53 protein-coding genes and 3 pseudogenes (1 of these 56 only partly in view) are annotated in these 56,513 nt (G+C 73.1%); 32 read left to right on the top strand and 24 right to left on the bottom strand.

All coding sequences use genetic code 11. From position 1 onward, the window contains the following. From Ae331Ps2_RS04915 to Ae331Ps2_RS04900, 4 genes are all read right to left on the bottom strand, one after another. Positions 1–2,670 carry the 5' portion of a multifunctional oxoglutarate decarboxylase/oxoglutarate dehydrogenase thiamine pyrophosphate-binding subunit/dihydrolipoyllysine-residue succinyltransferase subunit gene (locus tag Ae331Ps2_RS04915; RefSeq protein WP_020625998.1) on the bottom strand. 1,218 nt of this gene lie to the left of the window's left edge, so 2,670 of the gene's 3,888 nt are visible here — the first part of the coding sequence; it begins with the start codon at positions 2,668–2,670; its stop codon lies off the left edge, out of view. A gap of 210 nt (positions 2,671–2,880) precedes the next feature. Then, complete coding sequence (locus Ae331Ps2_RS04910; RefSeq protein WP_083695254.1) at positions 2,881–3,660, bottom strand: hypothetical protein; 780 nt, start codon at positions 3,658–3,660, stop codon at positions 2,881–2,883. A gap of 186 nt (positions 3,661–3,846) precedes the next feature. Further along, positions 3,847–4,023, bottom strand: a complete 177-nt coding sequence (locus Ae331Ps2_RS31805) for a hypothetical protein (RefSeq protein WP_158071534.1) — start codon at positions 4,021–4,023, stop codon at positions 3,847–3,849. Between the two features lie 83 nt (positions 4,024–4,106). Beyond that, complete coding sequence (locus Ae331Ps2_RS04900; RefSeq protein ID WP_020623105.1) at positions 4,107–5,135, bottom strand: LLM class F420-dependent oxidoreductase; 1,029 nt, start codon at positions 5,133–5,135, stop codon at positions 4,107–4,109. A 120-nt stretch (positions 5,136–5,255) separates the two neighbouring features. On the opposite strand from Ae331Ps2_RS04900, the gene Ae331Ps2_RS04895 reads away from it, so the two are divergent. Further along, positions 5,256–6,224, top strand: coding sequence for an acyl-CoA desaturase (locus Ae331Ps2_RS04895; protein ID WP_020623104.1), 969 nt, complete (start codon positions 5,256–5,258; stop codon positions 6,222–6,224). Positions 6,225–6,299: 75 nt separating this feature from the next. Here the strand turns inward: Ae331Ps2_RS04895 and Ae331Ps2_RS04890 are convergent, their stop codons facing one another. Further along, positions 6,300–6,980 carry a LysR substrate-binding domain-containing protein gene (locus Ae331Ps2_RS04890; protein ID WP_020622009.1) on the bottom strand — a complete coding sequence of 227 codons (681 nt, stop codon included), beginning with the start codon at positions 6,978–6,980 and terminating at the stop codon, positions 6,300–6,302. 30 nt (positions 6,981–7,010) lie between these two features. Between Ae331Ps2_RS04890 and Ae331Ps2_RS04885 the strand changes: the two genes are divergently transcribed. The 4 genes from Ae331Ps2_RS04885 to Ae331Ps2_RS04870 all read left to right on the top strand — a co-directional run bounded on the left by Ae331Ps2_RS04885 (position 7,011) and on the right by Ae331Ps2_RS04870 (position 9,318). After that, complete coding sequence (locus Ae331Ps2_RS04885) at positions 7,011–7,388, top strand: DUF5997 family protein (RefSeq protein ID WP_043278687.1); 378 nt, start codon at positions 7,011–7,013, stop codon at positions 7,386–7,388. A gap of 43 nt (positions 7,389–7,431) precedes the next feature. Further along, positions 7,432–8,139, top strand: a complete 708-nt coding sequence (locus Ae331Ps2_RS04880; protein WP_075310416.1) for an alpha/beta fold hydrolase — start codon at positions 7,432–7,434, stop codon at positions 8,137–8,139. Positions 8,140–8,503: 364 nt separating this feature from the next. Continuing rightward, on the top strand, positions 8,504–9,127 hold the full coding sequence (locus Ae331Ps2_RS04875; protein ID WP_139318939.1) for a helix-turn-helix domain-containing protein: 624 nt from the start codon (positions 8,504–8,506) through the stop codon (positions 9,125–9,127). Continuing rightward, the gene (locus Ae331Ps2_RS04870) at positions 9,124–9,318 is read left to right on the top strand and encodes a hypothetical protein (protein ID WP_020623821.1); all 195 of its coding nucleotides are present in this window, start codon (positions 9,124–9,126) and stop codon (positions 9,316–9,318) included. The genes Ae331Ps2_RS04875 and Ae331Ps2_RS04870 overlap by 4 nt, the downstream gene beginning before the upstream one ends. Positions 9,319–9,535: 217 nt before the next feature. Here Ae331Ps2_RS04870 and katG read toward each other — a convergent pair whose 3' ends face one another. The 4 genes and pseudogenes from katG to Ae331Ps2_RS04850 all read right to left on the bottom strand — a co-directional run bounded on the left by katG (position 9,536) and on the right by Ae331Ps2_RS04850 (position 13,063). Continuing rightward, positions 9,536–11,782, bottom strand: coding sequence for a catalase/peroxidase HPI (gene katG / locus Ae331Ps2_RS04865; RefSeq protein ID WP_020623822.1), 2,247 nt, complete (start codon positions 11,780–11,782; stop codon positions 9,536–9,538). Beyond that, the gene (locus Ae331Ps2_RS04860) at positions 11,775–12,194 is read right to left on the bottom strand and encodes a Fur family transcriptional regulator (protein ID WP_043278241.1); all 420 of its coding nucleotides are present in this window, start codon (positions 12,192–12,194) and stop codon (positions 11,775–11,777) included. Before Ae331Ps2_RS04860 ends, katG begins: the two co-directional genes overlap by 8 nt. Positions 12,195–12,341: 147 nt before the next feature. Next, positions 12,342–12,515 (bottom strand): annotated as a pseudogene (locus tag Ae331Ps2_RS33045) (long-chain fatty acid--CoA ligase); the annotation flags it as partial. Positions 12,516–12,649: 134 nt separating this feature from the next. Continuing rightward, positions 12,650–13,063 (bottom strand): nuclear transport factor 2 family protein, encoded by a 414-nt coding sequence (locus tag Ae331Ps2_RS04850; protein WP_083695253.1) that lies wholly within the window; start codon positions 13,061–13,063, stop codon positions 12,650–12,652. Positions 13,064–13,171: 108 nt separating this feature from the next. Between Ae331Ps2_RS04850 and Ae331Ps2_RS04845 the strand changes: the two genes are divergently transcribed. From Ae331Ps2_RS04845 to Ae331Ps2_RS04830, 4 genes are all read left to right on the top strand, one after another. Continuing rightward, positions 13,172–13,771 (top strand): TetR/AcrR family transcriptional regulator, encoded by a 600-nt coding sequence (locus Ae331Ps2_RS04845; protein WP_075310420.1) that lies wholly within the window; start codon positions 13,172–13,174, stop codon positions 13,769–13,771. Positions 13,772–13,929: 158 nt separating this feature from the next. Continuing rightward, a complete protein-coding gene (locus tag Ae331Ps2_RS04840; RefSeq protein WP_075310422.1) occupies positions 13,930–14,871 on the top strand; it encodes an ATP-binding cassette domain-containing protein in 942 nt (313 codons plus the stop codon). After that, positions 14,871–15,731, top strand: coding sequence for a hypothetical protein (locus Ae331Ps2_RS04835; RefSeq protein WP_075310424.1), 861 nt, complete (start codon positions 14,871–14,873; stop codon positions 15,729–15,731). Before Ae331Ps2_RS04840 ends, Ae331Ps2_RS04835 begins: the two co-directional genes overlap by 1 nt. 257 nt (positions 15,732–15,988) lie before the next feature. Further along, positions 15,989–19,777 carry an ABC transporter ATP-binding protein gene (locus tag Ae331Ps2_RS04830; protein WP_083695251.1) on the top strand — a complete coding sequence of 1,263 codons (3,789 nt, stop codon included), beginning with the start codon at positions 15,989–15,991 and terminating at the stop codon, positions 19,775–19,777. 37 nt (positions 19,778–19,814) lie between these two features. Here the strand turns inward: Ae331Ps2_RS04830 and Ae331Ps2_RS04825 are convergent, their stop codons facing one another. Further along, entirely contained in the window at positions 19,815–21,320 is a 1,506-nt protein-coding gene (locus tag Ae331Ps2_RS04825; protein WP_020625397.1) for a helix-turn-helix domain-containing protein, read from the bottom strand. A gap of 269 nt (positions 21,321–21,589) precedes the next feature. Between Ae331Ps2_RS04825 and Ae331Ps2_RS04820 the strand changes: the two genes are divergently transcribed. Further along, on the top strand, positions 21,590–22,327 hold the full coding sequence (locus tag Ae331Ps2_RS04820) for a response regulator transcription factor (protein WP_083695250.1): 738 nt from the start codon (positions 21,590–21,592) through the stop codon (positions 22,325–22,327). Between the two features lie 337 nt (positions 22,328–22,664). Next, a complete protein-coding gene (locus Ae331Ps2_RS04815; RefSeq protein ID WP_075312844.1) occupies positions 22,665–24,722 on the top strand; it encodes a PhoX family phosphatase in 2,058 nt (685 codons plus the stop codon). A gap of 49 nt (positions 24,723–24,771) precedes the next feature. On the opposite strand, the gene Ae331Ps2_RS33040 is transcribed toward Ae331Ps2_RS04815, so the two are convergent. Beyond that, on the bottom strand, positions 24,772–25,548 hold the full coding sequence (locus Ae331Ps2_RS33040) for a hypothetical protein (RefSeq protein ID WP_233147653.1): 777 nt from the start codon (positions 25,546–25,548) through the stop codon (positions 24,772–24,774). A gap of 277 nt (positions 25,549–25,825) precedes the next feature. Between Ae331Ps2_RS33040 and Ae331Ps2_RS04805 the strand changes: the two are divergent. The 3 genes and pseudogenes from Ae331Ps2_RS04805 to Ae331Ps2_RS04795 form a co-directional block, all read left to right on the top strand. Continuing rightward, positions 25,826–26,614, top strand: a pseudogene (locus Ae331Ps2_RS04805) (MFS transporter); the annotation flags it as partial. Between the two features lie 113 nt (positions 26,615–26,727). Next, positions 26,728–27,570, top strand: a complete 843-nt coding sequence (locus Ae331Ps2_RS04800; protein WP_075305978.1) for an IS5 family transposase — start codon at positions 26,728–26,730, stop codon at positions 27,568–27,570. 6 nt (positions 27,571–27,576) lie between these two features. After that, positions 27,577–28,152 carry an MFS transporter gene (locus tag Ae331Ps2_RS04795; RefSeq protein WP_337819459.1) on the top strand — a complete coding sequence of 192 codons (576 nt, stop codon included), beginning with the start codon at positions 27,577–27,579 and terminating at the stop codon, positions 28,150–28,152. 44 nt (positions 28,153–28,196) lie between these two features. On the opposite strand, the gene Ae331Ps2_RS33945 is transcribed toward Ae331Ps2_RS04795, so the two are convergent. Further along, positions 28,197–28,523, bottom strand: coding sequence for a hypothetical protein (locus Ae331Ps2_RS33945; RefSeq protein WP_075310428.1), 327 nt, complete (start codon positions 28,521–28,523; stop codon positions 28,197–28,199). A gap of 423 nt (positions 28,524–28,946) precedes the next feature. On the opposite strand from Ae331Ps2_RS33945, the gene Ae331Ps2_RS04785 reads away from it, so the two are divergent. Beyond that, the gene (locus tag Ae331Ps2_RS04785) at positions 28,947–30,392 is read left to right on the top strand and encodes an amino acid permease (RefSeq protein WP_075310430.1); all 1,446 of its coding nucleotides are present in this window, start codon (positions 28,947–28,949) and stop codon (positions 30,390–30,392) included. On the opposite strand, the gene Ae331Ps2_RS04780 is transcribed toward Ae331Ps2_RS04785, so the two are convergent. The 5 genes from Ae331Ps2_RS04780 to Ae331Ps2_RS04760 form a co-directional block, all read right to left on the bottom strand. Then, on the bottom strand, positions 30,389–32,443 hold the full coding sequence (locus tag Ae331Ps2_RS04780) for an NAD(+) synthase (protein ID WP_075329692.1): 2,055 nt from the start codon (positions 32,441–32,443) through the stop codon (positions 30,389–30,391). The two genes, Ae331Ps2_RS04785 and Ae331Ps2_RS04780, sit on opposite strands and share 4 nt — an antisense overlap. 24 nt (positions 32,444–32,467) lie before the next feature. Then, entirely contained in the window at positions 32,468–32,740 is a 273-nt protein-coding gene (locus Ae331Ps2_RS04775) for a hypothetical protein (protein ID WP_020625124.1), read from the bottom strand. Positions 32,741–32,753: 13 nt separating this feature from the next. Further along, positions 32,754–33,941, bottom strand: a complete 1,188-nt coding sequence (locus tag Ae331Ps2_RS04770) for an esterase family protein (RefSeq protein ID WP_083695247.1) — start codon at positions 33,939–33,941, stop codon at positions 32,754–32,756. A 25-nt stretch (positions 33,942–33,966) separates the two neighbouring features. Then, entirely contained in the window at positions 33,967–35,664 is a 1,698-nt protein-coding gene (locus Ae331Ps2_RS04765) for a GNAT family N-acetyltransferase (RefSeq protein ID WP_075312847.1), read from the bottom strand. A gap of 100 nt (positions 35,665–35,764) precedes the next feature. Next, the gene (locus Ae331Ps2_RS04760) at positions 35,765–36,697 is read right to left on the bottom strand and encodes a hypothetical protein (RefSeq protein ID WP_075310434.1); all 933 of its coding nucleotides are present in this window, start codon (positions 36,695–36,697) and stop codon (positions 35,765–35,767) included. 296 nt (positions 36,698–36,993) lie between these two features. Here Ae331Ps2_RS04760 and Ae331Ps2_RS04755 point away from each other — a divergent pair, with 296 nt between their 5' ends. Next, positions 36,994–37,782 (top strand): DUF2382 domain-containing protein, encoded by a 789-nt coding sequence (locus Ae331Ps2_RS04755; protein WP_075310436.1) that lies wholly within the window; start codon positions 36,994–36,996, stop codon positions 37,780–37,782. Positions 37,783–37,892: 110 nt separating this feature from the next. Here the strand turns inward: Ae331Ps2_RS04755 and Ae331Ps2_RS04750 are convergent, their stop codons facing one another. Then, the gene (locus Ae331Ps2_RS04750; RefSeq protein WP_249265634.1) at positions 37,893–39,026 is read right to left on the bottom strand and encodes an alpha/beta hydrolase; all 1,134 of its coding nucleotides are present in this window, start codon (positions 39,024–39,026) and stop codon (positions 37,893–37,895) included. 150 nt (positions 39,027–39,176) lie between these two features. Between Ae331Ps2_RS04750 and Ae331Ps2_RS04745 the strand changes: the two genes are divergently transcribed. The 10 genes from Ae331Ps2_RS04745 (at position 39,177) to Ae331Ps2_RS04700 (ending at position 49,779) form a co-directional block, all read left to right on the top strand. Then, complete coding sequence (locus tag Ae331Ps2_RS04745) at positions 39,177–40,358, top strand: lipase family protein (RefSeq protein WP_075310438.1); 1,182 nt, start codon at positions 39,177–39,179, stop codon at positions 40,356–40,358. Positions 40,359–40,428: 70 nt separating this feature from the next. Further along, positions 40,429–41,862, top strand: coding sequence for a GntP family permease (locus Ae331Ps2_RS04740; protein WP_075310440.1), 1,434 nt, complete (start codon positions 40,429–40,431; stop codon positions 41,860–41,862). 140 nt (positions 41,863–42,002) lie between these two features. Further along, on the top strand, positions 42,003–44,600 hold the full coding sequence (rph, locus tag Ae331Ps2_RS04735; protein WP_075310442.1) for a rifamycin-inactivating phosphotransferase: 2,598 nt from the start codon (positions 42,003–42,005) through the stop codon (positions 44,598–44,600). A gap of 77 nt (positions 44,601–44,677) precedes the next feature. After that, on the top strand, positions 44,678–45,115 hold the full coding sequence (locus Ae331Ps2_RS04730; protein ID WP_020628000.1) for a VOC family protein: 438 nt from the start codon (positions 44,678–44,680) through the stop codon (positions 45,113–45,115). 113 nt (positions 45,116–45,228) lie between these two features. Beyond that, a complete protein-coding gene (locus Ae331Ps2_RS04725) occupies positions 45,229–45,885 on the top strand; it encodes a FadR/GntR family transcriptional regulator (protein ID WP_075310444.1) in 657 nt (218 codons plus the stop codon). Between the two features lie 55 nt (positions 45,886–45,940). Then, positions 45,941–46,918 carry an asparaginase gene (locus Ae331Ps2_RS04720; protein ID WP_075310446.1) on the top strand — a complete coding sequence of 326 codons (978 nt, stop codon included), beginning with the start codon at positions 45,941–45,943 and terminating at the stop codon, positions 46,916–46,918. Between the two features lie 54 nt (positions 46,919–46,972). Next, complete coding sequence (locus Ae331Ps2_RS04715; protein WP_063718833.1) at positions 46,973–47,422, top strand: hypothetical protein; 450 nt, start codon at positions 46,973–46,975, stop codon at positions 47,420–47,422. A gap of 178 nt (positions 47,423–47,600) precedes the next feature. After that, a complete protein-coding gene (locus Ae331Ps2_RS04710; RefSeq protein WP_233147650.1) occupies positions 47,601–48,590 on the top strand; it encodes an alpha/beta fold hydrolase in 990 nt (329 codons plus the stop codon). 47 nt (positions 48,591–48,637) lie between these two features. Next, on the top strand, positions 48,638–49,294 hold the full coding sequence (locus tag Ae331Ps2_RS04705; RefSeq protein WP_369804850.1) for a cyclopropane-fatty-acyl-phospholipid synthase family protein: 657 nt from the start codon (positions 48,638–48,640) through the stop codon (positions 49,292–49,294). Between the two features lie 2 nt (positions 49,295–49,296). After that, on the top strand, positions 49,297–49,779 hold the full coding sequence (locus Ae331Ps2_RS04700; RefSeq protein WP_020628004.1) for a DinB family protein: 483 nt from the start codon (positions 49,297–49,299) through the stop codon (positions 49,777–49,779). Positions 49,780–49,829: 50 nt separating this feature from the next. Here the strand turns inward: Ae331Ps2_RS04700 and Ae331Ps2_RS04695 are convergent, their stop codons facing one another. After that, a complete protein-coding gene (locus Ae331Ps2_RS04695; RefSeq protein WP_233147649.1) occupies positions 49,830–50,165 on the bottom strand; it encodes a helix-turn-helix transcriptional regulator in 336 nt (111 codons plus the stop codon). Between the two features lie 108 nt (positions 50,166–50,273). On the opposite strand from Ae331Ps2_RS04695, the gene Ae331Ps2_RS04690 reads away from it, so the two are divergent. Then, positions 50,274–51,221, top strand: a complete 948-nt coding sequence (locus tag Ae331Ps2_RS04690; RefSeq protein WP_075310448.1) for an NADP-dependent oxidoreductase — start codon at positions 50,274–50,276, stop codon at positions 51,219–51,221. Here the strand turns inward: Ae331Ps2_RS04690 and Ae331Ps2_RS04685 are convergent. The 3 genes from Ae331Ps2_RS04685 to Ae331Ps2_RS33825 form a co-directional block, all read right to left on the bottom strand. Beyond that, positions 51,117–51,647, bottom strand: coding sequence for an SgcJ/EcaC family oxidoreductase (locus Ae331Ps2_RS04685; RefSeq protein ID WP_075310450.1), 531 nt, complete (start codon positions 51,645–51,647; stop codon positions 51,117–51,119). The two genes, Ae331Ps2_RS04690 and Ae331Ps2_RS04685, sit on opposite strands and share 105 nt — an antisense overlap. Positions 51,648–51,797: 150 nt before the next feature. Beyond that, entirely contained in the window at positions 51,798–52,007 is a 210-nt protein-coding gene (locus tag Ae331Ps2_RS31800; RefSeq protein WP_158071533.1) for a DoxX family protein, read from the bottom strand. Continuing rightward, positions 52,007–52,135: a hypothetical protein gene (locus tag Ae331Ps2_RS33825; protein WP_020621644.1), complete on the bottom strand. Its 129-nt coding sequence runs from the start codon at positions 52,133–52,135 to the stop codon at positions 52,007–52,009. Before Ae331Ps2_RS33825 ends, Ae331Ps2_RS31800 begins: the two co-directional genes overlap by 1 nt. 305 nt (positions 52,136–52,440) lie before the next feature. Here Ae331Ps2_RS33825 and Ae331Ps2_RS04675 point away from each other — a divergent pair, with 305 nt between their 5' ends. Both Ae331Ps2_RS04675 and Ae331Ps2_RS30960 read left to right on the top strand, forming a co-directional pair. Next, a complete protein-coding gene (locus Ae331Ps2_RS04675) occupies positions 52,441–52,791 on the top strand; it encodes a PadR family transcriptional regulator (RefSeq protein WP_075310452.1) in 351 nt (116 codons plus the stop codon). After that, positions 52,788–53,183 (top strand): hypothetical protein, encoded by a 396-nt coding sequence (locus tag Ae331Ps2_RS30960; protein WP_139318940.1) that lies wholly within the window; start codon positions 52,788–52,790, stop codon positions 53,181–53,183. Before Ae331Ps2_RS04675 ends, Ae331Ps2_RS30960 begins: the two co-directional genes overlap by 4 nt. 352 nt (positions 53,184–53,535) lie before the next feature. On the opposite strand, the gene Ae331Ps2_RS04670 is transcribed toward Ae331Ps2_RS30960, so the two are convergent. Then, the gene (locus Ae331Ps2_RS04670) at positions 53,536–54,519 is read right to left on the bottom strand and encodes a helix-turn-helix domain-containing protein (protein ID WP_075310454.1); all 984 of its coding nucleotides are present in this window, start codon (positions 54,517–54,519) and stop codon (positions 53,536–53,538) included. Between the two features lie 134 nt (positions 54,520–54,653). Between Ae331Ps2_RS04670 and Ae331Ps2_RS04665 the strand changes: the two genes are divergently transcribed. Together Ae331Ps2_RS04665 and Ae331Ps2_RS34140 are read left to right on the top strand one after the other, a co-directional pair. Next, on the top strand, positions 54,654–55,550 hold the full coding sequence (locus Ae331Ps2_RS04665) for an alpha/beta fold hydrolase (RefSeq protein WP_075312864.1): 897 nt from the start codon (positions 54,654–54,656) through the stop codon (positions 55,548–55,550). Then, entirely contained in the window at positions 55,438–55,839 is a 402-nt protein-coding gene (locus Ae331Ps2_RS34140) for a transposase (RefSeq protein ID WP_075310456.1), read from the top strand. Before Ae331Ps2_RS04665 ends, Ae331Ps2_RS34140 begins: the two co-directional genes overlap by 113 nt. A gap of 46 nt (positions 55,840–55,885) precedes the next feature. Here the strand turns inward: Ae331Ps2_RS34140 and Ae331Ps2_RS04655 are convergent, their stop codons facing one another. After that, the gene (locus tag Ae331Ps2_RS04655; protein WP_083695242.1) at positions 55,886–56,230 is read right to left on the bottom strand and encodes an aldo/keto reductase; all 345 of its coding nucleotides are present in this window, start codon (positions 56,228–56,230) and stop codon (positions 55,886–55,888) included. An 11-nt stretch (positions 56,231–56,241) separates the two neighbouring features. On the opposite strand from Ae331Ps2_RS04655, the pseudogene Ae331Ps2_RS33030 reads away from it, so the two are divergent. Continuing rightward, positions 56,242–56,513: pseudogene (locus tag Ae331Ps2_RS33030) on the top strand (IS5/IS1182 family transposase); the annotation flags it as partial.

The raw sequence follows: 56,513 nt of genomic DNA, 5'->3' as shown, positions 1-56,513 counted from the left end.
CTCCGACTCGATCGACGGCGAGATCACCGGCGGGGTCTTCTCGAGCTCGCGCACCTCGTTGAAGACGTGCTCGAGCTGGTTGGAGAAGTCCTTGAGCGCCTGCTCGGCCTCCTCCATGGTGATGTCACCACGGCCGATCAGCGACTCGGTGTAGATCTTCCGGACGCTGCGCTTGGCGTCGATGATGTCGTACATCGACGGCTGGGTCATCGAGGGGTCGTCGCCCTCGTTGTGGCCCCGGCGCCGGTAGCAGATCATGTCGATCACGACGTCGTTGTTCCAGCGCTGGCGGTACTCGACGGCCAGCTTGGCGACCCAGACACATGCCTCCGGGTCGTCGCCGTTCACGTGGAAGACCGGTGCGCCGATCATCTTCGCCACGTCGGTGCAGTACTGCGAGGAGCGCGAGTGCTCCGGCGCGGTGGTGAACCCGACCTGGTTGTTGACCACGACGTGCACGGTGCCGCCGGTGCGGTACCCGCGCAGCAGCGCGAGGTTCAGCGTCTCGGCGACGACTCCCTGGCCGGCGAACGCCGCGTCGCCGTGCATGAGCACCGGCAGCACGGTGAAGCCGCCGTCGCCCTTGTCGAGCAGGTCCTGCTTGGCGCGGACGATGCCCTCCAGCACCGGGTCCACGGCCTCCAGGTGCGACGGGTTCGCGGTCAGCGAGACGGCGGTCTCGCCGTCGCCGAACATCCGGAAGTACTTGCCCTCGGCGCCGAGGTGGTACTTCACGTCGCCGGAACCGTGCGCCTGGCCCGGGTCGAGGTTGCCCTCGAACTCGCGGAATATCTGGCTGATCGGCTTGCCGACGATGTTGGCCAGCACGTTGAGCCGGCCGCGGTGCGGCATGCCGATGACGACCTCGTCGAGCTCGCGCTCGGCGGCCTTGTCCAGCACGGCGTCGAGCAGCGGGATGACGGTCTCGCCGCCCTCCAGCGAGAACCGCTTCTGCCCGACGTACTTGGTCTGCAGGAAGGTCTCGAAGGCCTCGGCCGCGTTCAGCCGGGACAGGATGTACTTCTGCTCCGAGGAGTCCGGCTTGACGTGCGGGACCTCGATGCGCTCCTCGAGCCACTTGCGCTGCTCGGGGTCGGCGATGTGCATGTACTCCGTGCCGATGGTGCGGCAGTAGGAGTTGCGCAGCAGGCCGAGCACGTCGCGCAGCTTCATGTGGCTCTGCCCGCCGAACCCGCCGACCGCGAAGTCGCGGTCGAGGTCCCACAGGGTCAGGCCGTGGCTGAGGACGTCGAGGTCGGGGTGGCGGCGCTGGCGGTAGTTTAGCGGGTCGGTGTCGGCCATCAGGTGGCCGCGGGTCCGGTAGGACTCGATCAGCTCCAGCACGCGGGCGGTCTTGTCGACCTCGCCCTCGGGGAAGTCCTGCACCCAGCGGACCGGCTCGTACGGCACCCGCAGCGAGGCGAAGACGTCGTCGTAGAAGCCGTCCTCGCCGAGGAGCAGCTGGTGGATCCGGCGCAGGAAGTCGCCGGACTCGGCGCCCTGGATGATCCGGTGGTCGTAGGTCGAGGTCAGGGTGATGATCTTGGAGATGCCGAGCTCGACGAGCCGCTCCTCCGACGCACCCTGGAACGCGGCCGGGTACTCCATCGCGCCGACGCCGATGATCGCGCCCTGGCCCACGGTCAGCCGCGGCACCGAGTGGTTCGTGCCCAGCGTGCCCGGGTTGGTGAGGCTGATCGTGGTGCCGGAGAAGTCCTCGGCGGTCAGCTTGCCCTCGCGGGCCTTGCGGACCATGCCCTCGTAGGCCTGCCAGAACTGCGCGAACGACATGTTCTCGCAGCCCTTGATGGACACGACGATCAGCGTGCGGCTGCCGTCCTTGCCCGCCATGTCCATGGCCAGGCCGAGGTTCACGTGCTCCGGCGTGGCGACCGAGGCCTTGCCGTCGGTCTCGACGAAGTGCCGGTTCATGTTCGGGAAGTCGGCCAGGGCCCGGACCAGCGCGTAGCCGATCAGGTGCGTGAACGACAGCTTCCCGCCGCGGGTGCGCTTGAGGTGGTTGTTGATGACGATGCGGTTGTCGGCCAGCAGCTTGGCCGGGACCGCACGGACGCTGGTCGCGGTCGGCAGCGTGAGGGACGACGTCATGTTCTTGGCGATGGCGTTCGCGGCACCGCGCAGCGGGGTGGTGGTCGCGCCACCCCCGTCCTGCGCCGGCTTCGCGGCCTTGGAGCCGCTGCCCGCGGCCGGCTTGGCCGACGACCCGTTCGACGACGCCGGTGCCGGGGCGCTCGCGGTGCGCAGGCGCTCCTCGGCGGGCGGCGGCTCGGCCTTCGGGGTGACCGGCGGCGGGACGTCGCGAGAGGTGGCGGTGCCGTTGCCCCCGGCCTTCCCGCCGTTCGTCACGGCCTTCTGGGCCGGGGCGTCGCCGGAGCCGGCCGCGCCGGTCCCCTTGCTGCTCACGGTGCCGCTTCCGGCGCCGTTCCCGGTGCCGTGCCCACTGCCCTGGTCGTCCTCGGTGCCCGCGCCGCGGGTGACACCACCCGAGGAGGTCGGGGCGGAGCCGTTGCCGGAGGAGGTGTCGTCGGACTCCTCGGTCCCGACGGACGACGAGGAGGAGGCCTTCTCACCGCCCTTGCCGTAGTCGGCGAAGAACTCGTGCCAGGCCGGGTCCACGGCCGACGGGTCCTCCTGGAAGCGCTGGTACATCTCCTCGACGAGCCACTCGTTCGGACCGAAGTCGCTCGCCTGATGGGAGGTACTGCTCGATGACACTCTGCGTCAACCGCCTTGATAGCTGCTCGATTTTTCGCGACCGGCTACCAGGTTAGTCCCCTTGGCACGAGACCGGGCAGTGTGCCGGGTCCCACTTCGTGATCGTTTCGTGATCGACCGCCCGCGGACGGCGAGCGGCACGATTCAGAAGCCGGGCGGGGAGCCGAGCACGTCGACCACGGAGGTCTGCGTGGTCGTCTCGGCGACGACGGTGCCGACCGGCGGGCCGACGCGGGCCGGGCGCCGGACGGTGTCGCGCTCGCCGGCGTACTGCCCGTCGACAGGGGAGATCAGCAGCTCGGTGCGGACCGGCCCGTCGTCGTGGACGAGGGTGGGGTGCCGCTCGCCGTCGAGGTTGTCGGTCTCGCCGAGGGAGACGGCGGGCATCCGGCGCAGCGCGGCGTACAGCACCGCGCGCAGCTCGGCGGGGACCCGGCAGGTCCGCAGCGCGCTCACGGCGCTGGGGAACGGGCCGGTGTAACCGCGGCCGGGCGGGCTGTCGGCGATCAGCCGGTCCAGCATCGCCGCCGGGTCGCGGGGCAGGCCGGCGAGGAACGCCTCGGTCGGGTTGGCCCACGAGCCGACCTTCGCGGCGGGCCGGTGGCCGTGGAGCTCGGCGTAGAAGTCCCCGTGCGGGGCGCGGAAGCGGCCGGTGGGCCACTGGTCGGCGATGTCGAAGCCGTCCTCGATCGCCGCCGCGCCGTCACCGCACAGCCAGTGCACGCGGCCGGTCAGCTCGCGGTCGAGCAGCCAGTCCTGGGCCGGGTCGAGCGGCGTCCACTGCTGGAGCAGGTGCTCGCTGTAGTGGACACAGAGCTCGTCGCGGGCGAAGCAGGTCCCCATCCACCAGGCGTGCGTCGCCGTGTGCCGGTACTGACCGGGGGAGATCGGCTCGTCGGAGGTCCGGATGGCGAGCTCCAGCAAGTCGGTCTCCTCGTCATGTCGCGAGTCCTGTCGCGGGTGCCCCGCCGGGGGTTGCCCGGAGCACCGTGAACCGTGGATGACGTCACACATTCTCTACGCCCCGCCTACGAGCCGTGACAGGACCCCCCGGTACTGGGCCGAACGGCGCAATGTCGCAGGTCCCTCCGTCGGGGGGCGGCGTGGCGCTCACGCGGCCGCGCCGCGGCCGGACGGCCGGAGCCCGCGGTGGCGTCCGGCGCGACGGCGGACGGGTCCTGGCCCGCGCAGGCGGTGCGGCCCGGAGAGCCCGGCGAACCGGGCTCCGGCCACGACCGCGTCGCGCTCGTCGGGGGTGAGGTCCTGACCAACGGTGCTGTCGACCACGTCACCCAGATGAGCACGCCCGCGCGGGCCCGGCAAGCCGGGACCCGGGACGTCGACCCAGGACATCGGCCCAGGACGTCGACCTACGACATCCAGGTCTTGAGCTTCTCGAACGTGTGGTTCACGTCGTTGGTCATCGGGTTCACGTGCAGGTGGGTGATCCCGTTCTCGCGCAGGGCGGCGATCCGCTCGCGGACGTGCCCCTCGGGGCCGATCAGGGTGACCTTGTCGATGAAGTCGGCGGGGAGGGCGGCCATGGCCTCCTCCTTCTTCCCGTCCAGGTAGAGGTCCTGCACGGTCTTCGCCTCGTCGGCGTAGCCCTGCTTGGCGAACACGGTGTTGTAGAAGTTCTTCCCGCGCGCCCCCATGCCGCCGATGTAGAGCGCGTAGAGGCCGCGGGCGGCCTGGCGGGCGGGCTCGAAGAACTCCTCCTCGAGCGCGACGATCCCGCCGCCGGTGATCTGCAGCGGACCCAGCTCGGGGGCGCGCTTGGCGTAGCCGGCCTGCAGCGCGGGCCCGAAGACCTCCTGGATCTTCTCCGGCAGCACGACGTGCGGGAGCCAGCCGTTCGCCAGCTCCGCGGTCATCTCCAGGTTCTTCTCGCCCAGCGCGGCGACCCAGACCGGGATGTCGGCGCGCTTCGGGTGGTTGATGATCTTCAGTGGCTTGCCGAGGCCGGTGCCGCCGGGCAGCGGGATCGGGTAGAGCCCGTCGTTGGTGAGCTTCTCCTCCCGCTTCCAGACCTTGCGGCAGATCTCGATGATCTCGCGCGTGCGCCCGACCGGCTTGTCGTAGGCGACCCCGTGGAAGCCCTCGATGACCTGCGGGCCGGACGCGCCGAGGCCCAGGTTGAACCGACCGTCGGACAGGGCGTCGAGGCCGGCCGCGGTCATCGCGGTCAGGGTCGGGGTGCGCGAGTAGATCGGCAGGATCGCCGACCCGATCTCGAGACGCTCGGTGCGGGCGGCGAGGTAGCCGAGCAGGGAGACGGCGTCGAACGAGTACGCCTCGGCGGCCCAGACGACGTCGAGGCCGGCGCGTTCCATGTCGGTGACGGCGTCCGCGTTGCGGATCGGGTCGTCGCCGTAGGGGAGGACGGTGGAGAGCTTCACTCCCCGTTCAGTACTCACAAGTTACTCGTCGGTCAAGTCCGGGCCGGGGCGGAACCCGAATCCGAACAGGGGGGTTAACCGCACTGCCCGCGGGGTAGGGGTGCCGCGACAGTGGGACGCATGACGCTCGAGGCCGCACCACCCCGCAGCACGTCCGAGAAGCGGACGCCCGCTCCGATCGTCGACGGGCAGCGCCCGCCCGGCGCGATGTTCCTGGTCGGACTGTTCGTGATCCTCCCGACGCTCGCGCTGTTCGCCGCCGTCCCGCTCGCCTGGGGCTGGGGTCTCGGGTGGGTCGACGTCGCGCTGTTCGTCGTCTTCTACGCCGTCAGCGGCCTGGGTGTGACCGTCGGTTTCCACCGCTACTTCACCCACGGCTCGTTCAAGGCGAACCGTCCGCTGCGGATCGCCCTGGCGATCGCCGGCAGCATCTCGCTGCAGGGCAGCGTGCTCGACTGGGTCGGCGACCACCGCCGCCACCACGCGTTCTCCGACAAGGAGGGCGACCCCCACTCGCCGTGGCTCTACGGCACCGGCGCCTCGGCGCTGGTCAAGGGCTTCTGGCACTCGCACCTGGGCTGGCTGTTCGACCGCGACCTCACCAACATGAAGCGGTTCGCCCCGGACCTGCTCGCTGACCGCGACATGATGCGCGTTGAGAAGGCGTTCCCGCTGATCGTCGTCTTCAGCCTGGCGGGCCCGGCGCTCATCGGCGGTCTGGTGACCATGTCCTGGTGGGGCGCGTTCACCGCGTTCTTCTGGGCCGGTCTGGTCCGCGTCGCGGTGCTGCACCACGTCACCTGGTCGATCAACTCGATCTGCCACATCTGGGGCGAGCGCCCCTTCGCCTCCCGTGACAAGTCCGCCAACGTCTGGTGGCTGGCGGTCCTGTCCTTCGGCGAGTCCTGGCACAACCTGCACCACGCCGACCCGACCTGCGCCCGGCACGGTGTGAAGAAGGGCCAGATCGACATCTCGGCCGCCGTCATCCGCGGCTTCGAGAAGCTCGGCTGGGCGACCGCCGTCCGCTGGCCCACCACGCGCCGCCTCGAGAAGCTCTCGCAGAAGCCGGTGCCTGCCGCGGCCTGACCCGTCCGCGTCATACGCCCGACGCCCCCGGTGCCCCGTGCGCCGGGGGCGTCGTCGTGTCCGGGGGGGGGGGGGCTAGCGGCGACGCCGGGCCGGTCGCCGCTTCGCCGCCGTCGACGCGGGGCGGCGCGCCGGCGCGGCCGGTGGCTCGCTGCGCCGGGTCCGGGTGCTGTGTGCCGAGCGGCCGCGCACGATCCCGATGAACTCCTCCATCAGGTCGCTGTTCTCGGCGTCCGGCCAGGTCAGCGCGACGCCGGAGCCCGGCGCGTCGACCAACGGCCGGTAGGTGAGGTCCCGGCGGTGGTGCAGCCGGGCCAGCGACTGCGGGACGACCAGCAGCCCGACCCCCGCCGCGACGATCTCGACCGCCTCGGCCGTCGTCGGCGGGGTGTACTCCGCGGCCCGGCCGGGCGGCCCGTCGGGCCAGTCGAGGGTGTCGTCGCCGGTGCGCAGGACGATCTCGTCGGTCAGGTCGGCGACGGTCACCTCGTCGGCCGCGGTCACCACGTGCTCCTTCGGGACCACCACCACGGTCGTCTCGGTGTAGAGCGGGATCGCGTGCAGTCCGGTCCGGTCGATCGGCAGCCGGGCGACGGCCGCGTCCACCGTGCCCGCGCGGACCAGGTCCGCGGCCTCGGCCGGGCTCACCGTGTGCAGCTCCAGGGGGACCCCGGGGCGGCGCTCGGCCCACATCCGGGTCCACTTGCCGGGGGTGACGCCCGGGACGTAGCCGAGGTGGAAGGACGTGGCGGTCACCGGTCGAGGCTAGCCGCCTAGCCTGGTGACATGACGCGCCAGAGGTCCGCCCAGACGATGAAGCCCGCGACCGCGGCGAAGAAGCTCGGTGTGCTCCTCGACGCCACCCCCGCCGACTTCCGCGAGGGGGTCGTCTCCCGCGACGAGCTCGACGCGCTGCAGGCCGACCCGCCGGAGTGGCTGCGCGAGCTGCGCGCCACCGGGCCGCACCCGCGCCCGGTCGTCGCGGACCGGCTCGGGGTGTCGATCTCGGGACTGGCCCGCGCCGGGATCACCGAGCCGCTGACCACCGAGCAGATCGCCGCGATCAAGGCCGAGGAGCCCGAGTGGCTGGCCCGTGAGCGCGCCACCCGCGCCGAGAGCCAGCGCGAGGCCGCTCGGCTGAAGGCCGAGCAGCAGAAGAACTAGCACGAGGACCGGAACCGTCCTCGTCCGCCGCCAGGCTCGGGGCATGACGAGCTACCTGCTGGTTCCCGGGTTCTGGATCGACGCGACGGCATGGAGCGCGGTCGCGGGCGACCTGCGCGCCCGCGGGCACGACGTCACCGCGCTCGACCTCGGTCACGGGCCCGGGGCCACCGCCCGGACCCGCGTCGACGACGTGCTCGCCGCGCTGGGTGGCGCGGGCGAGCCGGTCGTGCTCGTCGGTCACAGCGGCGCGGGCCCGGTCTGCGCGGCGGCGGCCGAGCGGGCCCGGGACCGGGTCGCGCACCTGGTGTTCGTCGACACCGGACCGCTGCCCGACGGGGTCGCGCAGATCGACTTCACTCCGCCCGACGCGCAGGCCGCGACCCGGGCGACCCTCGCCGAGCACGGTGCACTGCCGATGCCGTCCCGCGCCGAGCTCGACGCCGCGGGCAGCAGCACCGCAGGCATCCCCGACACCGTCTTCGACGACGTCCGTGCCCGCTCGACGGCCGAGCCGCCCGGGGTGGTGCTCACCGGCGCCCGTCGCGGAACGCCCGATCCCTCGCTGCCGAAGACCGTCGTGGCCTGCAGCTTCACCCCCGCCGATGCCCGCGAGCTGATCGACGCCGGGGTGCCCGGGTTCGCGGAGATGGACGGTCCGGAGTGGACGTTCGTGGCGCTGCCGACGGGGCACTGGCCGATGCTCTCCGCGCCGTCGGAGCTCGCGGGGGTGCTCGACGGGCTGGGGTGATCCCGCCCGTCGCGCATTCCGGTCGCGCCGCCGCTCTGCCGTCCCGTCCCGGCCCGCCGCCCGGCCCGCCGCCCGGCCCGGCGGTCGGCCCATCGCCCGGCCCGCCGGTTGGCCCGCCGCCCGGCTCGCCGGTCGGCCCATCGCCCGGCCCGCCGCCCGCCCCGCTGTCCGGCCCGCCGGTCGCCGAGATGCAGCTCAGCGGGCCGTGGAGATCGACAGCTCCCGCTGAGCTGCATCTCGACGACCCTCGGATGTCGCGATGCGGGTCAGGGCTGTGCGCACGTGCGCCGGGGCAGCCCTCGGCTGCATCGCGGCGCGGTCGAGTCGTATCAGCACTCCTTGCTCAAAGTATCTTGATAAAGGTATGTTGACTTCTGTGCCGAAGGAGCCCTACACCCTCACCGACCCCGCGCGGCTGCGCGCGCTGTCCCATCCGCTGCGGGTGGAGCTGCTGGAGGTGGTCGGGCTCGAACGGACCGCGACGGCCACCCGGTGCGCCGAGCTCACCGGCGAGAGCGTGGCCAGCTGCGCGTACCACCTGGGGATCCTCGCCAAGTACGGCTTCGTCGAGCCGGCCGAGGGCGGCCGCGGCCGGGAGAAGCCCTGGAAGCTCGTCCGCTACGGCCAGTCCTGGGGCGTCGAGGACGGCATGGAGCCGGAGACCGCGATGGCGGCGGAGACGCTGTCGGAGGTCTACGTCGACCGGGTCGCCGAGAAGATGAAGCGGTGGTTCCGGCGCGCCGGGGCCGAGGCACCCGAGTGGCGTGAGGGTGCCGGGTTCTCGGCGGGCTCCACCTGGATGACCGCTGAGGAGCTCGGCGCGCTGCACGACGAGCTGATCGCCGTCTCGCGACGGTTCGAGCAGCGGCAGCACGACCCGTCGGTCCGTCCGCCGGGGGCACGTCCGGTCGAGTTCTTCTTCGGCACGTGGCTCCCGCGACCGCCGCACGAGATCACCCCGTCCGAACCGCCGGGAGGCGGGTCGTGATCGAGGACCACTGGGCCCGGCTCGCGCGGGCGCGGATGGCGGACCTGCACCGCGAGGCCGAGGCTCACCGTCTCGGTCGCGGCCGCCCCCGTCCGCGGGTGCGGGACTCCCTGCACTCCGCCTACGCCCGTCTGTGGTGGGCCGTCCGCCCGCGTGCCGGGACCTGGGCCCCACGGCTGCTGCAGCACTGACGCCCCGGTCCACGGGACGCCCGTCGACCGGCACCGCCGGCGCCGACCCGCCGAGATGCAGCTCAGCGGGAGTTGTGGATCTCCCCAGCCCGCTGAGCTGCATCTCGGTGTCCGGAATGCGTCGAGATGCAGCTCAGGGTCCGTGCGGGGGGCCGGACATGACGACGCCCGGGCCGGTGACCCGGCCCGGGCGTCGTGACGTGCTGCTACGCGACGATCAGACGTCGTAGCGGTCGGCCATCATGACCTTGTCCCAGGCGGCGACGAAGTCGCGGACGAACTTCTCCTTCGCGTCGTCGGAGGCGTAGACCTCGGCGACGGCGCGCAGCTCGGAGTTCGACCCGAAGACCAGGTCGGCGCGGGTGCCGGTCCACTTGACGTTCCCGGAGGCGTCGACGGCCTCGAAGGAGTCGTCGTCGCCGGCCACCGAGCGCCACTGGACGTCGCCGGCCAGCAGGTTGGTGAAGAAGTCGTTGGACAGCGTGCCGACCCGGTCGGTGAACACGCCGGCCGTCGACCCGCCGGTGTTGGCGCCCAGCACGCGCAGGCCGCCGACCAGCACGGTCATCTCCGGGGCGGAGACGCCGAGCAGGTTCGCGCGGTCGACGAGCAGGAACTCGCCGGGCAGGGTGTGGCCCTTGCCGCGGTAGTTGCGGAAGCCGTCGGCGGTGGGCTCCAGGTAGGAGAACGACTCGACGTCGGTCTTCTCCTGGGTGGCGTCGGTCCGGCCCGGGACGAACGGCACGGTGATGTCGTGCCCGCCGTCCTTGGCGGCCTTCTCCAGGGCGGCGGCACCGGCCAGCACGACGAGGTCGGCGAAGGAGATCTTCTTGCCGCCGGTCAGGGAGCCGTTGATCTCGGACTGGAGCGACTCCAGCGCCGAGACGACCTGGCGCAGCGTGTCGGGGTCGTTGACCTCCCACTGCAGCTGCGGCTCCAGGCGGATGCGGCCGCCGTTGGCGCCACCGCGCTTGTCGGACTGGCGGAACGACGAGGCCGCGGCCCAGGCGGTCTTGATCAGGTCGGTGACCGACAGGCCGGACTCCAGGACCTTCGCCTTGATCGACGCGACGTCGTCGGCGTCCACCAGCGGGTGGTCGACGGCCGGGACCGGGTCCTGCCACAGGAGCTCCTCCTGCGGCACCCAGGCGCCGATGTAGCGCTCCTTCGGGCCCATGTCGCGGTGGGTCAGCTTGTACCAGGCGCGACGGTAGGTGTCCTCGAACTCGGACGGGTTGTCCAGCCAGCGACGGGTGATCTCGCCGTAGACCGGGTCCACGCGCAGCGCGACGTCGGTGACCAGCATCCGCGGCTTGCGGTTCGGGTAGCCGGGCTCGGGGTCCGGGATGACCTCCGGGCCGTCCTTGGCGACGAACTGCCTGGCGCCGGCCGGCGACTCCTCCAGCTCCCACTCGTAGGCGTAGAGGTGCTTGAGGTAGTCGTGGCTCCACCGGTTCGGGGTGCGGGTCCAGATGACCTCGAGCCCGGATGTGATGGCGTCGCGGCCCTTGCCCTTGCCGTAGTTCTGCTTCCAGCCCAGGCCCTGCTCGGTGATGTCGGCGGCCTCCGGCTCGGGGCCGACGTTGCCGTTCTCGTCGGGGTTGGCGGCACCGTGGGTCTTGCCGAGGGTGTGGCCGCCGACGATCAGCGCCGCGGTCTCCTCGTCGTTCATCGCCATCCGGCCGAAGGTCTCGCGGATGTCGCGCGCGGCGGCGATCGGGTCACCGCTGGCGTCCGGGCCCTCCGGGTTGACGTAGATCAGGCCCATGTGCGACGCGCCGAGCGGCTTCTCCAGCTCGCGGTGGGCGAAGTCCTTGCTGCCGCCGTAGCGCGCCTCGTTGCCCAGCCAGACGTTCTCCGAGCCCCAGTACACGTCCTCGTCGGGCTCCCACACGTCGGCGCGGCCGCCGGCGAAGCCGAACATCGGGAAGCCGGAGATCTCGTGCGCGCGGTTGCCCGCGAAGACCATCAGGTCGGCCCAGGAGACCTTGCGGCCCCACTTCTGCTTGACCGGCCAGAGCAGCCGGCGGGCCTTGTCCAGGTTGCCGTTGTCCGGCCAGCTGTTCAGCGGGGCGAAGCGCTGCATGCCGGCGCCCGCGCCGCCGCGGCCGTCGTAGGTCCGGTAGGTGCCCGCGGAGTGCCAGGCCATCCGGATGAAGAACCCGGCGTAGCTGCCGTGGTCGGCCGGCCACCAGTCCTGCGAGGTGGTGATGACGGCGTCGACGTCGCGCGCGAGCTCGTCGAGGTCGACGGTCGCGAACTCCTTCGCGTAGTCGAAGTCCGGCTCCATCGGGTCCGACGCGGGAGCGTGCTTGCGGAGGATCTTCAGGTTGAGCTGGTTGGGCCACCAGCTCTGGTTGCCGCCACCCTCGGTGGGGTGCGCGATGCGACCGGCGGCGACGGGGCAACCGCCGTCCTGCTCGCGGTTCATCTCGCTCTCGACGGTGGGGTGCTCGTCAGACACGGGACATCCTCTCGGGATCAGTGGATGAGCAGTCGGGGCACCGTCCCCAGTAGACGACCTCGGCCTCGTCGATCACGAAGCCGCTGTCGTCGGAGGCGGTGAGACAGGGTGCGGAGCCGACGGCGCAGTCGACGTCGGCGATGGCGCCACAGGATCGGCAGACCACGTGGTGGTGGTTGTCGCCGACCCGCGCCTCGTACCGCGCGACGGAGCCGGTGGGCTGGATCCGTCGGACCAGCCCTGAGGAGTGCAGCGCACGCAGCACGTCGTAGACGGCCTGGTGCGACACCTCCCCGAGGTCCTCCCGCACGACACGGATGATCGACTCCGTGTCCGCGTGCTGGTGGGAGTGGACCGCCTGCAGCACGGCCAGGCGAGGACGCGTCACGCGCAGCGACGCTCCACGCAACATGCCCTCGTAGTCCGATGCGTTCGACACGGCGGCGAGCCTGCCCGCTTTTCTTGAGTCAGTCAAGTTTCGGCGTGTCTCAGTATGAGACCGGCGCCACATCACCTGGAACGGTGGCCGGAGGTCCTTCTCGACGATCTTGCCGGTCGGGCTGCGAGGGGGCCCCGACAGGGCGTCGACGGTCGTCGGACATGTGAACGACGCGCGGTGGGCGCGCGCATGAACCGGCAGGTCCTCGGGGTCGATGCGGGCGCCGGGGGAGGGTGCGACGCAGGCCTTCGGCGCCTCGCCCCGGCGGTCGTCGGGCGCCCCGATGACGGCGACGTCGCCGACGCCGGCCGGGCGTCCGTGTCATCACGATCCGCGCGCCCCGGGCCGGCGCGACGAACGCGTCGCTGGTCCCGTCGACGTGGAACAGCGGCATCGCGCCCTGTGTGACGTCGGACGGGGCCCGGGCGTCAGTGGCAGGCGGCGGGGAAGGCGGGCCGCAGGTCGAGGGGGTTGATGTAGTCGCGGTAGCGCGCGACCAGATCGCCGTCGAAGGTGACCACCGCGACGTAGGAGATCGCGGCCGGGGTCCCGTCGGCGAAGTGGCCGGTCGAGGACCACTCGGCGGTCAGGGTGTCGCCGCCCTCGTGGATCCGCAGGTCGTGCATCCCGCCGTCGAGGGTCAGGAGATCGGGCACGGTGCGCATCCAGGCCTCGATGGCCTCCCGGCCCTCGACGCGTGTGGGCATCCCCTCCGGGGCGAACGGGAACTCGTGCACGGCGTCCTCGCGGTACATGGCCATGAACGTCTCGGCGTCCTCCCGGTGGAAGGCCTCGAGGCCGGTGGTCAGCAGTCGGACCCGGTCGCCGGTGGACGTGGACATCGCATCCCTCCGTTCCTTCGACGGAACGGTGCCGTTCCGTTTTGGTGTCCGAGGCTGGGTCGACGACCGACGGAACGCAAGCGTTCCGTCGGCGGCTAGGATGTCGGCGTGACGCTCCGACGAACCACCGGCGGCGGATCGGTGCTGCGCCCCCGTGTCACCGAGGCGATCGTGTCCGCGGCCTTCGCCGAGCTGGCCGCGTCCGGGTACGCCCGCCTGTCGATGGAGGCGGTCGCCCGGCGTGCGGGTGTGGGCAAGGCGGCGCTCTACCGCCGCTGGTCGTCGAAGGAGCAGATGCTGGCCGACCTGGTCCGCCAGGCCGTCGCCGACACCTTGCCGCCCGCCCCGGCGACCGGGGCGTTCCGCAGCGACCTGCGTGAGCTGCTCGGTGCCCTGCGCGACCAGGTGGCCACCCCGGTGGTGGCGGCGGTGGTCCCGACGCTGCTCGCCGAGCTCCGCCACACCCCGGCGCTGGCCGAGGTGCTGCAGACGGACGTGGCCGGTCCGCGGCGGGAGGTCGGCGTGCAGATGCTCCGCGCGGCGATCGCGCGGGGGGACCTGCCGCCGTCGGTGGACGTCGATCTCGCGGTCGACCTCCTGATCGCCCCGCTGCTGTTCCGGGTGCTGGTCACGGGGGCGGCGTGCGACGACCCGTACCTGGACACGCTCGCCGCGGCCGTCGAGGCGGCGGTCCGCGCCACCGTGTAGCGGTCGGGGCCCCGACGGCCACGGTCCGGTCGGTCCCGCGCCGCCCGGAACGGTGCGGGGCCCGCCTCCCGCCGCGATCCCGGGCTGGGCGAGGATTGGCGGCAGGCGATGCCCCGGTGCGAACCCCGGGGCGCGACGCGAGACGGACGGAGACCGGAGTGCAGGAGACCGCGTCCACGGACCCGGCGACGGCGGCCGGGAGCGGGCGGATCGTCGTCGAGGGGCTCGGCAAGAGGTTCGGCCCGGTCGAGGCCGTGCACGACCTGTCGTTCACCGTCGAGCCCGGCTCGGTGACCGGGTTCCTCGGGCCCAACGGCTCGGGCAAGACGACGACGCTGCGGATGATCCTCGGCCTGGTCGTGCCCAGCACCGGGCGCGCGCTCGTCGACGGGGTGCCGTTCTCCGCGCTGGTCTCGCCCGGCCGCGTCGTCGGCGCGGTGCTGGAGGTGCAGGGGGTGCATCCGCGACGCACCGCCCGCGCACACCTGCGCGCCGCGGCCGCTGCGATCGGCGTGCCCGACACCCGGGTCGACGAGGTGCTCACCCTGGTGGGCCTGGCCGCCGCCGCGGACCGCTCGGCGGGTGGGTTCTCGCTCGGCATGAACCAGCGGCTGGCCCTGGCGGTGGCACTGCTCGGCGACCCGCGCATCCTCGTGCTCGACGAGCCGGGCAACGGCCTGGACCCCGACGGCATCGCCTGGCTGCGCTCGTTCCTGCAGGCCTTCGCCGCGTCGGGGCGCAGCGTGCTCGTCTCCTCCCACCAGCTGGCCGAGATGGAGCTGACCGCGCAGCGGCTGGTCGTCATCGACCGTGGTGCCTGCCGCTTCGACGGCACCGTCGCCGAGCTGCGCGCCGGCCACGGCTCGCGCGTGCTCGTGCGCGCCGCGGACCCGGCCCGGCTGGCCGAGGCGCTCGCCACGGACGGGATCACCGAGATCGACCGCGTCGACGACGGCGTGCTGGCCGTCGGCGGGGCCGACGCGGTCCGCGTCGGGGACCTGGCGCTCGCCGCGGGCGTCGCCGTGTACGGGATGAGCGAGGAGCGGGCCGGGCTGGAACAGATGTTCCTGCGCCTGCTCGCCGGGGAGGAGCAGCGCTGATGGCGACCGTGAGCCTCGACCGCTTCCGCGCGGTGCTGACCGCGGAGGTCCGCAAGACCCTGTCCACCCGGGTGTGGTGGCTGCTGTTCCTCCCGGTGCTGCTGCTCGCGCTGGCCCAGAGCCTGCTCGGCAGCATCCTGCAGCTGCTCGTGCCGCAGGCCACCGAGACCTCCTCGATCCTGATGCTCGCGGGCCTGGCGTCGGCCCTGACCATGACCGCGATCGTCGGCGCCGCCTTCGGGACCCTGCTGGGCACCGGCGACTTCCGGCACCGCACGGTCACGCTGGCCTACCTGACCGGGTCCCGGGGCCAGGTGCTCGCGGCCAAGGCGGTGATCGCCGCCGTCGTCGCCGGGCTGTACGCACTGGCCCTCGTCGTGGTCGGCCCGCTGCTCGGCGGTGCGACGCTCGGCGGCCAGCAGCTCCCCGACCTCGGCCGGCTCGCCGGGCTGGGCGCGATCGGGATCCTGGTGTGCGCGCTGTGGGGGGTGCTCGGCGTCGCCGTCGGGACCCTGGTCACCAACCAGGCCGGGGCGCTCGCGCTCACCGTCGGCTACCTGCTGATCGGGGAGAACCTGATCGCCGGGGCGCTGCGCGCGGGCGACGGGTCCTCGCTCGGCGACCCGTCGGTGTTCGCCCGGCTGACCCCGTTCCTGCCCGGCAACGCCGGTGACCTCGCGGTCTGGGAGCCGGTCGTGAGCTCGGCGGGGCTGGGCGCGCAGTCCCGGTTCGTCCTGGAGTTCCTGGCCGGGGTCAGCGCCCCGCCGCCCGGCTGGGTCGGGCTGCTGGTCCTGGCGGCCTGGACGGCCGCAGGGATCGCGCTGGCCGCCGTCGTCGGGGCACGGCGGGACATCACCTGAGCAGTGCCGCTGCGCGTCCCGTCGATCAGTGCATGAGCGTTGTCCGCCCAGCTACCGGCAGCGCTCATGTACTGATCGACAGCGGAGCGCCGGGTCCGTGGGGGTGGTGCGGAGGAGCTGCCGCCGTCGACGGTGGATGCCCCGTATCGGGCGGCGTCGACGGGCCGGTTGTCGGGGGTCGGGCATAGCCTGGCGACGTGCCCACTCCCCACCCCTCCGCAGGCCCCGGCTGGATCCGCAGACTGGCCGCGGCCTGCATGCGGCACCGCCGCGTCACGGTCGGTGCGCTGGTCGCGTCCATGCTCGGCGTCGGGCTGGAGGCGATCGGCCCGCTGCTGATCCGCGAGGGCGTGAACGGCGCGATCGGCGGGGACACCGGCGTGCTCGCGCCGGTCGTCGGTGGGCTCCTGGTGCTGGGCGTGCTGAAGTTCGTCGGCGCGTTCGTGCGCCGCTACCTCGGCGGCAAGATGGCGCTGAACGTGCAGCACGACCTGCGGCGCGCGGTGTTCGGCGCGGTGCAGCGGATGGACGGGGTCCGCCAGGACCGGCTGCGCACCGGCCAGGTCGCCTCGCGGGCCATCTCCGACCTGCAGCTGGTGCAGGGCTTCCTGTCGATGGTTCCGCTGTCGGCGGGCACCGTCGTGCTGGTGGTCGTCGCGGTCGTCGCGATGCTGTACCTGTCTCCGTTGCTCACGGTGGTCGCGCTGGTCCTGCTGCCGCTGGCGTTCCTGGCCACCAACAGCATCCGGCGCAGGCTGTTCCCGGCCACCTGGTCCGCGCAGCAGCGGGCCGCCGAGATCGCCCAGCAGGTCGAGGAGACCGTCACCGGCGTGCGCGTGGTGAAGGGCTTCGGGCAGGAGGCCCGCGAGACCGCCACGCTGGAGGGCCGGGCCCGCCGGCTCTACGGCGAGCGGTTGCGGGCCGCCGGGCTGACCGCGCGGCTCAACCCGATGCTGCTGGCGCTGCCCGGCCTGGGGCAGGTCGCGGTGATCGGCATCGGTGGCTGGATGGCCGCCCGGGGCACGATCGACCTCGGCACGTTCCTGGCGTTCACCACCTACGTCGGCATGCTCGTCGGGCCCGCCCGGCTGATCGGCGCGCTCGTGGTCACCGCGCAGCTGACCCGGGCCGGCGCCGAGCGCGTCTTCGAGATCGTCGACTCCGCACCGGGGATCGTGGACCCGGAACGTCCGGCCTCGCTCCCCGAGGGCCCCCTGACCGTCGAGCTGGAGGACGTCCGGTTCGGCTACGAGCCCGCGGGCTCCGGCCCGGACGGCCACGCCGCCCCCGACCCGGTCCTGGACGGGCTCTCCCTGCGCGTCGAGCCCGGTGAGACCCTCGCCCTGGTCGGCCCGCCCGGCTCGGGCAAGTCGACGGTGGCGCTGCTGCTGCCCCGGTTCTACGACCCGCAGGCCGGGCGTCTCGCGATCGGCGGGGTGGACCTGCGCGACCTGCGGCTGCACGACCTGCGCGCCGAGCTGGGGGTGGTGTTCGAGGAGGCGTTCCTGTTCTCCGACACCATCCGCAACAACATCGCCTATGGCCGCCCCGACGCCGACGAGGACGAGATCCGCGCCGCCGCCGAGGCGGCGCAGGTCGCGTCGTTCGTCGAGGACCTGCCCGACGGCTACGACACCGAGGTCGGCGAGCGCGGCCTGACCCTGTCCGGTGGCCAGCGACAGCGGATCGCACTGGCCCGGGCGATGCTCACCCGGCCGCGGGTGCTCGTGCTCGACGACGCGACCTCCGCGGTCGACACCGCCACCGAGGCCGCGATCCACGAGACCCTGCACGAGCTGACCGCCGAGCGGACCACGCTGCTGGTCGCGCACCGCCGGTCCACCCTGGCGCTGGCCGACCGGATCGCGGTCCTGGACAAGGGGCAGGTGGTCGACACCGGCACCGAGGACGAGCTGCGCAGCCGGTGCGCGCTGTTCCGGGAGCTGCTGGCCACCGGCCCCGCCGACGAGCTGGGCGGCGGCACCCGCGCGGCCACCGTCGCCCCGGTCGGCGACGAGCCCGCGGACGACACCGGCGGGGCGGGCGCCGGCGAGACGATGGCGGCGTTCGAGGCAGCCGTCCCGGCCGTCACCCCGGAGCTGTGGCCGCGGGTCAGCGTCGAGCAGGACCCGGACCGGGCCCTGACCCGCGGCGGCGGAGGCGGCGCGGCCGGGTGGGCGGGCGGGATCAGCGCGACCCCCGAGCTGCTCGAGTCCGTCGCGAAGCTGCCCCCGGTGACCGAGACGCCCCGGCTGCACGGCGACGACGACCCGACGGCCCCCGACCCCGCGTTCCGGCTGTCCTCGCTGCTGCGGCCGGTGCGCTGGCTGCTGGTGCTCGGCGTCGCGCTGATGACCGTGGACGCGCTGGCGACCCTGGCCCTGCCGAGCATCGCCCGGATCGCCGTCGACGACGGCATCGCCGACGGCGCCACTCGGGTCCTGCTGCTGGCGGCGCTGGCCGGGCTGCTGATCGTCGTGCTGGACGCGGTGGTCGTCGGGTTCCAGACGCTGGTCACCGCCCGGGCCGGGGAGAGCCTGCTCTACCTGCTGCGGCTGCGCAGCTACGCGCACCTGCAGCGGCTCGGCCTCGACTTCTACGAGCGGGAGCTGTCCGGCCGGATCATGACCCGGATGACCACCGACGTGGACGCGCTGTCCACGTTCCTGCAGACCGGGCTGGCGCAGGCCGTCGTCAGCCTCCTGACGATCGGCGGGGTCGCGACCGCCCTGGTGCTCACCGACCCGGAGCTCGCGCTGTACGCGCTGGGCTGGCTGCTGCCGCTGCTCGCGGTCGGCACCGTGGTGTTCCGCCGGTTCTCCTCCCGCGCCTACGCCGAGGCCCGCGAGCGGGTCAGCGTGGTCAACGCCGACCTGCAGGAGAACGTGTCCGGGGTCCGCATCGCGCAGGCCTACGTCCGCGAGGAGCTGAGCTACGACCGCTTCGGCGAGCGGTCCGACGCCTACCGTCGGTCGCGGCTGCGCGCGCAGCGCTACATCGCCACCTACTTCCCGTTCGTGGGGTTGCTGTCCGACATCGCGACGGCGGTGGTGCTGTTCGTCGGCGGCACCCGGATCGTCGGCGGGGACATCACCCCGGGTGTGCTCACCGCGTTCCTGCTGTACCTGACCCTGTTCTTCGGCCCGGTGCAGCAGCTGTCGCAGGTGTTCGACGGCTACCAGCAGGCCCGGGTCGGCCTGAACCGGATCTCGGAGCTGCTGCGCACGCCCACCTCGGTCCCGGACGAGCCGCAGCGGCCGGTGCCGGTGCCGTCGCGGCTGCGCGGCGAGGTCGAGCTCGACCACGTGACGTTCCGCTACCCGGGGGTCGACGCCCCCGCCCTCGACGACGTGTCGCTGCGCGTCGGTGCGGGTGAGACCGTCGCGCTGGTGGGCGCGACCGGCGCCGGGAAGTCGACGCTGATCAAGCTGATCGCCCGGTTCTACGACACCGGCGAGGGCCAGGTCCGCGTCGACGGCGTCGACGTGCGCCGCTTCCCGCTGGCCGGGTACCGGTCCCGGCTCGGGGTGGTCCCGCAGGAGGCGCACCTGTTCACCGGTGACGTCGCCTCCAACATCGCCTACGGCCGCCCGGACGCCCCGCCGGAGCGGATCGAGGCCGCGGCCCGCGCGGTCGGGGCGCTGGGCCTGGTGCGGTCGCTGCCCCAGGGGTTCCACACCCCCGTCGGCGAGCGGGGGCAGGGCCTGTCGGCGGGACAGCGGCAGCTCGTCGCGCTCGCGAGGGCCGAGCTGGTCGACCCGGACGTGCTGATCTTCGACGAGGCGACCGCGGCGCTGGACCCGGCCACCGAGGCCACCGTGCTGGCGGCGGGGGAGCGGGTGGCGTCGCGGCGGACCGCGTTCGTCGTCGCCCACCGGCTGCAGACCGCCCGGCGGTCGGACCGGATCGTGGTGCTGTCCGGCGGCCGGATCGCCGAGGAGGGCACCCACGACGAGCTGGTCCGCGCGGGCGGTCGGTATGCGGCCCTGTGGCGCGCGGGGGAGCTGGAGCTGGAGCCGGACAGCCCGCTGGCCGCACGGACCTGACCCGGGTCGGCCGGGTCACCGGGTCGACCGGGCCGGGTCAGTCCCGCAGGTGCTCGGCCCGCGCGGCGACGGCGGCGCGGCGCGGGTCGTCCCGGTCGAGCAGGTCCAGCAGCAGCTCGTGCGCCTCCAGGTCGTCGGTCCCCAGCGGGTGCACGACGAAGCGGTGCAGGAGCGCGACGTCGTCCGAGGCGAGCACCGCGTGCCGCAGCCCGACCAGCAGCTCGTCACGCAGCTCGCGCACGGCGGGCGCGTCGGAACGGGGCAGCAGCTCGCCGTGGCAGGAGTCGAGCGCCTCGGACACCCGGCCGTCCCGCAGCGCGTCCCGGACCCGCAGGAAGTCGGCCTGGGGCCCGGTCGCGAGCCGGTACGGACGGGTGAGCAGCAGCTCCGCCCCCAGCGACGACCGCAGGCGGTGGATCTCGCCGCGCAGGGTGGTCGGGTTGCCGTCCTCGCCGTAGAGCATCAGGGTCAGCTGCTCGCCGGAGAGCCCGTCGGGGTGCAGCGCCAGCGCCGTGAGGATCTCGGCCGGGCGCAGGGTGGCCGCGAACTCCTCGCCGTCGAGGGTGACGCGCGGCCCGCCCCCGCCGGTGAAGCGCAGCTCCAGCGGGCGTGCCGTCTCGGGCGGCACCGCCGCGACCACACGCCCGCGCCGTCGCGACGGCGGCACCAGCAGGTAGCCCTCGGCAAGCTTCTCGACGGCCATCTCCCGGCCGTCGCCGAGCTGCACCCGGTCGACGCCGTCGTCGAGCCGGATCCGCTCGGGGAACAGGCCGTAGGGCTCGCTGGCGATGACCCGGCCGCTCGGGGACAGCAGGGCGCCCTCGGAGCCGCGCAACGCCGTCAGGTGGGGCATGTTCTTGACCCGCAGCCGCTCGTCGGCGATCGCCAGCCGCACCCGCAGCTGGTTCTCCGCGAGGTGCGCGGTCGCCGTCACCAGCTGCACCAGCGCGGGGTGCACGGTGTGCAGCGGGCCGGAGATGTCGATGGCGCCGATGGTGTCGCCGGTGTCCGGGTCGTGCACGGGAGCCGCGACGCAGGTCCAGTCGTGGTAGGTCCGCACGAGGTGCTCGGCGGAGTGGATCCGGACCGGCTGGTCGACGGCCAGCGCGGTCCCCATCGCGTTGGTGCCGATGGTCTCCTCGGCCCAGCGGGTGCCCTCGACGAGCCCGACGTCGTCGGCGGAGCGCAGCAGGCCGTGTGCGCCGTCGCGCCACAGGACGGTGCCGTCGGCGTCGGTCACGAGCATCACGTGCATCGCCTCGTCGGCGATGCTCACGAGCGTGGAGCGGAGCAGCGGCATCACCGCGTGCAGCGGGTGGCCGGTCCGGACCTCCTTCAGCTCGTCGGCGAGGTAGACGAGCGGGGGGAGCCTGCCCTCCGGGTCGACGTGCGCGGCCAGGCTGCGCTGCCAGGAGTCGGACACGACCGGTCGCGGTGCGCCGGCCGAGCCGCCGGCGCCGAGCCCGTCGTCGTAGATGCGCCGCAGGCGGTTCGCGTCGGCCACCAGCTCGTCGGGGGAGGTGCCGCCCTCGGCTCCGCTCACGTCGCCTCCCGCCACGGCCGGGGCACACCCGGTGCCCTGCTCCCACGTGATGCCCCGCGCCGGCGCGGGTCGATCCGTCCCGGCGTTCGTCCCCCGGGGTGGCGAGCATACCCGCTGTTCGGGGGCCCGACCTCCATACGACCGGGCCGGGATGCGACGTCGCCGGATCGCGCGCAACGTGGGGGCAACGTGGCGCTCCTTACGGTTTGCCGCATCGGGACGCCGGGTGGTGCCCGGCGATGACGCAACAGACCCACCGGAGGACAGCGATGACGCTCGAAGCCGTTCGTGAGGCCACCGATCTGCGTGCCGGCCGCGGGGCCGACGGCGCGGATGTGATCCGCCGCGCGGCCCGGGTGCTCGTCGTCGACTCCGAGCCGGTCGTCCGGCACGGGCTGCGGGCACTGCTGACCGCCGAACCCGACCTGGCCCCGGCCGGCGAGGCCGCCTCCCCGCGCGACGCCCTGATGGCCGCCGAGCGGACCCGCCCCGACGTGATCGTCGTCGACATCGAGTTCGCCCGCGACGAGCGGCCCGGCCTGGACCTGGTGCGTGCGCTGATGGAGCGCTGCCGCGGGGTGAAGATCCTCGTGCTGACCGGCTGCCGGGACCGCGACGCGATGATGCGCACCGTGCGTCTGGGGGTGCACGGCTACCTGCGCAAGGGTGCCGACACCGCCGAGATCGTGCGGGCGCTGCGCACGGTCCTGCGCGGTGAGGGCGTCTTCGACCCGGGCACCGCGAGCGCCGGCCCGCTGCAGGTGCTGCGGGACACCGACCCGGCGCCGTCGCCCGCGCCGGACCTCTGCAAGACCTCGCTGCTGACCGACCGCGAGAACCAGGTGCTGCGGCTGCTCGCCGTCGGCCTGTCCAACCGCGAGATCGGGACCCGGCTGCGGATCTCCGAGGCGACCGTGAAGTTCCACGTGCGGAACCTTCGCGACAAGCTCGAGGTCCGGCGCCGCACCGAGATCGTCTACACCGCCGCCCGCCAGGGCATCGTCTGATCCCGCCGGGCCGGGGCGGAGGACACGTACCCGCCCCGGCCCGTGCCCCTGCTCCACGGAGTGACACGACCGGCGCGGTCACCCATCGGGTGGCCGTGCCGGTCGCGTCGCGTGGTCGACGTCATCCCATCCGGGGATGCGTTCACCCGGCGGCCACCTTCTCCTCACCTCACGGGAGAACAGGGGTGTTGGGATGCGGAGGAAAGGGACGGTTCCGAACGGACCGGACCGCACCGCGCCATCCCACCACGACCCCAGGAGGACGACCGTGGCTCACACCTGCCCCGGCGACGCCCCCCAGGCCGGCCCCCGCCGTGCCCTCCCGCTCCTCGACCGCATGCGGCACGACCGCCAGGGACTCACCTGCCGCTACCGGTGCGGCGACGCCTGCTCCCGGCCCGAGCCCAACCCGTCGTCGAACGCCTACTTCGGCGACGTCATGCAGGCCGTGCTCGACCGGCGCGGGATGCTCCGCGCCGGTGCGGTGATCGGCCTGGGCGCCGGGGCCGGTGTGGCGCTGGCCGGCACGGCCTCCGCGGCGGAGCCCGCCCCGGCCGCGCCTGCCCATCCGCTCGGTGCCGACGTGGCCGCGGGGCGGCAGGCCCGGCCCCCGCGCGGGCTGCAGTACGAGACCGTCGCGCCGAACCTCGACGACGCGATCCGCGTGCCGACCGACTACGCGAGCAACGTCGTGATCCGCTGGGGCGACCCGATGTTCCCGGACGCGCCGGAGTTCGACTTCGAGAAGCAGACCGCCGCGGCGCAGGCCCGCCAGTTCGGCTACAACAACGACTTCTGCGGCATCCTGCCGATCGACGGCCCCGGTCGCCGCTACGTCATGTTCTCCAACCACGAGTACACCCTCGAGCCGCTGATGTTCCGCGGCTACGACGAGGACGCCCCCACCCCCGAGCAGATCCGGATCGGGATCGCCGCGCACGGCGGCGGCGTCGTCGAGGTGACCCGCGACCTGCGCACCGGCGAGCTGCGCTACGACCGCAACGGGAAACTCAACCGGCGGATCACCGCCGACACCGAGATGGTGCTCGACGGCCCGGCCGCCGGTGCCGAGGTGCTGCGCACCAAGGCCGACCCGACCGGACGCAGCGTCAAGGGCATGATCGGCAACTGCGCCGGCGGCACCACCCCGTGGGGCACCTTCCTGTCCGGCGAGGAGAACTTCGACGGCTACTTCGCCTCCGGCCCGGTCACCGACGAGCGCGCGAAGCGCTACGGGATCTCCGAGGGCAGCTCGTCGCGCAAGTGGGAGCGCGTCGACCCGCGCTGGGACCTCGCGCAGGAGCCGAACGAGGCCAACCGGTTCGGCTACATCGTCGAGATCGATCCGCACGACCCGCGTTCGAAACCGGTCAAGCACACCGCGCTCGGCCGCTTCAAGCACGAGGGCGCCACCGTCGCCCTCACCCGCGACGGCCGCCCCGTCGTCTACATGGGCGACGACGAGCGCTTCGACTACGTCTACAAGTTCGTGTCGGACAAGCGGATGCGTCGCGGCAACAGCCGGGCCGCCCGCGAGCACAACGCCACCCTGCTGTCCTCGGGCACGCTCTACGTCGCGACCTTCACCGGGGACAGCCCGGCCGCGGAGATCACCGGCACCGGGGCGCTGCCGCGCGACGGCCGCTTCGACGGCTCCGGGCAGTGGAAGCCGCTGGCGTCGACCACGAAGTCCTACGTGGACGGCATGAGCGTCGCCGACGTCTTCGTGTTCACCCGGCTCGCCGCGGACAAGGTCGGCGCGACGAAGATGGACCGTCCGGAGGACGTGGAGCCCAACCCGCGCACCGGGAAGGTCTACATCGCCTGCACCAACAACTCCGACCGCGGCAAGGCGGGTGCCAAGGCCGGTCCGGACGAGGCGAACCCGCGCAACGCGAACAAGCACGGCCACGTCATCGAGCTGACCGAGACGCGCGACGACCCGGCGGCGACGACGTTCGCCTGGAACATCCTGCTGGTCTGCGGGGACCCCGACGACCCGTCGACCTACTTCGGCGGGTTCGACAAGTCCCAGGTCAGCCCGATCACCTCGCCGGACAACGTGGCGTTCGACCCCTACGGCAACCTCTGGGTCTCGACCGACTCCACCCAGGCGCTGAAGATCAACGACGGCCTCTACGGCGTCGTGCTGGAGGGGCCGCAGCGCGGCTCGACCCGGCTGTTCGCCAGCGTCCCGGTCGGCTCGGAGTGCTGCGGGCCGGTCGTCACCGAGAACTTCGTGCTCGTGTCGGTGCAGCACCCGGGCGACCTCGACGGGGCCTCCCCGGAGAAGCCCGCCTCGCACTGGCCCGACGGCGGCGCCGCGCAGCCGCGCCCGGCCGTCGCCGCGATCCGGCACCTGAAGGGCGGCCGCCCGGCGAAGATCGGCGTCTGACACCCGGCGCCACCCGGTCCGCGCTCCGCGCGGACCGGGTGGCGCTGGGTCAGGCGCAGCGGCCGAGGTCCGGCTCGCCGGACCCAGCGCGCTCGTCGAACGAGATGTGCACGTGGTCGTAGTGGTTCGCGGTGTCGCCGCCGCGGTCCTCCATCGTCGACCACCCGGAGCCGTCGTTCATGCGCTGCTCCCAGATGACGTACTTCACGCCGAGCTCGTCGGCGTTGGCCAGTGCGCAGTCGGCGATGCGGTCGCCCTTCTGCCCGCGCACCATGATGTCCAGCGCGTGCCCGGTGGGGTGGTCGGAGGCGTTCGCCCGCTGCGCGACGCCGATCAGGTCGGTCTCGCCGTAGGCGCAGCCGAGGAACTCCGCGGCGTCGGAGACCCACTCCTTCACCCGGCCCAGATCGCCGAGGTCGAGCCCGCACGACGGGTCGTTCAGCCCGCGCGCGGCGAGTTCCGCAGCGGCCTTGGCCCGTTCGGCGGCCTCCTGCACCAGGGCCTGGGCCTTGCGGGCCGCGGCGAGGCTCGCGTCGGCGGGCGGGTCGAGCAGGCCCGCGTCGCGGACGATCTCGGCGCCGAGGACCGGGGTGTCCCGCGCTGCGGCCGCGGCCTCGGCGAACGGTGCGCCGGGGCCGTCGGACACCTCCTGCGCGGCCAGGCGCAGGTCGGCCCGGGTCGGCCCGAGGTCGAGCCCGGTCACGGGCGTGACGACGGCGAGCGTGCCGCTCGCGACGGCGGCCGCGGTGGCGACGTGACGCAGGCCGGGCCGTGGCCCGGCCTGCGCCCGATGTCGGTGTCGGGGCACTTCCTGGTGCGGCGGCACGGTCTCTCCTCCGGCACGCGGACCGGCCGGGCTGCGGGGGAGCGTCGGGATCGGGGGATCCCGGCCCGTCGGGGGATACCGGACCGCGTGTTCAGTGACCGGACGGTAGCGAATGTCCCGCGATGTCCGATCTTCACGGTCCGTTCGTGGCGGCGACCGCACCCGGCCGTGCGGCGAGTGGCACGCACCGGATGCACCGGACGTCTTTACCCGACCGGACGTTCGGTGCAAAAGTAGCGCGTCCGGGACACCGTCGTCCCGGGGCAGGGGAGGACGCATGACCGAGCAGCAGGCCGCGCCCGGCACGGGCCCGACGAGTGCCGCCGACACGACCGGCTCCGCGCCCGCGCAGGTGCGCCGGGTCGCCGCGACGAGCGCGATCGGCACGACGATCGAGTGGTACGACTTCTTCATCTACGCCACGGCCGCGGCCCTGGTGTTCAACAGCCAGTTCTTCAGCACGATGTCCGCGGCCTCGGGCACCCTGGCCGCGTTCGCGACCCTCGGCGTCGGCCTGGTGGCACGTCCGCTCGGCGGCATCGTGTGGGGGCACTTCGGTGACCGTCTCGGCCGCAAGAAGATGCTGGTCCTCTCGCTGCTGCTGATGGGTGTGGCCACCGTCGGGGTCGGCCTGCTGCCCACCTACGGCCAGATCGGCGTCGCGGCGCCGGTGCTGCTCGTCGTGCTGCGGCTGCTGCAGGGTCTCTCGGCGGGCGGTGAGTGGGGCGGCGCCGCGCTCATGGCGGTCGAGCACGCCCCGCCCGGACGGCGCGGGCGCTACGGCTCGTTCCCGCAGATCGGGGTGCCCGCCGGGCTGATCCTGGCCCAGCTGGTGTTCCTCGTCGTGTCCAACCTGACCACCCCAGAGCAGTTCGCCGCGTGGGGCTGGCGGATCCCGTTCCTGCTGTCGATCCTGCTGGTTGTCGTCGGGCTCGTGATCCGGATGCGGGTCGAGGAGAGCCCGGTGTTCGCGCTGCTGCGGACCCACCGCGGCCGCAGCCGGGCCCCGATCCTGGAGGTGTTCCGGCAGCGGCCGCGCGAGCTGGTGCTGGCCTCGGTCAGCTTCGAGGTCGCGCGGATTGATCACAGCTGGGTCGCGGCCGGGTGTCGATGGTGAGGGGCGGGCACGGGCCTGTCGATCATGAAGTTGTTGACTCTTCGTGATCGTCTGGAGGCCGCGTGCCCGCCCTGCCATCATGGTTGACCGAGCCGTTGTGGGACCAGTTCGCCGCGCTGCTGCCGCCCCGGGGCGAGTTCGATCCCACTCATCCGTGGGGCTGTCACCGCCGCCGGATCGCGGATCGGGTCGTGTTCGACAAGCTCCTGCAGGTGCTGCGGTTCGGCTGCCCGTATCAGGGCGTCTCCGACAGCACCTGCTCGGCGACCACCATCCGCGATCGCCGTGACGAGTGGATCCGGCTCGGGGTCTTCGCCCAGCTACGCCGGATCGCCCTGGACGCCTACGACCGCATCGTCGGCCTGTTGCTTGACGACGTTGCCGTCGACGGCGCCATCACCAAGGCCCCCGGCGGCGGTGAGGTCGCCGGACCGTCACCGGTTGACCGGCGTAAACAGGGCATGAAGCGATCGGTGCTCGTCGAGGGCCATGGCATCCCACTGGGCCGGGTCCTGGCCGGGGCACACCGCCACGACTCCCCGCTACTGGGCCCCACTCTCGACCACCTCGACGCTCTCGGCCCGCTGCCCGACGACATCACCGTGCACCTCGACGCCGGCTATGACTCCGGTAAGACCCGCGACACACTCACCGAACGGGGCCTGCACAGCGAGATCGCGCGCAAGGGCGAGAAAGCACCGATCCAGGCCACCCAACGCTGGCACATCGAGCGCACCAACGCCTGGCACAACAGCTTCAACCGGCTGCAGCGCTGCTACGAACGCCGCGAAACCGTCGTCGACGCGTTCTTCGACCTCGCCGACACCATCATCACACTCCGTAGCCTGATCCGGCAGGCCTGGACCACGCACCGCTGGGACAGCCGACCACACCGCCGCCCATGATCATCCATCAATCCGCGCGACCTCTTCGTCGCCAACAACGCGATCGGCTACATCTTCCTGGCCTACCTGCTCTCCTACGGCACCCAGGTGCTGGCGGTCCCGCGGAACACCATGATCGTCGTCGTGATCATCGGCTCGCTGAGCTGGCTGGTCAGCATCGTCGCCGGAGCGGTCTGGTCGGACCGGGTCGGCCGCAAGCGTGCCTACCTGGCGGGCTCGGTGCTGCTCGTGGTGTGGCCGGTGCCGTTCTTCCTGCTGCTCGACACCACCGGGTTCGCCGCGATGGTCGTCGCGGTCGTCGTCCTCACGGTGGGGCTGGGGCTGTCCTACGGCCCGCAGTCCGCGTTGTTCGCGGAGATGTTCGAGGCCCGCTTCCGCTACAGCGGCGCGTCCTTCTCCTACGCCGTCGGCGCGGTGCTGGGCGGCGGGTTCGCGCCGCTGATCGCCGCCGCGCTGCAGCAGGGCTTCGGGACGTCGATGGCGGTCGCGGCCTACATGGTCGTCGTCGCGGTCATCTCGCTGGTCGCGGTGCTGCTCATCCGCGAGACGCACCGCCCGGACGCACCCGCCCGGCTCTCCTGACGACGACGGCGCCCCGGACGCGGTGTCCGGGGCGCCGGAGGGGCCTAGAGCGAACGGTGCCGGCCGTTGCCGAGCGGGGCCGGGGCGCCGGCCGAGGACGAGAGGTCCCTGGCCCGGCGACGCCCGGCCACGGTGCCCTCGACCGCCCGCTCGTCGACGGCGCTGGTTGCGGGGCCGGTGCTGGTTCCGGTGCCGGGGGAGGACATCGAGCGGGCCTGCTCGGCCAGCTCGCGGGTCACGCAGGGCCAGGTGGCACTGACCCCCGTCGCGTCCCGGCACTCACGGCAGAAGCCCTGCGTGTCGGGGGTGTGTTCCGCCAGGGTCCGCTCCAGCAGATCCGGCATCTCGGACAGGATGTTCGCGAGTGCCACGACTCACCTCCAGGTCGAATGCGAGCGACAGTAGTGGTCGGGTTCACCCGGGCCCGGCGGGGCGGGGAGCCGCCCACCGTGGACCGGCGATCCACTCAGGACCGTCCGTCACCGCTGCTCGCACCGGGTGCCGGCGGACGGGGCGGAGCGGCTCGGTCGCCCGGTCGCCGGGTGCGGCGCCGTCCCGTCGGCACAGTGGGGCCCTGCCTGCTCGGTGAACCGTGTCACCGATCGGCAGTCGGTGCCGACGACACGACGACACGCACCACCGCTGCGCCGGACGCGCACTCGGAGCACTCGTCGTCACCGCGTCCGGACCAGTGGGTCACCCCCGTCCGTACCCGTCACGTTGGGACGTCCGCATTGCGCCTCGATACGGTCGGGCGCCTCCGAACGGTTCGGGAGCGCAAGGGGGACAGCACGATGCACGACGACGCGACGGCCGGGTCGCCGCTCCGCCGGGACCTCGCCCACCGCCACATCCAGCTCATCGCCATCGGCGGCGCGATCGGCACCGGGTTGTTCCTGGGGGCGGGCAAGACGATCTCGCTCGCGGGGCCGTCGGTGATCCTGGTCTACGCGATCATCGGCTTCTTCCTGTTCTTCGTGCTGCGCGCGATGGGCGAGGTGCTGCTGTCGGACCTGCGCTACAAGTCCTTCAGCGACGTCGCCGCCGACCTGCTCGGCCCGTGGGCCGGGTTCTTCACCGGCTGGACCTACTGGTTCTGCTGGGTGGTCACCGGCATCGCCGACGTCGTCGCGATCTCTGGCTACGTCGCCTACTGGTGGGCCGACGTCCCGCTCTGGATCCCCGCGCTGGCCTGCATCCTGGTGCTCTTCGCGCTGAACCTGCCGACGGTGCGCGCCTTCGGCGAGGCCGAGTTCTGGTTCGCTCTGGTCAAGATCGTCGCGATCCTCGCCCTCGTCGTCGTCGGGCTGGCGATGGTCCTCGGCGGGTTCCGCGCCCCGGACGGCACGACCGCGGCGTTCGCCAACCTCTGGAACGACGGCGGCTTCTTCCCGACCGGTGTGACGGGCTTCGTGGCCGGCTTCCAGATCGCCGTGTTCGCCTTCGTCGGGGTCGAGCTCGTCGGCACCACCGCCGCCGAGGCGCGTGACCCGGAGCGCACGCTGCCGCGGGCGATCAACACGATCCCGGTGCGGATCCTGCTGTTCTACGTCGGCGCCCTCGTCGTCATCTGCGCGGTCACCCCGTGGAGGCGGATCGCTGCCGACGAGAGCCCGTTCGTCGCGATGTTCGGTCTCGCCGGGCTCGCCGCGGCGGCAGGCGTCGTCAACTTCGTGGTGCTCACCAGTGCCCTGTCCAGCGCCAACTCCGGCATCTACTCGACGTCGCGGATGGTCTACGGCCTCGCCGGTGACGGCGCCGCGCCTCCGCGGTTCGCCCGGCTGTCCGCGCGCCGGGTCCCGGTGAACGCGCTCGCGTTCTCGTGCGCGTTCCTGCTGGTGGGGGCGGCGCTGCTGTACTCGGGGCAGTCCGTGGTGGAGGCGTTCACCGTCGTCACGACGATCTCGTCGGTCTGCTTCGTGTTCGTGTGGACGATGATCCTGGTGAGCTACCTGGAGCACCGCAGGCGCCGCCCGCAGCGCCACGCGGCGTCGAGGTTCCCGATGCCGGGTGGGGTGCCGATGGTCGTCGCGGTGCTGGCGTTCTTCGTGTTCGTGCTGTGGGCGCTGACCCAGCAGGACGACACCCTGGTCGCCCTGCTGGTGACGCCGATCTGGTTCGCCGTGCTCGCCGTCGCCTACCTGGTGCTGCGCCGCAGCCCGGCGCACGCCCGGGCCAGGGCCGCTCACCGGGAGAAGGTGGCCGCCGAGCTCGCCGAGCGGGACCGGATCGCCGCCTAGCCCTCCGGGACCTCGCGCTCGATCTCGTCCAGCCAGATCGTCGCCGACAGGTCCGAGGGCGCCCGCCAGTCACCGCGCGGCGACAGCGCACCCCCGGCGGACACCTTGGGTCCGTTCGGCAGCGCCGAGCGCTTGAACTGGGCGAACTGGAAGAAGCGCCGGGCGAACACCTGCAGCCACCGGCGGATCTCCGCCGGGGAGTACTCGGGCCGCTCGTCGTCGGGGAAGCCGGGCGGCCAGGCGCCCGCGGTCGCGTCGGACCAGGCGTGCCCGGCCAGGAAGGCGATCTTCGACGGCCGGTAGCCGTGGCGCAGCGTGTACCAGAGCGTGAAGTCCTGCAGCGCGTACGGCCCGACGGTGGCCTGGCTGGACTGCACCTCGGTGGTCCCGTCCGACGGCACCAGCTCCGGGGTGATCTCGGTGTCGAGCACCGACTGCAGCACGGTGGAGACCTCGGCCGGGAACTGCTCGGAGGAGATCACCCAGCGGATGAGGTGCTGCATCAGCGTTTTCGGGACGCCGCTGTTGACGTTGTAGTGCGACATCTGGTCGCCGACGCCGTAGGTGGACCAGCCGAGCGCGATCTCCGACAGGTCCCCGGTCCCGAGCACGATCCCGCCGCGCTGGTTCGCCAGCCGGAACAGGTAGTCGGTGCGCAGCCCGGCCTGGACGTTCTCGAACGTGACGTCGTAGACCGGCTCGCCGCGCCCGAAGGGATGGTCGATCTCCGACAGCATCGTCCGCGCGGTGCCGGTGATGTCGATCGTGTCGAAGGTGACCCCGAGGGCCTCGGACAGCGCGACGGCGTTGCTGCGGGTGTGGTCCGAGGTCGCGAAGCCGGGCATGGTGAAGGCCAGGATGTCGGTGCGCGGGCGCCCGAGCCGGTCCATCGCCCGGGCCGCGACGATCAACGCGTGCGTGGAGTCGAGCCCGCCGGACACCCCGATCACGACCTTCGGCTGGCCGATCGCGCGCAGCCGCTGCTCCAGCCCGGCGACCTGAATCGAGTAGGCCTCGAAGCAGTCCTGCTCCAGCCGCGCCGGGTCCGCGGGCACGAACGGGAAGCGCTCCACGGTGCGGCGCAGCCCGATGTCGTGGCCGGGCGGGTCGAGCCGGAACCCGATGGTGCGGAAGGCGTCGGTGCGGGCGGCGTGGGTGCGGCGGTTGTCGTCGAACGTGCCCTGGCGGCGCCGCTCGGCGGCGATCAGGTCGAGGTCGACGTCGGCGACGGCGTGCCGCGCCCCCTGCGGGAAGCGCCCCGACTCCGCGAGGAGCACGCCGTTCTCGTAGATCATGGTCTGGCCGTCCCACGAGACGTCCGTGGTGGACTCGCCCTCGCCCGCTGCGGCGTAGACGTAGGCGGCCAGGCAGCGCGCCGACGCCGAGCGCGACAGCAGGTGCCGGGTGTCGGCCCGGCCGACGGTGATCGGCGAGCCGGACAGGTTCGCCAGCACCGTCGCCCCGGCCAGCGCCGCCTCCGACGACGGCGGGATCGGCACCCAGTAGTCCTCGCAGATCTCGGCGTGCAGCACCAGGCCGGGCAGGTCCTCGGCGGCGAAGAGCAGGTCGGTGCCGAACGGCACGTCGACACCGGACGCGCCGCCCAGCCGGATGGTCGCACCGCGGACGTCGTCGCCGGCGGCGGTCTGGCGGCGCTCGTAGAACTCGCGGTAGGTCGGCAGGTAGGACTTGGGGGCGACGCCGAGGATCCGGCCCCGGTGGATCACGACCGCGCAGTTGTAGAGGCGGTGGCGGTACCGCAGCGGTGCCCCGACCACGAGGACCGGCAGCAGGTCCGCCGTCGCCGCGACGAGCGAGACCAGCTCGGTCTCGACGGTGTCCAGCAAGGTGTCCTGCATCAGGACGTCCTCGATGGAGTAGCCCGAGAGCGTCAGCTCGGGGAACACCACCAGCCCGACGCCGTCGTCGGCGCAGGTCCGGGCGGTCTCCAGCACGGCGGCGACGTTCGCGGCCGGGTCGGCCATCGTGGTGTGCAGGGTCGCCGCGGCGGTGCGCAGGAAGCGGTGGCGGTAGACGGAGCGGAAGTCCACGTCGTCATTCTGACCGGTGGGTGGTCAGCCCCGTCGACCCGCCAGCATCCGCGCCGCCCCGCAGGCGATCCCGGTGGCGACGAGCAGCCCCAGCAGCACCGCCCAGCCGGCCCCGACCGAGCCGCCGGCCAGCACGACCCCGAGCGACCCCAGCCACGCCAGCGGCACCAGCAACCACAGCGCCAGGCCGTGCAGCAGCGCCGGGATCTCCCCGACGCCGGCCGCGATCACGATCCACACCACCCCGGCGAGCAGCCCACCGACCAGCAGCAGGGTGCCGACTCCCTCCCAGACCACGCGTGTCTCCTTCCTAGGGGTCGGGGACCGGCAGCACGCGCTGCGGCACACCGGGCCCGTCGTCGATCGTGACACCCGCCGGCGTCGCGGGCGGGGCGAGCGGCCCCAGCAGGTGCGCACCCAGCCAGTCCACCAGGTCCGGCAGCTGGGCGCGGACGGCGTTCTGGTTGTGTCCGCCGCCCGGGTACACCCGGGTGTCGACGGTCACCGGCGGCGCCGCGGCGGCCCGGATCCGGTCCGCCGCCGCCCGCTCCTCGGGCTCGTCGGAACCCGCGGTGACCAGCATCGCCAGTGGTGCAGGCCGCTCGCGCAGCAGTGCGACGACGTCGTTCGCGGACGCCAGGTCGGGCCGGCCGGCGAACAGCTCCCCGGTGACGACGTCGTCGGGGGTGCGGTCGTAGCCGCTCTGGCTGACCGCGAGCGCGTAGGTGCGCGGGTGGCGCAGCGCCAGGTTCATCGCGCAGTACCCACCCGAGGACCAGCCGGCCAGCGCCCAGGCGCCGCGGTCGGTGCGCACCCGCAGGTGCCGGGTGGTCCAGCCGACGAGGTCGGTGGTCAGGTAGGTGTCGTCGGCCGCGCCGTGCTGGGCGTCGACGCACTCCTGGTCGTGGCCGAACCGGGGTTCGCCGTTGATGTCGGGGATCACCAGGACGACCGGCGGGATGCGGTGCGCGGCGATCGCGGCGTCGAGCACCTCGGGGACCCGGAACAGCGCGGCGACCTCGCGGGGCTCGCCGGGGAACCCGGGCAGCCACTCGACGACCGGGAAGCGGGCCTGCGGGTGCTCGGTGTAGCCGGGCGGGAGGTAGACGTCGGCGTCGCGGTCGATGCCGGACGCGTCCCCGTGCAGGGTCATGTGCAGCGTGGAGCCCAGCCCCTGCGCGGACCGGGCGGCGACCAGCGGCATCGCCGCGTCGAGGCCGGCGCCGTCCGGGCCGATGTCGGCGACCGAGCCCTCGCCCGGGTCGGGAGAGGACCCGATCAGCGAGCCGACGGTGGGGAAGAAGCCGCCGAGCAGGTTCGCCCCGGCCCCGGCGGCCGCGAGCACGGCCACGGCCGAGACGATCACGAGCAGCGTCCGCGCGACCCGGCGCAGCCGGTGCCACAGCCCTCCGGTGAGGACGAGCGCCAGTACCGCCGTGACGGCCGGCACCACCGCCGCGGCGACGACGTCGAGGCGCAGCTCGGAGGCGTGGATCACGACACCGCCCCCACGTGGTCCCGGCTCACCGGCGCAGCAGCCGCAGCAGCGTCGGCGGGCGGCCGCCGAAGCCCTCGGCCTCGAGCACGACGAACAGCACCCGCGGCAGGTCGCGGACGGCGGGGAACAGCACGTAGCGCGGGTACCAGGTGGGACGGAACTTCGCGTTGAACCGGTAGAGCGAGTCGATCTGCCACCAGCGCGAGGCGATCCGCAGCACCCGGGCCCAGCCGCGGGCGACCGGTCCGGCACCGATCCGCTCGCCGCGCTCCAGGGCGGAGCGGAACATCGCGAAGTTCAGCGACACCCGCTTCACGCCGTGGTCCTTCGCGGCGGCCATCAGCTCGGCGATCATCAGCTCGTTGACGCCGTTGTCGGCGTCGGCGGAGCGGATCATGAGGTCCAGCGAGAGTCCGTCGCGGCCCCAGGGGACCAGCTGCAGCATCCCGGTCGGCTCGCCGTCGCGGAACGCGGTGACGATCACCGCGTCCGGGTCGGAGGGGTCCGCGACCCGCGAGGACGCCATCGAGAAGCCGCGCTCGTCCTCCGCGCCGCGCCAGCGGTGCGCGCGCTCGGCGATCCGGGTCCGCTCGGCCTCGTCGACGTCGCGCAGCCGCGTCACCTCGACGGTGTGCCCGCTGCGCTGCATCCGGTTGACGGTCTGGCGGACCCCGCGCATGGGGCGCCCGTCGAGGCTGAACGTCGCCGTCTCCAGCACCGCCTCGTCGCCCAGCTCCAGGGCGTCGAGGCCGGCCTTGGCCCAGGCGGTCGCGCCGCGCTCGGAACAGCCCAGCACCGCGGGCGACCAGCCGTACCGGGTGCAGATGTCGAGGAAGGCCTCGATGGCGCCGGGCCACGCGCCGACGTCGCCGACGGGGTCGCCCGAGGCCAGCGCGACCCCGGCGAGCACCCGGTAGGACACCGCGGACTTCCCGCCGTGGGCGAACACCGCGGCCTTGTCACGGCGCAGGGCGAAGTAGCCCAGCGAGTCGCCGTCGCGCTGGTCGAGCAGGGCGCGCAGGCGCTCCTCGTCCTCGGGGGCGAGCGACGGGCGCGGCTCCGGTGAGCGCAGCAGGTGGTAGCCGGCGACGACGAGCGCCACCACCCCGAAGGTCAGCCCGATCGCCGAGGTCAGGTCGTCGAGCCACACGGAACGCTGCTCGAACTGGACCGGGCCGGTCACCCCGATCAGCGACAGCGCCGCGTGCGCGGCCTGCGCGGCGATCGACGGGTCGCCGACGAGCCGGCGCGGGTTGAGCGCGAGCAGCACCCAGACGATGAGGAAGCCGGACAGCCCGAACTGCAGCAGCGACCGGACCGACCGGCCCAGCCCGCCCGGGTCCTGCCGGGCGACGAAGTAGCGGCGCGTGGCGATCAGCGCCGCCAGCAGCGCGACGACGAGCACCGCGGGCCCGATGCCGCGCCGCTGGTCCAGCACGTGCAGCAGGTTGACCACGACGAGGAACGTCGTCGTCGCGGTCGCCACCCACCACGCGCGCTGCTTGCGCCGGCGCAGCCCGGTGGCCAGCAGCAGCAGGCCGACCCCGGCGAGTGCGGTCACGACCAGCGACGCCAGCCCCAGCCCCGCGGGCAGCCCCAGGGTGCTGCGCAGCTCGCCGCCGAGGATGCGCCGCGGCGCGGGCAGCACCGCCGCGACGACGGTCAGCGCACCGACGATCCGTGCCGCCCACACCACGGCGCGCACGACGGCGGCCTCGGACAGCCGTCGTCTGCGGGCCTCCGGGTCCGGCGTCGGGGCCGCTCCGCGGGTGGAGCGGACGTCCCCGCGCTCGTCCGTGGTGTCGCCGGGCGGACCGGAGCCCTCAGAGCCCGTCACGCGTTCCTCCTGTCGATCCCGTCTCCGGTGGCGATCCACCGGCGGCGTCCGAGCGGGCCACCGGACCCCGCAGCCGGGCGCCGAGCGCGTCCAGCTCCGCGGCGACGACGTCGGCCGCCGGGGTCCCCGGCGCCGCGGTCACCGACCCCGACGCTAGCGCCGGGCCCGGCGGCGGCGCGCCCGGCACCGGGTCATCCTGCGTCGCCGCGGTGCGCACGACGACCAGGTCCAACGGATCGGGCGAACCGGACGCGGGGTCCGGGCAGCCGTCGCCGCCGGGAGGCCCGGCCGCCGTCGCGACGTCGGCACGCTCGGCGAGCGCCCGGCCCAGTGGGCACCCCGGCGCGTCGGGCGGTCCGGCGAGGGCCCACGCGGCCCGGTCGGTCCGCAGCGCCGGGGAGCCGGCCGCGACCGCGGCCGCACGCAGCCGGGCCGCCGGCACCCGGTCGGTCCACAGCACCACCACGGCCGGCATCCGCCCCGCGGTGACCGCGGCGTCGACGGCGGCGTCGACCGCGGCCGACCCGTCACGGGGCCCGGTCCACACCAGGACGGGGTGTGCGAGGTGGTCGTCGTAGCCGGGCGGGAGGTGCACGGGCACCTCGACGCCGTCGACGGTCAGCACGGTGTCCCGGCCGGGGCCGGTCACCGGCGGGGCGGGCGGCGCGGGCAGGCCGCCGCGGTCCGGTCCGGCGGCCAGCGAGGCGGGCGACGGGTAGAAGCCGAACCAGGCGTTCGTCGCGACCGCGAGGGTGAGCACGACGAGCGCGACCACGGCCGGCAGGGCGGCCGCCCGCACCGCGGGTCGCCACCGGCCCCACCGGAGCACGAGCAGGACGACGGCGAGCACGGCCGCGCCCGCGACGGCAGTGACGGTGACGGCCGACCCGAGCGGGAGCAGTGCGGTCCCGGCGAGCACCTCACCACGATTCCACGGCGGTCCCGGGGCCCCGGCGGCGGGACGATCCGTCCCCGTCGTCGGGAACCTCCTAGATCAAGTCCAGAACAGACTGTCCCAAACATGCCGTCCGGGGTCGCCCGTGACGGGAACGTGATGCACCCAGCGTTGTCCCGCAGACGATCCCGTGGGGCCAGGTGGATGACGGACGTCACACGGACGACGGGGAACGGGGTCCCCGCCGCATGCCGGGGCCGTTTCGGGCCGACCCCACCGGTGTTCGACAGCAATCGCACCGAGCCACGGAGGACAGCAGCATGATCACGAAGGACATGACCCGGGAGCTCATCGGTCGCCAGGTCGTCGACAACCACGGCGAGAAGGTCGGCAAGATCGGCCAGATCTACCTGGACGAGCGGAGCGGGGAGCCGACCTGGGCCACGGTCAACACCGGGCTGTTCGGCACCAAGGAGAGCTTCGTGCCGCTGCAGAACGCCGACGTGCACGACCGCGACGTCGCGCTGGGTGTGGAGAAGCAGGCCGTCAAGAACTCCCCGCACGTGGGCCGCTCCGACGAGCGCCTGACCGGGTCGGAGGAGGACGAGCTCTACCGTCACTACGGCATCGGCCAGGGCCGCACCGACGCCCGCCACGCCACCGGTGAGCGCACCGACCGCACCGACCGCACCGGCCGTGACCGCACTGCCCGCACCGGCGGCGACGACGCGATCGTCCGGCACGAGGAGAACCTGCGCGTCGGCACCGAGACCGAGGAGACCGGTCGCGTCGCGCTGCGCAAGTACGTGGTGACCGAGGACCAGACCGTCACCGTCCCGGTGTCGCACGAGGAGGTCCGCCTCGAGCGCGAGCCGATCGACGGCACCGAGGCGACGGCCCGCCCGGGCGCCATCGGCGAGGCCGAGCAGGAGGTGATCCTGCACCGCGAGCGCCCGGTCGTCGACAAGACCACCGAGGCCGTCGAGAAGGTTCGCCTGGGTACCCGCACCGTCACCGAGGACGAGAAGGTCTCCGACACCGTGCGCAAGGAGCGCATCGAGGTCGACGACCCGCAGCACGCCCTGCCCCGCGACGAGCGCCGCAGCTGAGCGACGCACCGCGCCACCGGCGCGTCACCGGAGCCCGCACGCGGGCCCGGTGACGCGCCGGACCCATGTCCGGGCCGCCCGGGTACGTCACCGACGGTGCCCCGCGGGCATCAGGACGGGGTGCTGCTCCTGCTCGGATCCGGTGCGGGCGCCGGGACCGGGGAGGCGAGCAGCGCGAACGCCGGCCGGAGCGCGCCGGACGCCTCGGCGACCGCCTGCCGGGGCCGCGTCCCGATCCCGAGCGAGGTCGCGAAGCCGTGCACCAGGTCCGGGTGGCGGCGCAGCGTGGCCGGGACGCCCGCCTCCCGCATCCGGGCGACCAGGTGCTCGCCCTCGTCGCGCAGCGGGTCGAACCCGGCGGTCGCGACGTAGGCCGGCGGCATCCCGGTCAGATCGCCCTCGGCGATCCGCAGCCGTGGGTCGTCGCGCAGCGCCTCGGGCACGTACCAGCCGGCCATCGCCTCGATCGCCTCGCCGGTGAGCAGGAACCCGTCGCCGAACAGCTCGCGCGAGCGGGTGTGCCCCTCCAGCTCGGTGACGGGGAAGAACGCCAGGCAGAACACCGGACGCCCGGCCGGGTCGGCGCCGTCGCGGCTGGTCTCGCGGGCCACCGTGAGCGCCAGGCTCGCCCCGGCGGAGTCCCCGCCGACCGCGATCCGGCCCGGGGCCGCGCCGAACTCCTCCGGATGCGCCGCGACGTGCGCGAAGGCGGCCAGACAGTCGTCGACGGCGGCCGGGAAGGGGTGCTCGGGCGCCAGCCGGTAGTCCACCGAGAGCACCCGGGCGCCGGACTCGGCGGCCAGCGTCGCGCACAGCTCGTCGTGGGTGTCCAGGTCGCCCGCGACGAAGCCGCCGCCGTGCACGTAGACGAGCAGTGCGCCGTCGAGAACGTCCGGTCCGGGCGGGGGCACGTACAGCCGCGCCCGCAGGTCGGCGACCGCGCCGGGGACCGTCCGGTCCTCGCGGCGCACCCCCGGCTCGGCGGGCCCGGCGACGACGCGGTCGACGAACGACTGGCCCGCCCGCATCTGCTCCGGCGGCGGGACGGGCTGCGGCCGGCGCGGGGTGAGCAGCCGCAGCAGCAGCTGGATGTCGAGGTCGAGCTGCTGGCCGTCGCGGCGGACGGGCGGGCCCGCGATCACCCGCTTCACCGGCTTCGGCAGGGCCAGCACACCGCGCAGGGCTCCCCGTGCCACCCGCACCCGACGATCCACGGCGACCTCCCGCATCCGCTCGATCTCCACCCCCGATTGTGGCACCGGGTGCCGTTGTGTGCCGCTGTGCGCGGCACGCATCACCCGCCGGTCGTCGCCGGATCGCAACCTCCGCCGTCCGTTCCTCCGTCGCCGGATGCTCGTTCAGTCCAGTGGAGATCATCTACGGAGGGGACGTGCATGAGGGCGAGGCTGCGTGCGACGGTCGTGGCGGGGGTGGTGGCGGGGGTGGTGGCGGTCGTCGCGGCGGTGGTCGCGGTGCCGCAGGCGATGGCCTCGCCGGACGGACCGGGAGCCGACGGGGAGCCGGGTGACGTCGTGTCCGCGGAGCGGGTCCTCACTCCGACGGTGCCCGCCGCGACGGCGACCCGGATCCTCTACCGCAGCCTCGACACCGACGACCGCCCGGTCACGGTGAGCGGGATCGTCCTGACCCCGCTCGTCCCGGCGCCCGGGCCGGCCCGGGTCATCGGCTTCGCCGCGGGGACCCAGGGGCTCGCCGACCGCTGCGCGCCGTCGCGGCAGCTGCAGGCCGGCACCGAGTACGAGGCCCCGGCGATCGGTGCGCTGCTGAGCAGCGGCTACACCGTGGCCGTCACCGACTACGAGGGCCTGGGCACGCCCGGCGAGCACACCTACGTCAACCGGGCCGCCCAGGCGCACGCCCTGCTCGATGTCGCGCGTGCGGCCCAGCGGGCCGGCGTCGGCGTGCCGGAGGACGCCCCGACCGCGCTCTACGGCTACTCCCAGGGCGGCGGGGCGTCGGCCGCCGCGGTCGAGCTGGCCCCGGAGTACGCCCCCGAGCTGAACCTCGTCGGCGCCTACGCGGGCGCGCCCCCGGCGGACCTGCGCGCGACCGGCCGCCTGCTCGACGGCGGACCCTTCGTCTCGCTGCTCGGCTACGCCGTCTCCGGGTTCGACGCCGCCTACCCCGACCTCGGGGTGCAGGACCTGCTCAACGACCGCGGACGTCAGGTCGTCGCCGAGCTGCGTGAGCAGTGCACCCAGGACTCGGTGCTGCGCTACCCGGGCCTGCGCTCGGAGAGCCTGTCCGCCGACGGCCGGCCGATCTCGGCGTTCCTCGACGAGGAGCCCTTCGCGAGCCGGGTGGACGAGCAGCTGATCGGGCGCCGTACGCCCGAGGCCCCGGTGCTCATCGTGCACAGCCTCACCGACGACATCGTGCCGTTCGAGCAGTCCCGCGAGCTGGCGCAGCGGTGGTGCGCACAGGGCGCCGACGTCGAGTTCCAGCCGACGCCGGCCCCCGGGCACGTCGGCGGCTACCCCGCCGGGTCGCCCAGCGCGCTGGCGTTCCTGAAGGCCCGCTTCGACGGGCAGCCGACGCACTCCACCTGCGACTGACCTGTTCGGACGGTCCACGAGCGACCCACCCGGGCGTGCGGCCACCCGGGCCTGACGCGACCATTGCGTCGTGAACTGGTCCGGGTGGTACCTCGTCCTCGTGCTCGTGGCGGCGATCGTCGTGCTGATCGTCCTGATCAACTCGCGGGTCCGGTTCAGCCCGTTCGTGGCCCTGCTGGTGGTGGCGCTCGGCGTCGGGCTCGCGGGCGGCGAGGACCTGGCCACGATCGCCGACTCGATCACGACGGGCGCCGGGGACATCCTCGGCGACGTCGGCCTCACCCTCGCCCTGGGCACCATGCTGGGGCGGCTGCTCGCCGAGTCCGGCGCGACCGGGCGGATCGCCGACGCCGTGGTGTCGCGCTCCACTCCGCGCAGCCTGCCGTGGCTGGTGTGCGCGGCCGCCTTCGTCATCGGCGTGCCGATGTTCTTCGAGGTCGGGCTGATCGTGCTGCTGCCGTTGCTGTTCAGCGTCGCGCGCCGCCTGGAGCTGGAGGGGGCCGCGCCGTCGCCGTATGCGACTGTGGCGATCCCCGCGATCGCGACGCTCGCGACCCTGCACGGAATGGTGCCGCCGCACCCCGGGCCGCTGATCGCCGTCGACGGGCTGGGTGCCGACCTCGGGCGCACCATCGTCGTCGGGCTGCTGTGTGCGGTCCCGGCGATCGTGGTGGGCGGGCCGCTCTACGCGCGTCTCATGGCTCCGCGGTTGCCGGTCCGTCCCGACGCCGAGCTGGTCGCGCAGTTCACCGAGACCGGCACCGAGACCGGCACCGGGGCCGGGGGCGGGGTCGGGCCGGACGGCCGCCGCGGGGAGGAGCCCGCCCCGGTTCCACTGCCGATCGCGCTCGTCGCCGTCGCGGTGCCGGTGGTGCTGATGCTGGCCCGCACGGTGGCCGAGGTCGCCCTGCCGGACGGTGCCGTGTTCCGCCAGGTCACGACCCTGCTCGGCCAGCCGATCGTCGCGATGCTCGCCGGGTTCCTCTACGCGTTGTTCGCGCTCGGGCTGCTGCGCGGTCGCCCGGCCGAGGAGCTGCGGACCTCGCTCGCCGACGCGGTGAAGTCGGTGACCGGAATCCTGCTCATCATCGGCGGTGGCGGTGCGTTCAACCAGGTCCTCAAGGACTCCGGCATCAGCGACGCCGTCGGTGCCGCCGCGTCCGGGCTGCCGGTCAGTCCTCTGCTGCTGGCGTGGCTGCTCGCGTTGCTGCTGTCCACCTCCACCGGCTCGGCCACCGTCGGCATCGTCGCGGCCACCGGTGTGGTCGCGCCGCTGCTCGCCGGGGCGGGCCCCTGGTACGTGGCGTTGGCCGTGGTCGCCGTCGGCGCCGGGTCGGTCGGCCTGAACTACGTCAACCACGCCGGGTTCTGGCTGGTCAAGGAGTCGTTCGGGATGACGGTGGGGCAGGCGACGCGCTCGCACACCGCCGTGCAGACCGTGGTGAGCGTGGTCGGGCTGGTGATGGTGCTGCTGCTGTCGCTGGTGCTGCCCGCCGGGGCATGACCATGGCGGGCACGACCATGGCGGGAGCTCCTCCCGCCATGGTCAACGTATAACGCACACGGGGACTTGCGGCAAGACCCCCGGGCCGCGCCAGACTCTGCGCCCGGCGCCGTGACCTGCGGCGTCGTGGCGACACGGGGGTGGACGTGCACGGGGTGCTGCAGTGGGACGAGGTCGGCCGGGAACTGGTGGACCTCGTCGGGGGGAAGGCCGCGCATCTGGGGGAGCTGACCCGGACGGCGGGGGTCGCGGTCCCACGCGGCTGGTGCGTGACCACCGACGCCTACCGGGCCGTCGTGGGGAGTGCGCCCGGGTTCGACGCGTTGCTGGACCGCCTGGCCGGTCTGCCGATCGGTGACGACGACGGACTCGCCGCGGTCGCCGCCGAGATCCGCGGTCTGGTGGTCTCCCGGCCGGTCCCCGACGACGTCGCTGCGGCGGTCATCGCGGCCGTCGGCCGGGCCCCGGCGGGGACGGCGTGGGCGGTGCGCTCCAGCGCGACCGCCGAGGACCTGCCGACGGCGTCGTTCGCCGGGCAGCAGGACTCCTACCTCAACGTGGTGGGCGCCGACGCCGTGCTCGACCGGGTGCGGGACTGCTGGGCGTCGCTGTTCACCGACCGGGCGGTGGCCTACCGCCGTAGCCGGGGTCTGGAGCACCGGGCCGTCGCGATGGCGGTGTTGGTGCAGGAGATGGTGGTCCCGGACGTCTCCGGGGTGCTGTTCACCGCCGACCCGGTGACCTCGGACCGGACCGTGAGAGTCGTCGAGGCGGTGCCCGGGCTGGGGGAGGCGCTGGTGTCCGGCCTGGTCGCGGCGGACGCGTGGACGGTCCGCGACACCGGCGGGACCGCCGAGGTCGTCGACGCGCGGACGGCACCGCGGACGGTCGCGGTGCGGCCGGCGCCGGGCGGCGGTACCCGTACCGAGCAGCTCGACCCCGACGGCGGGCCGCTGCTCACCGAGGACCAGGTGCTGGCCCTGGTCCGGCTCGGCCGGACCATCGAGGCCGGGTTCGGGAGCCCGCAGGACGTCGAGTGGTGCCTGTCCGGCGGCCGGTTCCAGGTCGTCCAGAGCCGCCCGATCACCACGTTGTTCCCGGTGCCCGACACCGACGACGACCGCTTCCACGTCTACCTGTCGGTCGGCTACCAGCAGATGATGACCGATGCGATGCGCCCGCTCGGGCTGTCGGTGTGGCAGATGACGACGCCGCGCCCGATGGCCGAGGCGGGCGGGCGGCTGTTCGTCGACGTCACCGACGCCCTGGGCACCCCCTCCGGACGTGCCGGCCTGCTCGCGGTGATGGGCCGGTCGGACCCGCTGATGGCCGACGCGCTGCGCACCGTGCTCGACCGCGGCGTGGTCGAGCTCGGTGCGGACCCGGCGGTGCCCGTGCCGGTGCACGGTGCGCCGACCACGGAGCCGCTCGACCCGGACCCCGCACCGGTCGCCGAGCTGGTGGCCGAGGGCAGGGCCTCGGTGGCGGAGGCGGCCCGCCGGATCCGGGGCCGCGTCGGGCCGGAGCTGTTCACCGCGATCCGCGAGGACATCCCCGAGCTGCGGGCGCGGCTGAGCAACCCGCGCAGCACCCGGGTGTTCATGACCGCGATGGACGCGGCGTACTGGATCGACGAGCACGTCGGCGAGTGGCTGGGGGAGCGGCCGTCGGACGTGCTGACCCGGTCGGTGCCCGACAACGTGACCTCGCAGATGGGGCTCGCGCTGCTCGACGTCGCCGACGCGATCCGCCCGTACCCGGAGGCGGTGGCGCTGCTGCGCCGGGCCGGCGACGACGTGCTGGAGCGGCTGCCGTCGGTCGAGGGCGGCACGATGGCCCGGGACGCGATCCTCGGCTGGCTCGACGCCTACGGGGCCCGCTGCGTCGGCGAGATCGACATCACCCGGCCGCGGTGGCACGAGCGGCCGGCCGCGCTCGTGCCGTTGATCCTCGGTCACGTCGACGGCGAGGAGCCCGGTGCCGGGCGTCGCCGGTTCGACGAGGGCCGCCGCGAGGCCGAGGCGACCCGCGACGACCTGCTGGCCCGGCTGCGTGCAGGCGTCGACGGCGAGGCCCGCGCCGCGGCGACGGCGCTGATGATCGAACGGTTGCGGACCTTCATCGGCTACCGCGAGTTCCCCAAGTTCGGCATGGTCTCCCGCTACGCGATCTACCGGGCCGCGCTGCTCGCCGAGGCCGACCGGCTCGTCGCCGCGGGGGTGCTCGACGACCGCACCGACGCCTACTTCCTGTGGTTCGACGAGCTGGAGCAGGTCTCGCGGACCGGGCACGCCGACCTCGCGCTGGTGCGCACCCGGCGGGCGGAGTTCGCCGTGCACGAGACGCTGACCCCGCCGCGGGTGCTCACCTCGGACGGCGAGTGCCTCCAGGGTTCCTACCACCGCGACGACGTGCCGCCCGGAGCGCTCGCCGGGCTCGCGGTGTCGGCCGGGACGATCGAGGGCCGCGCCCGCGTCGTCGCCGACCTGTCCGGCGCCGCACTCGAACCCGGGGACGTGCTGGTCACCGCCTACACCGATCCCAGCTGGTCACCGGCGTTCGTGACGATCGCCGGGCTGGTCACCGAGGTCGGTGGGCGGATGACCCACGGTGCCGTCGTCGCCCGCGAGTACGGTCTGCCCGCGGTGGTCGGGGTGGAGCACGCGACCCGCCTGATCCCCGACGGCCGGCGGGTCCGGGTGGACGGCGGGAGCGGCCTGGTCGAGATCCTCGACTGAGTCGTGTCGAGAACGGGGGACCGGCTCCGTCCCCGGGACGGACGCGGCCACGGGGGCCGCGCGATCGGGAGGACGTCATGAGCGTGCTGCGGATGGACAACGTCGGTGTCGTCGTCACCGACCTCGACGAGGCGGTCGCGTTCTTCGGCGCGCTCGGCCTGGAGCTGGAGGGTCGGGCGACGGTGGAGGGCCCGGACGTGGACCGGCTCGTCGGGCTCGACGGCGTGCGGTGCGACATGGCCGTCGTGCGGACGCCGGACGGCCACGGCCGGCTGGAGCTCATGCGGTTCGGCTCGCCGTCGTCGCCGGCCGGGGATCCGGACGCCGCGGTGAACGTGCCGGGCATCCGGCGGATCATGTTCGCGGTCACCGACGTGGCGGAGACGCTCTCCCGGCTGCGCAGGCACGGCGCCGCGCCGGTCGGCGACGTGGTGCCGTTCGGCGGGGCGCACGTGCTCGCCTACGTGCGGGGACCGGGCGGCATCCTCGTCGCGCTGGCCGAGGAGACCGGCTGACCCGGTCGCCCCTGCTCCCTTGACAGCGGCCGCCCCGCCCAGCACCCTCGTGCCTCGTGAACCTGTCAGACAGCCGGACAGCCGGACAGCACGGTCCCCGTCGCGTCAGCGCGATGGAGGCCGTGCTGTCCCACCTGCGCGCCACCATCGAGCGGGGCGAGTACCAGGTCGGCGACAAGCTGCCCGCCGAGGCGGCGCTGAGCGCGGAGTTCGAGGTCAGCCGGTCGGTGGTCCGCGAGGCGCTCCGGGGTCTGCAGGCGCTCGGGCTGACCGAGTCGCGCACCGGGCGGGGCACCTTCGTCGTCGCGACCGGTCCGACCGACGACCCGACCTTCGGCGCCTACAGCGCCCGTGACCTCGTCGAGGTCCGCCGGCACGTCGAGATCCCGGTCGCGGGCTACGCCGCCCTGCGGCACGAGGACGCCGACCTCGACGAGCTGTGGCACCTGGTCGGGCGGATGGACGCCGAGACCGACGACGCCACCTGGGTCGCACTGGACTCGCTGTTCCACATCACGATCGCGCGGGCCTCGCGGAACCCGGCGTTCACCAAGGTCATCGAGGAGATCCGGGAGGCGCTGGCCGCGCAGTCGTCGTTCCTCAACAAGCTGGGCGACCGGCGCGAGCAGTCCAACGCCGAGCACCGGCGGATCGTCGCCGCGATCGCGGAGCGCTCCCAGGAACGCGCCGCCGCCGAGATGACCGCCCACCTGGGCCACGTCGAACGGACGCTGGCCGGGATCGTCCGCGAGGGCGGCGCGACCCGATGAGCGGGGCCACCCGGACCACGGGCCACGGCACCCCGGACGGAGAGGACGACACGGAATGACCCAGCTGGCCGCCCCACCCAGGATCGGGGTACCGGCCCACGAGCCGCTGGTGCACCTGCTGCGTGACGGCATGGTCGAGGGGGTGCACCACGGCTCGGTCGTGGTCCTCGCCCCGGACGGCTCGACGCTGTTCGCCGCGGGGGACCCGGACGTCGCGTTCTACCCCCGCTCGACGGCGAAGCCGCTGCAGGCGGCGGCGATGGCCCGGCTCGGGCTGCGGCCGGGGCCCGCCGGGTTCGCGATCGCCGCCGCGAGCCACTCCGGCGAGCAGGCCCACCTCGGCGCCGTGCGGGCGCTGCTCGGCCCGATCGGCGTCGACGCGCTGCGCAACCCCGCCGACCTGCCCTACGACCCCGAGGAGCGGGACGCCTGGCTCGCCGCGGGCCGGTCCGCGTCGCAGCTGGCGCAGAACTGCTCCGGCAAGCACGCCGCGATGCTGCGGACCTGTGTGCTGCGCGACTGGCCGACCGAGGGCTACCTGGACCCGCGGCACCCGTTGCAGACGGCGATCCGGGAGACCGTCGAGGACCTCACCGGCGCCGCGGTCGCCAGGACCGCCGTCGACGGCTGCGGCGCACCGCTGTTCGCCATCTCGCTGCGGGGGCTGGCCGGCGCGCTGGCCCGGCTCGTGACGGCCGACCCGGAGACCCCGGACGGCCTGGTCGCGGCCGGGATGCGTCGGCACCCCGAGCTCGTCGGCGGGTCCCGGCGTCCGGTCACCGCGCTGATGCGTGCCGTGCCGGGGCTGCTCGCCAAGGACGGCTTCGAGGCCGTCACCGTCGCCGCGCTGCCCGACGGCACCTCGGTCGCCGTGAAGATCGCCGACGGCGGGCTGCGCGCGCTGCGCCCCGTCGTCACCGCCGCGCTGGCCCGGTGCGGCGTCCACCTTCCGTCGGGGCGGACCGACCTGCAGGTCACCGGTTCCCTGGCTGCCCGGGGTCGTGACGACGCCGGGCGGCATGCACAGGAGTAGTGCGGTCACCGAAATCGATTGCGGTCAGCGCAACCGGGGGCGCACGCTGGCGCGGTGAACAGACGGGACAGAACCGACGACATCATCGACATCATCCTTCCGCTCCCTCCGGCCGCCCCGCCGGACGCGGACGATCCGGCACGAGCAGGGCAGGAGGCCGTGCGCGAGGAGGTCGTCCGGCAGCGGGAGATCCTCCAGCGCTACCTCCGCGTCGCCGACGGCGGCGGCGAGCCTCCGCACGGGGACGTCCTGCTGAACGAGATCGATCGTGCGCGCACCGAGATGCGGGAGGCCGAGGACCGGATGCGGATGCTCATCGCCTACGGCCGCGAGTTCGTCACGCCACGGCCCTACCCGCTCAAGACGCTCGCGGCGGCGGCCGGGATGTCGATCTCCGGCACCCGCGGTGCGTACACCTCCGACGAGACCGTCGCCGTCGCGGAACGGATCGGGCGCCGCCCGGCCGGCGACGGTCACGACCCTGCGCCGCACCCTCCCGCGTGATCACGACGCGGACGTGGTCCCGGCGAGCACGTCGCGGCGGGGCCGTCCGCACCGCGGGATTGCCGATTCGCAAGATTTCTTGCAGTTCGGGTAGGCGGGCGCCGATGCTGCGGAGGTGAACCTCCTCCGAGCAGTCCTCCGCGGCAGGGGCGGTGGGCAGGGCCCACGACGTCATGGCGTGGTCGTCGCCCTCACCGTGCTGGTCCTCGCGGCCGGCTGCGGGACCGGCGGCGTCCCGGACACCGGCCCCCCACCGGTGCCTCCCGGTGCGACCGGGTTCGACGCCGCCACCCGGGACGACCCCGATTTCGACGGCACGTTCCGGCACGGGTTCGCCGACGTCGACGGGGTCCGGATGCACTACGTCGCCGGCGGGACCGGCCCGCCCGTGGTGCTCCTGCACGGATGGCCGCAGTCCTGGTACGCGTGGTGGCCGATCATGCCCGCCCTCGCCGAGCACCACACCGTCTACGCGGTCGATCTGCCGGGACTGGGGGACAGCGAAGGTGTCCCCACCGGTTACGACAAGGCCACCCTCGCCCGGTACGTGCACGGACTGGTCGCGGGTCACCTGGGGTTGCGCGAGGTCCACGTCGTCGGGCACGACCTGGGTGCCGGGGTCGGGTTCCGGTACGCGGCCCAGTACCCGGACGAGGTCCTGCGCTACGCCCACCTCGACTACCCACTGCCGGGGCCCGCGCTCAGTGCCGCGAGGTACCGCACGTTCAGCTGGCACATCGCCTTCCACACCAAGCGGGTCGTGCCCGAGGCCGTCGTCGCCGACGACGTGCGCGAGTACCTGAGCCTGTTCTACGCCCAGGTCGCGCTCGACGGGGAGAGCTTCGGCGGCAGCCGCACGGCGCCGCCGTTCGACGAGCGGGAGATCGACGAGTTCACCCGGACCTACAGCCGGCCCCAGGTCCTGAGCGGCGGCTTCGAGCTCTACCGGGCGCTCGACCGGGACGAGCGCGACAACACCGCGGCCGCCCCCGTCCCGACGCCGACGATGCTGATGACCGCCCAGGGACTGCTGGAGTCGACGAGACCGTCCGTCGAGTCGCGCCTGCCGAACCTGGTCCGCGCGGTGGAGGTGCCCGGCAGCGGGCACTGGCTGCCCGAGGAGAACCCGGGGTTCGTCCTCGCCGAGCTGCTCGCCTTCCTGTCGTGACGGCCACCCGTCCGACCGCACACCGACACCTTCCGGAGGAACGACCGATGGACCCCATGCCGACCGCGTCCGATCCCGAGACCTTCTGGGACGAGCTGTACCGCCGCCACGCCGGGGCAGAGGCCCGCGCCAACCCCCTGCTCGCCGAGGTCGCCGGTCCGCTGGCACCGGGAACGGCGCTCGACCTCGGATGCGGCGCCGGGGGCGACACGATCTGGCTCGCCCGACGCGGCTGGCACGTCACGGCGGTGGACATCTCCGCCACCGCCGTCGACGGGCTCCGGCGCCGCGCCCGCGCCCACGGGCTCACCGAGCGGATCCGCGCCGAGCGCCACGACCTCGCGACGACGTTCCCGGACGGGACGTTCGACCTGGTCTCGGCCCAGTACCTGCACACCCCGTTCACCCTGGACCGCGACGCGGTGCTGCGGACCGCCGCCCACGCACTGCGGCCGGACGGGCTGCTCCTCGTCGTCGACCACGGGTCCGTCGCACCCTGGTCGTGGAACCAGGACCCCGGCACCCGCCACCCCGGCGCCGCGGAGATCGCCGCCGGGCTCGGTCTCGACCCCGACGGGTGGACCGTCGAGCGCGCCGACGAGCCCACGCGCCTCGCGAGCGGCCCCGACGGCCGCACCGCCACGGTCGTCGACACCGTCCTGGTCCTGCGCCGCGCCGGCGACGCCCGCACCCACCGGAGCTGACCGTGCCACGACACCACGACACCGCCCTCCCGCGCGACGCCGCGGACGAGAAGAGCGTCCTGGCCGGGTTCCTGGGACACCTCCGCGGCGCGGTCGCCGCCAAGGCCGACGGCGTCGGGGACCTCGCCGCCCGCGAGCCCGGCGTCCCCTCGGGGACCAGCCTGCTCGGCCTGCTCACGCACCTGACGCACGTCGAACGCCACTACTTCCTCGGCGAGGCCGTCCGCGACTGGCCCGCGACCTTCCGGCCGCGCGACGAGGACACCGCCGAGCAGGTCGTGGCCGCCTACCGGGAGGCCGTCGCCCGCGCCGACGCGGTCATCGACACCTGGTCCGACCTGGACCGGGCGGCGCCGGTGCCCGCGGGACGGAGGTCGGCCCCGTCGCGGCGCTGGCTGCTCGTGCACATGATCGAGGAGACCGGGCGCCACGCCGGGCACGCCGACATCCTCCGCGAACGCATCGACGGTCGTACTGGGCGCTGAGGCCCGTTGTGCACCTCGGACGGTCGGTCGTGACGGCGTGGTGCCGCCCGTCAGCGGACGGTCGCGGTGTGGTCCGTCGCGAGGATCGCGTGGGTGAGGCCGGGGAACCGCTCGTCGAGCATGGTGTGCCGGAGGGCGGGGAACCGGGCGGTGCCTTCGGTGCGGCACTCGGTGACTCCGGCGGTGAAGAGCTGCTTGAGGTGGTACGAGCAGGTCGACGAAGGCAGGCCCACCTGATCGGCGATCTGGCCGGTCATCCGGCGCTGCCCGTCGGCGATGAGTCGCACGATCTCCAGGCGCACCGGGTCGCCCAGGGCCCGCAGCACGGACGCGAGCTCGACGTCGTCGGCAGGTACGGGGCGCAGATCGCGCTCGATGGCGGCCACCTCGACATGCTAGCTTCTGCAGTGTTTCCAAGTTCTTGGAAGTATCGAAGAAGATTCGATCGGGTGGTCTGTGCGTCGCTGCCGGCCCCGTCGAGAGGTGGCGTCGCAGTGAAGGCGATCGGCATGTGCGAGTTCGGTGGGCCCGAGGTCCTGCAGCTCATGGACCTGCCCGAGCCGCACGCCGGCGCCGGGGAGGTGCGCATCCGCGTCCACGCCGCCGCGGTCAGTCCTACGGACGTCCTGCTGCGCACCGGTGGCCATGCCGTGCGCATGCCCGGTCGTCGACCGCCGTTCGTACCCGGGATGGACGTCGCCGGTGTGATCGACCAGGTCGGCCCGCAGCTCGACGGGCGGCTCTCTGTCGGGCAACGGGTCGTCGCGATGCCCCTGTTCACCGGTCCGCACGGCGGAGGCTACGCCGAACACGTCGTCGTCTCGGCCGAGTCGGTCGTGGCAGCGCCTGCGGGAGTCGACTTCGCGGCTGCCTCGACGCTGCTGATGAACGCGATGACCGCCCGCATCGCCCTCGACGCACTCGAATCGCAGCTGGGAGACTCCGTCGCCGTGACCGGCGCCGCCGGGGCAGTGGGGGGATACGCGGTCGAGCTGGCCAAGGCCGACGGCCTGGTCGTGATCGCGGACGCATCGAGCGTCGACACGGAACTCGTGCGCGGGTTCGGAGCCGATCACGTCGTGCAACGCGGCAGCGATGTCGCAGCCCGCATCCGCGAACTCGTTCCCGGTGGGGTCCCCGGTCTCGTGGACGGCTCCGTGCAGACCACCGAGATCACGCCCGCCCTCGCCGACGGCGGAACCCTCGTCGAGCTCCAGGGCTGGAGCGGGCCCGTCGAACGCGACATCACGGTCCGCCCGATCATGGTTGCGCCCGGGGGCATCACCGACACCGTCGGGCTCGACCGGCTCGCACGCCAGGCCGAGGACGGTGTCCTCTCACTGCGGGTGGCGGAGGTCCTGCCGGCGGCGCAGGCGCACCGTGCGCACCGCATGCTCGAGGCCGGTGGCATCCGCGGCCGGCTGGTCCTCGACTTCTCCTGAGGTCCTGACGGGGGTGTTCTGCCCCATCCGAATTCGCCACCCCTCGTCCGTCCGTGCCAGTACGAGGGTGAACACGGCTTCCATGGGGTCGTCGCTGAGGATTTCCCCGTTCGGAGTCATGGTGCGTTGGCGCGCGTGCACCACTGCGTGATCAGCACCGAGCAACGTCGCGTGCTCCGGGCTGTAGGTGACCTCGACCGCCTCCAGTGGGCCGCCCGCCGCGAAGACCTGGGATTGCGCTCGATGCAGGTCGCTGCGGCCCAGTACCACGGCCCCACCGAAGTTCACGAATGTGCAGTCTTCCGTGAACAGCGAGGCCATGGTGTCGGGATCGTTCGCATTGAAGGCAGTCTCGTAGCGGGACAGAAGGTCGAGAACCGCCTGAGGTGCAGATTCACGGTGGACTGCAGAGTCTGACCTCGGCATATCTGCCTCTCACGTCCTGGGTTCTGGTCGGACCGACCGTGACACCTCGACGCGACGTGAGGTCAACAGCCGCCGCCAGGTCGGCTGAAGCCGACGTCATGCGTTCCGCCGTCGGTAGCAGCGATCTCAGGGGCCTCGCAGCGGGGTTCTTCAGATGATGAAGAGGACGGCGGTCGCGATCGACGCCAAGCCGAAGAATGCCGCCGGGGCGACCTTCGCGGCGGGGTCACCGGCCCGGACGTGGGCGATGATCGCGCCGACCATCATGAGGGCGAATCCGATCGCCGCGGCGATGGCCAGCGGTTCCCAGAAGACGCCGATCGCGAGCGCCAGTGCGCCCACGACCTGCACCACGCCCACTAGCCGGAAGCTGTTCGGGGAGAACCGAGTTGGCGGCCCTGCTCGACCGACGACAGACGAGCGGTGGCCATCGGCAGGCCGGTGAACAGGAAGGTCACCGCGAGGATGACGGCGAAGGTCGTGTCCATGTGCGCCGTGGCCTCTCGCAGGATCGGTGCCGATCGCGGAGCCGACACCATGGGCAGCGTCCGGTGGGCAGAGGCCGTGTGCCGGTCACGCGCTCCACAGCCTAGAAGTCCCGGGTCGCCCCGACACTCTCTTTCCGGCCGCTCGCTGTGAGGCCCGACGTAGGGCGGCAGGTACAAGTCGTCCGCGGCCGGTCGGGCCGCGTTGCTCTCTGCCCACGAGGAGCTGAGGCGCCGACTGCACTGATGGCAGGCGCCCTGCACATGGACCAGTTGGCAGACGACCTAGTACGTGACACGATCTATTCATGGACTCACCGGGGCTGCCGACGGACTGGACGCGGGCCGTCCTGCCGATCGTGGTCCTCGCGGCGCTGGCTCGGGGTGAAGCCCACGGCTACGCCTTACGTCAGATCCTTCACGAGGAGGGTCTCGAGAACGTCACCGGGAGCACTCTTTACCCGCTTCTGGCGCGCCAGCAGGAACTCGGCAGATTGGGGTTCCGATGGGAGCACGACGGAAGCGGTCCTGCGCGGAAAGTGTTCTTCCTGACGGAGGAAGGGAGAGGCGCCCTAGGTCGACTCAAGGTCGAGTGGGGCCGGCTGGCCGCCGTCGTCGAGAATTCCCTTGCGTCTGATCCGACCGAGGTGGAGAAATGAGCTACTATCACGATCTTGCGTTTGAGCTGCGCATGCGCGGTCAGTCAGAGGAGCGGGTCGAAGAGATTTTGCGAGAAGTGGAGGACTTCGTTCGTAGCGCGGGAGGCGCCCCGGAGGACGAGTTCGGCAGTGCTGCTGACTTCGCGACGCGTTACGCCAGGCGCAGGCGTGTGACTGCTGGCCACTGGATCTTCATGACCGCGATTTTTGCCGCCATTTTTCTGTATATTGCCAATTTGTTACTGTTTGACTCGGGTGGTCCAGCTGTTCGTCCATGGGTGATGGGGATCAGTCTGGTCGCCCTGGTGGCGGCAGCTACTGCTGTAGCCACGATGGTGAACCGTCGGCTTCCTCGATCGTTCCATCGGTCCGGACGGAACCATCGTGACTGAGGTCCGGAGCCTCTCGCAGCTCCAGGAACCGGGTGAGGTGCGCCCTGCCCCGGGGGCGGCTGGGGCGACGAGGACCGCCAGCGGGACCGGCGGCAGCTCGAGAATCGTGTTCCCTGTGACGGGCGGACGATGCTGGCGCCACCAGGGCTGACCGAGCACCGGAAGGCTGACTTCACGGCGTTCGGGTTGGACTGCGGGATCGATGGTCCGCAGGACGCCGCGCTCGGACGGGCGGTGGGCTGAGAAACGCCGGGGCGTGTTCGGGAGAACACCGGCGGCGGCTCATCCGGGTCCGGTCACGCCCGGATGCAACGACGGGACATGCGCGGCGGGCGCGTGCCTGCGTCCCCGCCTACCTCCCGTCCGTCTCGTGAACGGGCTCGTGGAACGTGCGTCGGTAGGCGTGCGGAGTGGTGCCGACGTGACGCCCGAAGTGTCTGCGCAGGCCTGCGGCCGTCGCGAACCCGCAATGAGCGGCGACGGCCTCCACGGGCAGATCGGTGGTCTCCAGCAGTTCGCGGGCCCGCCGGACCCGCTCCGCGGCCAGCCACTGGAGCGGCGTCGAACCGACGGCTGCGCGGAAGTGGCGGGCGAAGCTGCGGGGGCTCTGTCCCGCTGCCCGAGCCCAGGTGGCCACGTCGATCGGCTCGGCGATCCGCCCGCGAGCCCAGTCGAGGCTCGCGGAGAACCCGGATGAGGTGGGAGAGGGCACCGGCGCCGGCACGTACTGTGCCTGCCCGCCGTCGCGGTGTGGCGGGACGAGGCAGTACCGGGCGACGACGTTCGCGACCCGGCTTCCGTGGTCACGTCGTACGAGGTGCAGGCACAGGTCGAGACCGGCGGCGACACCGGCCGAGGTCAGCACGTCGCCGTCGTCGACGTAGAGCACGGTGCGCTGCACGTTCACCGACGGGTGTCGCCGTGCGAGTTCGTCGACATCGGCCCAGTGCGTGATCGCCGGCCGGCCGTCCAGGAGGCCGGCGGCGGCCAGGACGAACGCCCCTGTGCAGACCGAGGCGATGCGGGCACCGCGGTCGTGCGCCCGACGCAGTGCGTCGAGCAGCGCCGGCGGGAAGTCGAACCGCTTCTCGGCCGTGGGCGGTACGAGCACGGTGTCGGCCTCGTCGAGTGCGTCGAGACCCGGCATGTCCCCGTCGAGGCGCCCGAAGGGGCGCAGACGGAACGGGCCGGGCTCGCCCGCGCAGACCCGCACGTCGTACCACTGCTCGGGTGGCACTCCGATCGGCGCCGGCCGCTCCATGCCGAAGACCTGGGCGCCCGTCGAGAGCTCGAACATCGGGGTGCCGTCCAGCGCGGGGATGACCACGACGTGCATGGCAGTAATGTATCGATAAGTGTCGTTCCTGCCACTCGATCTTCGGTCGGGATGCGCGGCAGGCTGGTGGCTCCTCCCCGGTGTCGGCGACTCCTCCGGCCGCACCGGCCGCCACGATCCAGCAGAGGGAGACGATGAGCCGAGAAGTCGATCTCGTCCACGGCATCAGGGAAGTAGAGCCGGGGGTGCAGCTCCACTACGTGCAGACCGGTGGAGGGGAGCGCACGGTCGTGCTGCTGCACGGCTATCCGGAGACGTGGTGGCAATGGCGACACACGATGCCGCTGCTCGCCGCGGCGGGGTTTCGGGTCGTCGCGGTGGACTACCGCGGAGCGGGGCACTCGTCGAAGCCTGCGACCGGTTACGACAAGCGCACCATGGCGGGTGACGTCCGGCGACTCCTCGTCGACCATCTCGGCATCACGGAACCGGTCGTGCTGGTGGGCCACGACATCGGCATGAAGGTGGCGTTCGCCTATGCGAGTCTCTTCGCCGACGGTGTGGCGAAGCTGGTCCTCGTCGATGCGATCATCCCCGGTACGGACCATTTCCGGGCGCTGCTCACCACCGGCAGGCTGAGCAACTCCAACCTGGCGCACTTCTTCTTCCACAATGCGCGGAACGGCATGGCGGAGACGTTGACGGCGGGGCGAGAGCGGGTCTACATCCAGGACTTCTTCGACCGCATCGCTTTCAACGCCGGCGCGTTCCCGCCGGAGGTGGTCGACGTCTATGCCAAGGCCTATGCCGCCCCGGGCGCGATGCGGGCCGGGTTCGAGCTGTACCGTGCCTTCGACCAGGACGGGTACGACAATTCCGAGCTGCTGTCCACGGGCGGCAGACTTCGCATGCCGCTGCTCTACGTGGCCGGCGCCGAGAGCTTCTTCAGAACCATCGCGAAAGACGTCGTGACCGACATTGCCGAGAACGGTTCTCTCGCCGTGGTCGCTGCCAGCGGCCACTACCCGGCCGAGGAGAACCCGGAGGAGTTCGTCGAGGCTGTGCTGTCGTTCTGCCGGGAGTCGAGCTAGCGTCGGGTCAACACCTGCAAGAACCTGCACGTCGCTGGCCAGCGGGGCCTCGTTCGCCGCGTTCTGCGGCGTCATCCCCACCGAGGCATCGTGCGGCCGCAGCCATCGACACCGGCTCAGCCGCAGCGGTGACCCGCAGGTGAACTCGGCGCTCTACACGATCACGATCGCCTGCCTTCGAGGGAACCGACAGACCCAGGACTGTGTGCGGCGGCGGGGCAGCGAGGGCTACACGCGCCGTGAAGCCATCCGCTGCCTCGAGCGCCACGTCAGCCGACACCTCTGTTGACTCACAACAGGCCCCGGCCATCAGACCTCGACACAGCGCCGAGCCGCTAGACCAGACCGGTGAGGCGTTCGATCTCGACGGGCCGAAGCTCGATCGCAGCGCCCGCGAGGTTGTTCTCGAGGTGTGAGACTTTAGAGGTTCCCGGGATCGGCAGGATGGTCGGTGAGCGGGCGAGCAGCCACGCGATCGCGACCTGAGAACCCGACACGCCATGCGCCGCGGCGATCTCGGCCAGCGGCCCCGAGTCGGCGGGTAGACCTCCCTGAGCCAATGAGGTGTTCTCAGTAGCGGGGTGGCAGGTCGTGGCGACACGCCGAGGGTGGTGAGATGAGCGGGAACGGGGCAGGACCCCGGTAGATCGGTTCGGTCCAGCACAGATCGACACCGTCACCGAGGTCCTGCATGTCTGATCCTGTCACCTACACCGCTGTCCTCCCGATCGGGGAGCGCACCGTGGCCTATCTGGCGCGGCTCCTGGTCCTTCAACGCCGTCGACGTGGCACCCGGCGGCGGGCGTTGACCCCGTTCGCCCAGGCAGTGCTGGTGATCCGCTGGTTCTGTGATGCTACCCGGGTCCGATGTTTGGCCGGTGACAACGCGATCAGCACTGCAACGGCCTACCGTTACCTGCACGAAGGCATCGACGTCCTCGCCGCGGCCGCACCCGGCCTGCA

It is taken from the genome of Pseudonocardia sp. Ae331_Ps2 (assembly GCF_001932405.1).
Lineage (GTDB): Bacteria > Actinomycetota > Actinomycetes > Mycobacteriales > Pseudonocardiaceae > Pseudonocardia.
Note: the sequence above shows the minus strand (reverse complement) of the source record. Positions and strands in the feature narration are given on the sequence as shown.

Coding starts and splice junctions, on each gene's coding strand:
- Ae331Ps2_RS04895 (WP_020623104.1), top strand. CDS start 5,256: ATGACGCTCGAGGCCGCACCACCCCGCAGCACGTCCGAGAAGCGGACG.
- Ae331Ps2_RS04885 (WP_043278687.1), top strand. CDS start 7,011: ATGACGCGCCAGAGGTCCGCCCAGACGATGAAGCCCGCGACCGCGGCG.
- Ae331Ps2_RS04880 (WP_075310416.1), top strand. CDS start 7,432: ATGACGAGCTACCTGCTGGTTCCCGGGTTCTGGATCGACGCGACGGCA.
- Ae331Ps2_RS04875 (WP_139318939.1), top strand. CDS start 8,504: ATGTTGACTTCTGTGCCGAAGGAGCCCTACACCCTCACCGACCCCGCG.
- Ae331Ps2_RS04860 (WP_043278241.1), bottom strand. CDS start 12,194: ATGTTGCGTGGAGCGTCGCTGCGCGTGACGCGTCCTCGCCTGGCCGTG.
- Ae331Ps2_RS04850 (WP_083695253.1), bottom strand. CDS start 13,063: ATGTCCACGTCCACCGGCGACCGGGTCCGACTGCTGACCACCGGCCTC.
- Ae331Ps2_RS04835 (WP_075310424.1), top strand. CDS start 14,871: ATGGCGACCGTGAGCCTCGACCGCTTCCGCGCGGTGCTGACCGCGGAG.
- Ae331Ps2_RS04830 (WP_083695251.1), top strand. CDS start 15,989: ATGCGGCACCGCCGCGTCACGGTCGGTGCGCTGGTCGCGTCCATGCTC.
- Ae331Ps2_RS04820 (WP_083695250.1), top strand. CDS start 21,590: ATGACGCTCGAAGCCGTTCGTGAGGCCACCGATCTGCGTGCCGGCCGC.
- Ae331Ps2_RS04815 (WP_075312844.1), top strand. CDS start 22,665: ATGCGGCACGACCGCCAGGGACTCACCTGCCGCTACCGGTGCGGCGAC.
- Ae331Ps2_RS04785 (WP_075310430.1), top strand. CDS start 28,947: ATGCACGACGACGCGACGGCCGGGTCGCCGCTCCGCCGGGACCTCGCC.
- Ae331Ps2_RS04755 (WP_075310436.1), top strand. CDS start 36,994: ATGATCACGAAGGACATGACCCGGGAGCTCATCGGTCGCCAGGTCGTC.
- Ae331Ps2_RS04745 (WP_075310438.1), top strand. CDS start 39,177: ATGAGGGCGAGGCTGCGTGCGACGGTCGTGGCGGGGGTGGTGGCGGGG.
- Ae331Ps2_RS04730 (WP_020628000.1), top strand. CDS start 44,678: ATGAGCGTGCTGCGGATGGACAACGTCGGTGTCGTCGTCACCGACCTC.
- Ae331Ps2_RS04725 (WP_075310444.1), top strand. CDS start 45,229: ATGGAGGCCGTGCTGTCCCACCTGCGCGCCACCATCGAGCGGGGCGAG.
- Ae331Ps2_RS04720 (WP_075310446.1), top strand. CDS start 45,941: ATGACCCAGCTGGCCGCCCCACCCAGGATCGGGGTACCGGCCCACGAG.
- Ae331Ps2_RS04705 (WP_369804850.1), top strand. CDS start 48,638: ATGGACCCCATGCCGACCGCGTCCGATCCCGAGACCTTCTGGGACGAG.
- Ae331Ps2_RS04685 (WP_075310450.1), bottom strand. CDS start 51,647: ATGCCGAGGTCAGACTCTGCAGTCCACCGTGAATCTGCACCTCAGGCG.
- Ae331Ps2_RS33825 (WP_020621644.1), bottom strand. CDS start 52,135: ATGGACACGACCTTCGCCGTCATCCTCGCGGTGACCTTCCTGTTCACC.
- Ae331Ps2_RS04675 (WP_075310452.1), top strand. CDS start 52,441: ATGGACTCACCGGGGCTGCCGACGGACTGGACGCGGGCCGTCCTGCCG.
- Ae331Ps2_RS30960 (WP_139318940.1), top strand. CDS start 52,788: ATGAGCTACTATCACGATCTTGCGTTTGAGCTGCGCATGCGCGGTCAG.
- Ae331Ps2_RS04670 (WP_075310454.1), bottom strand. CDS start 54,519: ATGCACGTCGTGGTCATCCCCGCGCTGGACGGCACCCCGATGTTCGAG.
- Ae331Ps2_RS04665 (WP_075312864.1), top strand. CDS start 54,654: ATGAGCCGAGAAGTCGATCTCGTCCACGGCATCAGGGAAGTAGAGCCG.